This is a genomic window from Acinetobacter sp. AYS6 (genome assembly GCF_025630795.1).
Classification (GTDB): domain Bacteria; phylum Pseudomonadota; class Gammaproteobacteria; order Pseudomonadales; family Moraxellaceae; genus Acinetobacter.
Genome location: NZ_JAOTNV010000005.1, coordinates 460,852 through 504,952, shown reverse-complemented (window position 1 = coordinate 504,952; position 44,101 = coordinate 460,852). Strand labels below are relative to the sequence as shown.

The window sequence follows — 44,101 nt, the reverse complement described above, 5'->3', positions numbered from 1 at the left end:
GTTGTCTGGCAAGGATGACATTGAGATCATGCCAGTGAGACCAGTCATACAGTAGTTTTATAACCGTTGCAAAACAGATTCCACCTACAATAAGGATAAATATATTCCACATATTCTCGGTTAGACCTAAATTGAGAAATGGTTCTTTTTTAATGAAGAATAGAATAGGCCAGATACTCATTGAGAAGAAAAGGAATATATTTAGGACTATAATTTTAATCCTCTTGCCTAATGTGGAATGAATATTAATAATCTTGCCTGATGCATCACGGGACACAACAAAGCCGGCCCGATTCCATGCAAATGTCCAGTATTTCACCTCAAAATCATCAGCATCAGATGTTTCTAGAAAATATTCGAGTTCCTCGCATTTTGCATTTTTTACACCACTCAAAGCGGCTGCTGCACTATTTAAGAGGATTTGTTTTACTTTGTTATCTTCATCTTGAAGTCCATCGATTCTTTTACGTTCATCAAAGAACTTATTTAGACGTTCATAGCGTTTGGCATTCAGTGTCTGGTTGTAGGTTGGAGTAATATATTCTCTTAGTTTTTCGAAGAAATTGAAGTCAATTCCCATATTTCGTCCTTTGCATTTATTCTCAAGTAATAAAAGTTATATTCATCATTTAGCCAAAGTAGGGAGCGTGGCTTATATCCGTCATGATCAATAGAAAGTTGTGAAGTTTTTAAATCGTACAGTTGACCTATTTTTTGTATTCAAGCTTATTCTGTCGAGTAGGAATTTTGCCCTAAGGCAAAACTCCAGAGCCTAAAACTTATTGAGCTTCTTTAACGTGAAATTGCTTGTCTTTCACAAGAGAAATAATTCCTTCATCTCCTTTGGTGTGAATAAATACCCCGTTCTCGCCCTCAAGAAGTATACCGCTAGCTGCATGACCATTTTTAAGTGCATAGCTGTTGCCTTGGCTATCTTCTAATGTTGCAGTTTCAAAATTATCAGTGGTTTTTAGCGTAAAGATTTGCTTGTCTTCAGTGAGGTATTTGAATGTTTTCTCATTCGCTTCATTACTGTTAGCTTGTGCTGGTGCACTAGCTGCTGCCTCAGTCGCAGGAGCTTTCTCTTTAGCATTACATCCAGCTAAAACGGCTGCCGTCAAAATCGTTGAAATTAAAAATAAGTTTTTCATATTTAGTCCTAGGTAAATAATTTGTATTGCTACAAATTGGGAGAATGGTAAAAGTTATCATATTTTAATAAAAATGTGGCATGGGTTTTATTTTTGTACTATTTTTAACAGTAAGGCCTGTTTGTTTAAGTATATTTAATGGTGTCGGCTGGGTTTAGATCGTTTAAAAGCAAAAATGAAATGGGTCAGCCGACGCCTTAATGACTTTCTTTTATGGGTAACTCTTTACCCATCTTTATGGTTTCTCCTCTTATGTGATCATTTTTACAAACGTTGTCCGCAAGGGGAGAGACCGACCTCAATCCAGATTTTTCTTCTTGTCTCTAAATCATTCGGTAAATGCTGAATGAATAGAGCAGTAGAACGATGTGTAAAACTTAAGATATTCCAAATGAAATCGAATCCCGTAGCAAAGCTGCGGGATTTTTTTTATGGCTTAAAAATGATTAAATCGTAAAAGAGAGGTACTTCTCCATGATCAAAGGTCTAGCAATTACACCCCCAATACTCGGTCGTATTAGTATCGGTAAAATTGTAGAAAAGAATGGTAAACGGATCCCTGAAAAGGATGACCAGTTCACTATTACCAGCCAAATCCAAGGCAAAGATGGCTGGGTGAAACATCCAATGGATGAAACATCCAATGGATGAAACCCTACGAGCAAAAGCAGGGAATAACAAGCTCCGCAGCATTCCCGTCAGAATGATCTTTAATGACCCTGAACTCAATCTTCGAGCTGAGTACATTTTATTTGATCGACAGACTGGACGTCCTATCTGTATCGGGAACGGCGAAACATGCCAGCGATCAGGAAAAAAGGGGATTGAACAGCATTCATGTCCTTCACCAAGTTTATGCTCATTGGCACAAGGGGGCTTATGTAAACCTTATGGTAGGCTTTACGTCAATTTGGATGATGCAGATGAGTTCGGGACATTTATTTTTAGAACCACTGGCTTTAATAGCATTCGCACATTAGCAGCACGATTGGCCTATTACCAAGCAGCATCCGGCAAGTTACTTTCATGTCTACCATTGCAATTGACCTTAAGGGGGAAAAGTACCACGCAAAGTTATCGGACTCCGATCTATTACGTGGATTTAACTTTAAGGGATGGAACAAGCTTACAAGATGCGATTACTACAGCGAAAGAAATTGATGTGCAAAGTAAACAGGTAGGGTTTTATCAGGAAGATTTAGATCAGGTGGCACGACAAGGTTATGCCAATGCCAAGTTTGAAATGGACAGTGAGGAGGGAGTGGATGTGGTCGATGCGTTTTATAGCAATGATGAACAATTGTCTCAGTCTCAAAATGATGCCTTACCCTCAAATGTAACAACACTGCAAAAGGGTTTGGCACAGAGTGTCAGAGCAGTGAATTAAGAAGAGAGCCTTCGGGCTCTTTACCCTCAGTCTGCTTTTTATTTTAATACTTTAGTGGGATGTACCACAGGCATATTTTGTAATAAGTTTAGCCTAAGTTGATTAATTTCATTGGATCTGAAATATCAATTCAAGTTTACCGTTTCGCCACATTTCTCCGAATGTGGTTTTTTTATGTAATAAAAAAACAGAGAGAAATTATGGTTCACTCAAATGCTTGAATAGATTTAATTGAGTAAATGTCGGTATGATTTCGTAATTTTATATTGAATCTTGACTATATAAACAATCAGGGAAAAAGAGATGGTAGAAAGTTTGAATATGGTGGTTGCAGGTTACTCTAGTATTCCAGCAGGGCATATTGCATCAGTTGTAACATGTTTAGAAATGCTCGAAAATCCAATTAACAATCAAGTCCAACTACCAGAAGGTTTTTCTTTATGTCTTTATAATTCAAATGACTTAGATGAATACCGTAACTTATTTCGTTTGGTTGGGTCTGACTGGCTATGGTTTTCACGCTTATTAATGAGCGATGAACAGTTAACCGAAGTTTTAAATGAACCTACGCGTGAGATATATGTCATACGCTATGCAGATCAAGATGTGGGGCTACTAGAATTAGATTTTGGTGTAGTAGGAGAGGCCGAGTTAGTATTTCTTGGCTTGACATCTACGGTTAGGGGAAAAGGTATTGGGCGTGCAGTGATGGATACAGCGACTTCATTGGCTTGGAAGAAACCTATTCAACGGTTTTGGGTCCATACCTGTACTTTTGATCATCCATCTGCTTTAGGATTTTATATTCGCTCTGGATTTAAACCTTATGCATTAAAGTTAGAGGTTCAAGCTGATCCACGCCTTAGCGGACATTTACCTCTTTCTGCTGCTGCACATGTTCCAGTAATTACCTAGTTGATAAGATTCAAGATGGAATAGCTCAGGGAATCGGGGGGGGAAATTAGGGAGACTAAGTTTGGCATTTTTATGCTACTAGTCTTTTTATTTTAATACTTTAGTAGTGTACAGTATTTTTATATTTTTCAATAAGTTTAGTCTAAGTTAACAATCTGGCTCTTTTGAACTGGAACAATCATTACAAGTTTATCTGTTCGCTTTTTTTCTTCAAATATGACTTTTTTATGCCTCTAAAATCTAGTGGTAAAGATTCAAGTCTCAAAATAGAACCCGAATAAAAGATATACATTGAAGGAGTAGCTCAATTGTTTATATATTAAAAATATTAAATAAAAACACTTATTGCAAAGAAATTCTAATTAATTATAAATAAGTCAATGATTCAAAAGTATAAATGTGCTTATCAAAGATTTAAAACAAGGCAGTATAAATAGAACAATCATAGTTATTATGTTTTATTGAGGATTTTGATTTAAATATATAATAATTAAGTAAATTATCTATTTTATTTGATGTTTGTTACGCTTTTATGAATTTATTTAAACCCTCTAAAAAGATTAAAAATGTGTATTTCCGCTTTGGTGAACATCGTTTTGTACTATTAGCAGTTTTCATGTTTGCTGCGTCTAAACAGGAATGGTCCAAAAGCGATATTAAGAAAGTTGTAGATGAGGCTTGTAGAAAGGACTACAAGCATTTAGTGAGTACACTTAAAGAGCATTCAATAGCCTGATCAGGCTGCCAAATGAAGATGATTTTACACAAACATCAAAATATTTATCATGAGGTGATTTAGGTTAGTTATTGAAAAGTAATTTTAATGGTTATTATTTAAAAAAACTTTTCAATTGATTTTTTTAATTAAATTAATCTAAAAACATTATGTTTGTATATATTGTACTTTCTTTGATTAATCATTATATTAGGCCTTGCTAGGCAGTAATGTTTAGTATTTCAGGATTAAGTGGTTTTCACTATACCCATTCCAAGTTTTTGGAATGGGTTTTTTATTGGGTAAAGGAAACTCTCTTTTGTTTGTTTTGTGACCTACATCTCAAAAAACGCCTTAAATTAAATAAAGTAATTTTTTTATCTTGACTTAATTAGTTGGATTAAAATACATTCGTAAAGTATTTTATAAAACTATATAAATTAAAAATTGCTTAAATCCTGAAATACAGTAAAAGGCCTGCTTTTAGAGCAGGCCTTTTGCTATGAAGTGATTTAATAAACACCCTCTTATCTTTTTGAAAAGCTAAATTTATTTTTCACTACGAGATTTATCATTAGCTCCTGTTTTTTTCTTTTATTGAATTATTTTTAATCAAGTTTTTGTGGTTGAGCAGAAAAGCTAAACCTGTTCCGCACATGATCCCATATATAAATGTGACAACTGCAAAGAAAGAATATGCAGGGACTCCAAGATTATCAGGTGTTTTGGGATTATTTATAACAAAGAAAATAATTGCAATTAAGATACCAATAAAGGATGCAGACAATGTGTAAAAGAATTTAGGAAGTTGATTTATGACACTATCGATAATTTTACTAGTGAATGATTCATTGGGAGCCGCTTTCTGAATGAGCTTTAATAAGCCAATAGCGGTGAGTGATGCCATTACGAGGATGATAGTCTCATTAACATCAATATTTTTAAGTTTGACATCAATATATTTAAATAAGAGAGTTTCATTTCTTAAAAAATTACTCGAATAAAGTGCGCATGTAAAAAAAATAAAAATTTGTGAGAGAAAGGTTAAGATTTCAATCATTAAGAATTCAGTAGTGGTCTTTTTTCTCTCTACAATAACTTGGTCTCTTAAGCTTTTAGGTAAGTAGGTTGATAATTTTCTAGATGGATGTTCTGGATCGTGCATTCTTGGTCCTGATGACTTGATGGAGGTTACAATTAAAGAGAGCAATTAAAAGTTTTAATCATTATTGATAAGCATAAAAATTCATAAATTAAGGGCTATGTCTTTGTTCTAAAGTAAGGGGGATTGGCTGTGTTAGAAGTTTTTTCGAGTTCAATCAATGTCTGGATAAAGACCCATGTTTTCTGTGGTCTAATCGGGGCTTTTTCACAAACAGAACTATTGATGATGCCATCCAGAAGTGAGTTAAATAGATGAGCTAGAGCGATAGGGTCATCCAGTTCTAATTCTTTCAAAATAGAAGTTGTAGTATCAAATAACCAATTTCGATATTCATCCAGTACAACCAGAATAGATGGGTATAAGTCTCCTACATCCATGCGTGCTTTATGAAATGGACACCCTTTGGCATCATTTTGGTTCACCCAGTCGATATACCAAAGGTAGAGTTGTTCTAATTTTTCTAAAGGGTCTGATCGTGCCGCGATATGCTCTTCTACATCAATCTGAATATCGAGTTTTAATTCCTTTAAGCAGGCAAATATCAGTTCTTCTTTAGATGGGAAGTACTTATAAAAGGTCGCTTTTGCAATATCGGATTCCGTAATGATACGGTCGATCCCCACAATGATGTAACTCTCCTGAATAAAGAGCTGAGTTGCAGTGCTTAGAATAATTTCTCGTTTTGATAATTTTTTTTTAAATTTTATTTGTGCATTCATAATGGGTTAGCGCAATATGCTGAAGTAATAAGTCTTCCATTTTAGTGTATAGATGGGTTGTCCGACTAGCCACCAGAAATGGGATTGATATAAGAATAGAATGATCTGTATTTTTGCAAATTGAACTATACAGACCGTTCTGTTAACATTATTGCAATTAATAATTAATTTTTCATCATAATGTTGAATAATATTTTTAGTATTTTAGAAAAAATAGGTTTTGGTGTTCAAAATCGTGCAATTAATGTTCATTTTTCAAGTGCAGAATTAAATTCACAGATTATGTTGCAACGTATTGATGGTTATCATGGCATTAACGATGGACTATCAGCAGAGCTTATTTGCTTATCTACAAACCCATATATTGAATTAAAACAATTTATTGGATGTCAGGTTGCAGTTGATCAAGTGACAGATTCAGGTCACCTTTTTAGAACTACTGGTATAGTCACTGGCGCTAGCCAAGGACAAAGTGACGGCGCTTTCAGTCTGTACCGCTTGACTATGCAGGATGCAACGAGCTTATGGCATAAACGACGCAATAGCCGTGTGTTTATGAATAAAAGCGTAGTGGACATTATCGAAGTCATCTTTAAGGAATGGCAAAGTAAGAGTCCTTTATTTGCATCAAGTTTACAGTTAGATACGAGTGGTTTAACCAAAACATATGATGTACGCCCGTTTTCCATGCAGTCAAATGAAAGTGACTATGCATATTTAACTCGAATAATGCGTGAAGAATCGATTAACTGGCTTGTGGATGAGGCGAGTAATCTTGTAGCAAGTAATAGTCAAAGTATTGAGGCACAAAAACTACGTTTAATTGATGATAATGCTCAGTTTCAATCGCTCGAACGCAAAACCATTCGTTATCACCGTTCAAATGCGACTGAACAATATGACAGCATCACTAGTTTTATTGCTCAGCGACAGTTACAACCAACAGCTATTCATGTACAACGTTGGCAAGCGGATAATCTAAGTCAAGAAGATGCCAGTGGATCAGTGGTCAGCTCACATCAACACAGTGCTCAGCGAGACAATGAAAGCTTAAGCTTAGAACAGGCGTGGAATATATCTCCTGCTTGGATAAGCGATCTTAAAGGAGAGGATCAAGCCACAGCTTCAAGTAATTCTCAGTTAGAAAAACTGAATATGCATTTAAACCAATATCAAGTCCTACAAGCCAAGTATTTTACAGCGCATAGTAGTGTACGAGATACTCAAGTCGGTTATTGGTTCCAATTGATTGACTATCCAGAATTAGAAAAAAATCATAGTCAGCAAGATAGGGAGTTTTTAATCCTTAATAAGCATTTTTATAATCAAAATAATCTACCCAAAGATATTCAAGACCAAATAGAAAAACTATTGACCTTAAGTCACTGGCAAAACAGTAAAGACAGTGAACAAGAGCGTCAGGCCAATGAATTTGTAGTTGTTCGTAGAAATATTAATGTTGTGCCTGAATATGATCCTCTAAAGCATCGTCCAGTTGCTCATGTACAACGTGCCAAAGTGGTCAGTGATGGTGAAGAAATCCATGTGGATGAATGGGGGCGAATTAAAGTTAGGTTCCTGTTTACACGTATCGAAGACCATGCCCATGATGGTGGTGCGGGGACTAATAATACTGATACAGATTCGGCGTGGGTAGATGTCCTCACTCCTTGGGCTGGTGAAGGTTACGGAGCACGTTTTTTACCTCGTAAAGATGAAATCGTAGTGGTGGATTTCTTTGATGGCAACATTGATCGCCCATTTGTAACGGGACGCATCCATGAGGCTCAGCGTTCGCCAACGAAGTTTGATATTAAAGGGCAACTTCCTGACACCAAGAAACTGAGTGGTATTCGTTCCAAAGAGGTTAATGGCAGCGGATATAACCAGCTTCGTTTTGACGATACTACAGGACAAATAAGTACCCAGCTACAAAGTAGTCATGGTGCAAGCCAGTTAAATCTGGGGAAACTGAGTCATCCTAAAGATAAAGCTGAAAGTGAAAACCGCGGAGAAGGTTTTGAACTGCGTACAGATCAATGGGGTGCAGTTCGAGCAGGTAAAGGTTTATTAATTAGCGCTGCAAGCCAAAACAGTGCTTCAGATATTCAGTTGAATATTCAAGAACTGTTAATGCAATTGACGGAGTCTTTGGATCAACTTAAAACCATAGAAAACAATGCTCGAACCAGTAAAGTCTTTCAAGATGAAAATTATCAAATTAGTCAAGATCTTCTAACTCAAGTTGAGAGTACCTTAGAGAAATTCGAAGAATCCAATATTTTAGTCAGTGCTCCCAAGGACTTTATTTCAGTAAGTCAGCAAAATCAAACTCATGTTGCTAAAGAAAATATAAAAATGATGGCTGGGAAACAATTTGATTTGAGCTCATCTGGTGAATTGACTGCTCATGCAGCAAAAGGCTTAAGTTTTTATACACAAGAAAAGGGAATTAATGCTTTTGCCACACAAGGGAATATCAAGATTCATGCACAAAATGATGAGCTAGATTTAGCATCTTTAAAAGATTGCAAGATTATGAGCACTGAAAATGCCATCACAATTGCAGCCAAAAAAGAAATTATGCTGACTTGTGGTGGTGGGTACATCAAAATAAAAACTAATGGTTCAATTGAAATTAATAGTCCTGGATTAGTCGAAGTTAAATCTTCTCAAACTAAGTTCCTTAAAGGGAGCAATCATAATTTTGAATTGCCGAATATTTCTAGCAAAATCTGTATTCCATGCTTGTTAGATGCAGCTAGGAAATCATTGCCGTTTGTACATCGGGAAATTTGATATGAATACTATTCAACTCTTTGATCATATTTCTCAACAGCAAGAATCGAATCCAAATTTAAACTTTTATTTGCTTTTAGATACTGCGAAAAATCATATTTACATCAGACGGTGGTTAAAAACATTGTCGGAAAAACAACTCAATCAAATAGGGAACTTATTTCACGGCACTATCGATGAAACTTCACCTTTAGAAGTATCTCCTTTGTTGCTGCATATCAATCAAGAAAATAATGAAGTACTGCAACGGACACTTTTAGTCAGCGAGAATATAGGGATGTTTTCACTGATAGAAACATGTTTGTCTAAACAACCACTAATAAAGCATTTACAGCCATTTTTACAGGCTGAGATGCCGAATGGTGAACTGGCTTTGTTCCGGTTTTACGATCCATTTATTACTAAAATCTTAGATAAGATGCTGGATAAGCAGGAATATCAAAAATTATTTAAGCCCTTGAATAATTGGTGGGTTCAACAAGCCAATGACACCTTTAATAATTTAGTGAGCGATTAATATGGCAATTAAGTTTACGCAAGAACAAATCGATTCATTCATTACAGATCGTGAAGAAGAATTAGCTTTGTGGAATTGGAATAGGTTAAAAGAAAAATTTCCATCGCTTTCCAAAAAATATTTTGACGATGATGAGAAGAAAGGTGTTGATTTTTTACTTCTTGCCCAAACTCGCGTGAAAAAATATTTACATGGTTTGGAAGATGACATCGACTACAACAAATGGCGCGCTGTTTATGGGGAGATTTGCTTCATTGTGAATAAATATAATATTGATGAAGACAAATGGAATAGGGGAATTTTAGAAGAAAGGTTATGGCCCCCATATTTAAGAATAGACGTTTTAGCAGGGATTGTAGAAAGTTGCTTGAATAATTCTGAATCCCAAAAATTCTATGCTGCCTTGGAGAAAGAAACATGGCAGTAGCAGCAGATATAGGTAGTTTTGGTGGATGGGGAACAGTCTCTGAAACGGCAGGTACTGTTGTTAAAACAGGTACTAGAGCAAATCCTATCGGCGCAATATTGATTGGAGTTTTAACCCCATCCACATTAGGTGATGGGACAATTTCAGGAATGCATAATATTAATATTAATGTAGCAGAAGAGGATATAGAGGATAGCCGATCATCTATTTCACAGGAACAAAAAGATAGAGCATTAGCATCAAGTAAAGCAAAGACTAAAGAATTAGAAAAATCTTGTAGTAGTAATAATAAAGAATGTAATAAAGGGCAACACAGTGGTCGAATCCAAGCACAGAATGGAGAACGCATGATTGTAACTGCCACTGAAGCTGGCAGTGCTTGGACAAATCACCCCGTCCCACCACCATTACTTCTATGTAAGCAATATGCACTTTCAATGCGTATAGCTATGTTGAAAATAGAGGGCCATAGTAAACCCGATCAAAAGACCAATACTAGGCCTGTTGATTATCATAAAGGTGCAACGAAAGCATATAAAGCTCTAATAAAATGGATGGAACAGAAAGTGCCTTATGGGGTTAGTTCTAGAGGAGCGAATAAACATTCCTTTAGCTTTGATGGGTCATATCAGCTTGGTAGATTAAAAGAAGGGCAAGATGGTAGACGTATTGACTTAGATGTGATGAAAGGCGAGATATTAAAGAGTTAATTATGAGTAAAATTGAGCAAGTCGTAAATTTCTTTCGTAATCATCCTCGGTTTCCATTTTTAAATTGGAATACTAATTATGATGATTACTGTGCTATGTTTTTATGTTTGACGAATATTTTAAAGTGCTATATTCCAAAAGAAACATATATGGATTCATCATATGGATACGGCTATATGGAGTTCAGAGGAAATCAGGATGGAATAGTTGCTTTTCCATTAACATGTAAATTGTCGGAATTGGAATTAGTTATTTTTTTAGGAACAAGAGAAATAATACAACATGATAATGGCGAAGCTTATTTTTCAGTTCAAATAAGTAGAGATGATCGTTGGGATGATCGTTGGGAAAGAAATGCTCCTGAAAATGAATGGTATAATGAGATTGCTATTCTTTTCGACTTTAATAATCCTGTGGCATTACAGAAAATAGATACTATTTTCAAAACAGTTTTTGAAAAAAAAATGACTTTTATAGATTTAAAATCGTTTGAAGAAAGTAATTTGAATTTTGACGATGCATAAATTGTCTAAATATTTAAGCTCACCTTTATTGGGATGGTGAATAGCCTAAATGACTTTATTTAGAGATAAAGCTTTAGGTTGGCATATGTATATAAATTTTAAGATGTGTTATGAACCAGAATTTTTTACCCACTTTTATGATCAGTGACTTACATAACTTTTTAAATGATACATTAAAAGCTTATATTGATCAGCGGAAACATGGACAACAACTTTTTTGTGTGCGTGGCATATTAAAAAATGTTGAGCAAGCAGTTGAAAACTCAAAATGGCCATCAGTCTATGATCTGATCATTCAAGATACAACAGGAACGATTGAAGTTGAGATTCCAAAACATCTACTATCTAGTTTCAAAAACGGTAGTTATGTTGAAATACATGGAGTGCCAACATTTAATTTTTTTAGAGAGCAATGCACTAAAAGATTAAAGGGGTACACTATACAGGCGATTGAAGATGATAGTGCAATACACGCCCTCCAGTCGAAGCTGTCAACATTAGATGATTTAAAAAAACATAGACCAAAGAGCCATACTTTCCCCAATTATTTTGATCTTTCAGTCGCTGTGATTTACTCCTCAGCAAGTAAAGTTGATATACAAAAAGACTTTTACAACTATCTTAATGAATATCGTGATGAGTTCAATTTTGATGAGAAGCCCATCAGCTTGAGTAACGTTGAAGCATTATCACAAGTAATAAGTTCCTGTGTTGACCACGATGTTGTTGTGGTCATTCGAGGTGGGGGAGGTAGTGATGCTTTTGATATCTTTAATGACGAAAAAGTATTAAATGCCTTTTCTAATTTGAATGGATATCGAATTGTAGGCTTGGGCCATAATTCCGATGTAACGCTTTTAGACTACTTGGCGGATCATTCTGCAATCACTCCATCAGATGCAGGAATACATTTAAAAGGGCAGTTTGATGAATTGTTTTCTAGAAATGACATCTTAGAGCAACAGAAAATTAAAATATTTAAGCTAGAGAATGACCTTAAAACAAAAAGTGATGATGTGATTGCTTTATCTGCCAATTTAAAGCAACTGGCTGATCGAACAGATATACAGACATTAATGAATGAAAATAAGAGTTTGGTGAAGCTTAATCATGAGCTAAAACAAAAAGCGATTGATAAGCAACAAATTGTAAGAGAGAAAAACTATATTTTAATATGTTTAACTGCTGTTGTAGCTATTATTGTTGGAATCCTTCTAGGGAGATATTTCTTAAACTAGTTTTGAATATTTGGTACCGAATAAAATTATTTATTAAATTCTAAAGAAAGTAAGGAGATCTAGAATAAGATGATTTCAGAAGACACTTTGGCTAGATGGACTGCCCCTTCTAGTGATACCGAACAAGAAAAGCAAGAAAGAGCTGAACGAATGATTCGCCAAGCAATTGATGAGCATGAACCTTTTAGAGAGTGTTCATTAAAGGTCTATGCAAAAGGCTCTTATGCTAACAATACAAATGTGCGGTCAGATAGTGATGTTGATATAGCAGTAGAATGTACTGAGGCGATGTATTGGGACGAATCTAAAAAAGGCAATTATGAAACACCAGGAGCTCTTTATAAGGGGATTTGGACACCCGAAAAATTAAGAGCAGAGCTAATTCTTGCAATGAAAAAGAAGTTCCCTGGTCAGGTGGATATATCAGGTGTAACAGCTATACAAATAAATGCTAATAGTGCACGTGTAAATGCTGATGTGGTTCCATGCTTTAGTTATCGCTATTACATGGAAAATGGACATAGAGATGGTACGAAAATCTTCAAGGTTGATGGTAAAAGTATAGAGAACTATCCATTGCAACAAATTAGAATGGGTAAAGATAAAAATATTAGGACAAATTATAATTATAAAAAATGTGTAAGAATTTTAAAACGTATTGAAAATACCATGGTAATAGAGGGTAAATATAAAGAACTTCCTTCATATTTCATGGAGTGTTTAGCTTACAATTGTCCTGATTATGTATTTAGCAGGTCGACATGGATAGAATGTCTTAAGGATATTCTTATTCATATTTATACTTCATTAAGTGGCTCTGAACCTACTGAAAATCGTTGGCTTGAGGTAAATGAATGTTTTTATTTATTTCATTCTAAACAAAAGTGGAACCGTCAGGATGGACGTGAATTTGCTCAAGCTGCTTGGAGTTATTGTGGATTTTAATAATATTAGTTTAAATAATGCTTCATGATTTTTAACTTATTAGAACTATTTGGATTATATCGACAGTTTTTTGGGAAGTTTAAAATTACTTATTGTTAAGAAGTCCATTATTTTAAGACACTATAAATGAATTGATTTTAATGAAAAAGGCTGGTTTGAATGTCTCGTGGTATTTATCTTTTTATGTGGGCATATCAAGAAAGTTTTAGAATATCATCTCAATTACTTATTCGAGATGTATTAAAAGAATTAGGAGCAGAAGGAAATGCTGAAGTTTTTTTGGTCGGTGCTCGAGCCCCTGAAAGTACAAATAAAAATGGGATATGTATTGAACCAGAAGATGGTAAATGGTCTCTTTCAATTTTTGAAGGATTATTAGATTCAATAGAGTCTATTTATGACACTCATCACTTAAAGAACATGTTTTATGGTGATGCACCAAGTATGCGTGATAAGCCAAAATGGATGCGTCAGGATTCAACTCGTAGAGCTGTTGAGAATGCGCTTAAAAGTTTTGATGATACGAATGCAGTCATTTCTTTTTGTGGTAGTACTCAACGTTTAGATGAATATTACATTACACCAGTAATCCAAATCCCTAATAGTACTTTCAAAAAATTTCCTACATTAAAACATAAGACTGGAGGAGAGCGTCAACAAGGCTATGGTTATCGTAGTTTAATACATGCTGCTATATCTACTGTTCTTAATGAGATATCTGAAAAACTTCAAACTCCAGAACCAGGTCGTTTTTCTTATAAAGCAATGAGAAGTTCTGAAGAAATTATACGTATTGCAGCGAGGGCTTTTTTACGGACACCAGGATTATCGATTGAACAAAAATATTATCAGGACGGTCTTTTTGATGAATTAAACCTCATTTCATCTCTCATGTATGAGGGAGCGCGAGGAATTGGTAGTTTAGTTCTTATTAACCCTGATAATGAAGCTATTGAATACTTAATTCGGTTTATTCAACCTGTACCATTTCGTGAACCACGGTGGGTTCGTAAGATTCTACAGATGGCAGTATCTGGGTCAGCTATTATTGCAGATAGTCACCATATTTACGGACTAGGTCAGCTCAAACACACACATGATTCACAAGAACAAGATGCTTTTACTATTAATTTTCTTGATCACTACTATTGGGAATTATGTTGCGGAGAATTAGTATTGCTTCGCAGTCAATATGGTGTACCCAAGCTGTCACAAGAACATTTTGATAAGCCATCTTTTATAGCAAACTATATTCGCTTATTTCCCCAATCTTCAGTTGAAGATAGTTTAAACCTCTGGAACTTATTACAAGTTCAGATAAAACAAGCATATGGCAGCATGATTGTAGTTATTGAAGATGCTGCAATTGAAGCTGAAAGGCTTAGTAAGCAAGGCACAACTATTATACCAACACGGTTATCTGAATCATTGCTTCGGAGTATTAGTCGTATAGATGGTACAATTTTGCTTGATCCTTACGGTATTTGCCATGCATTTGGTATTATTTTGGACGGAGAAGCAAATGATAAATGTACTCCATCTAGAGGGGCTCGATATAATTCTGGTGTTCGTTATGTATGCTCTGAGGGACGGCGTGGACTAGCTATAGTAGTTTCAGATGATAAAACAGTTGATATCATCCCTGAAATTCGCCCTTTAGTAAGTCGATCTTTACTTGAACGAAATATCACGGTTTTTAATACGTCTACAATTGATAATTATCATGATTCTAGGAATTGGCTTGACAAGCACCGGTTCTACATTAATGCTGAACAATGTGAGCAACTTAATTCAACAATTGTCCGTTTAGATAATTGCCCAAGAGAAGTGGGCCTTATTTATATTGGAACAAATAAATTTGAGGTACATCCTGATTTCGATGAAAGTTATCTTAGTAATTAATCTTGTTTAAATAAATTTTATGTTCTTAATAAACTAATTCTAAGTTATTTTATTGAAAATAAAATTTTATATATTTTTATTGATAACATCCATTAGTAATTTTTTTTGTTATCAATCGTATCAACATCGCCATTTTTGAAGATATGGGGAGTAATTTATGCATGATTATGCGGTCTTTGGTCATGATAGAGCATCAATTGGTAGATGGCTTGGTTTTGTTGCGATTGCAGTAGCTGGTGGAATTGCTCAAATTTTAGCTATGGCTAGTAATTTAACTGGAATTGATGCTTTTACAAAAGCTACTATTACTACGGGATTAGTGTATTTAGGTCTTCATTGGTTGTTTAATAAATGGATTTGGAAAGTTCCTTTCTTTGAAATCCCCAATATCAGCGGGTCGTGGAAAGTAACAGGTCAAACTTTGAATAATGAAGGTGATATTATATATAATTGGAATGGGGTAATTGGAATTGAGCAAACATGGAAATGTATTCTAATACATTTAAAGACTCAGACGAGCCAAAGCGAAAGCTATACGGCAACACTTTCCCGTAGATATGGACCGACAGGGGGATGGTTACTTAGTTATAGTTACAAGAGTGAGCCTGAATTAGAACAGTCACATGTGTTGAATTCTCACAAAGGGTATTGTGAAATTGAATTTGATAAAGAATTAAAGTATGGAAAGGCTTCTTATTTTAATAGTGCAGGTAGAAGAACTTTTGGTGTTATAAAATTAGAAAAGATAAGTGACTGAATAATTCTAAAAGATTTTAATTACTTAAATTGTTCTCAAAATGATTTGTTTTAGCCCTAACTTAAACTTATTAATACTCTTAGGGGCTTTATTAAAAATAATAATACGTATGTTGCAACGAGCACGATTTTATACGAGACTGATTTCTACCTGTCTCAAAAGCTCATATTCTTGAATAGACCTTTTCAACTGATCAATTGGAAGATAGAACTCATCTTTGAAACCCAATTTTTTCATAAAAGCTTGGCAATCTGGGTTTGGGCATTCTATTTCTAAATATTCATAACCAAATTTCTCCCCAAAAATGCAGAGCTCTTTTAGCAATGCAGTTCCATACCCTTGCTTCTGTTTCTTAAATCCGATACGAGCGACCACAATATATTTTTTATCATTATGATTATTACGGGTATATGTTCCGAATCTTAGATAAAGATCAATTAAACTTTTATTTAATGCAATATTTACCCTCGGTTGAGGGGTCCTTCTAATTAACTCAGGAGAGGAAACTCTTAGTCGTGAGTACCCAAATTTTTCTATGGCAAATCTTCGGACTAAACAAGAGATTTCTTTTTGTTCCTCTAATTCAATAAGCCCATTTTTTTCTGATTGTTGGCATGAGTCTATATTCATTTTTTACTCCAAAAATATAACTCTAATAATTATTGATAATATTGTTAATATTTCTGAGGAAAACAATAGTTGTAAGTATTCGAGATAAAGTCTGCTTTTAAATAGACCCTTTACTATAAGTTATAACTATATATGTAGTAAATAATAAAACTTCAAATTTAAATGATCTGATAATTTTTATATCTCCATTTCAAAATTTATGCTTGCCCATGCGGAGGCACAAAAATATTGTTTTAGTGATATTAAATCCGTTCGATAGCGTCCATTCAACCAATGCCGAGCATATTCATGTACTGGACCAATTAATAGCGAAATTACAAATTCTGGTGGATATTTTAATAATATCTCCTTTCCTTCTAATGCTGAAATAAACTCTTTCCAGTGCGTTTGCATTCCGAGTACAGATTCTTGAAAAGAGTTCTCCTGTTCTGAACTTGTTAAGATATGGCGCTGTTCAAAGATAAATTTGGCCCAAATACGATTCTGATAAATCCAGTCAATATTAGCATTTACAATTACTGTGACTACTTGGTGGATCGTTTTACACTTTTGCAATGCTTCTGAAAGATATAGAGAAAAATCTTTTAATCCCACCGTGTAAACAGCTAGAGCCAGTCCTTCTTTGCTCCCAAAATGGTGATAAAAACTTCCTACGCTGATCTTTGCCTCATCGCATACCATTTCAACGGTTGTCGCTTCTATTCCATGTAAATTGTATAGAGCGAGAGCATGTTCAATAACCAAGCGTTTTTTTAAAGATGTTTTTAGGCGCATGTTGATGATCAAAAAGCATAAATTAAAGTAAATGAATCGTTAGAAGTACGAAAGCTAAGAATGGTAACAATAGCATAGAACTTATAAGGGATATATGTATAAAACTATTGTGCCTTATCTTTAGAAAGTGAACCTGAGATTTGAGTCTGCTTAGCAACAGACTTTTGTTTTTATAAGACAAAAGATATCATTTGGGGACAAATTAGAATCTTATTCTAAAAAGAAATTGACAGAAATAGGTAACAGAATATAGCTTAATAATCAGTCTAGTTCTAAAGTGGAACTGGACTGTGGTTTTGAATTTAACAAAACATTGGATGTTAATTAATAATTTAAAACATTGCTGTAGGCCTTGTTTTATATGAATTGAGGTTAGTGGTATGTCAATAATTCCAACTCAAGTTTCAACTGCAGATTGGCCATTATTTCCACGTAAAGTTAAGTTTGAATGGTCTACATCACCATTACACTGGATACCGCAAAGTCCATTTGCGAGTCATATCGTGAACCAGTTTGGTTTTTCTCTAGTACGTGGTGAATATTTTTTTTGTAGAACTTTTAACAAAGCACTTCCTTATATACGTGATGAAAAACTCCGTAAAGATGTGGAAACTTTCATACGTCAAGAAGCAATTCATGCACAGGCGCATAAAGAATCAATAGAACAATATTTACAGCAATATGGTGTTGATATTCAGGATCAATATGCTAAAGCACAATATTTATTTGATCACATTTTAGGAGATAAACCTTTTGGTGTTGCACTGCCTAAGTTTTTGGAAAAACAATGGTTATTTGCACGAGTAGGTATCGTTGCTGCTGCTGAACATTATACCTGTGCTATAGGACAATATGTCTTAGACCATACACATTGGCAAGAAAGAGGTGCCGATCCAGTGGTTAGTGATTTGTTTACTTGGCATTGTGCGGAAGAGGTTGAACACCGAACAGTTGCTTATGATCTTTATCAACATTTAAGTGGTAACTACTTAATGCGTGCTGGAATTATGGTGGGTGTTCTCCCAATTCTCACTTATATTGTCGCTGCTGGAACGGCTAAACTGGCAAGTACTGATACAACTATACCAAAGTCAAAAACTAAACTGACGAATTGGAAGTTCTGGAAAGAATGGCAAAAAGCACATCAACAACATCTTGCCCCTGGTCCAATATGGTTCCTGACGACAGGCATACGCTTTTTTAAACCTAGTTATCATCCCTATCATGAAGGCTCAACTGAACAGGCAGTTGCATATATTAACCAGTCACCTGCTGTTTTAGCATATCAGCAGATAAATGACGTAAATAAGCCGGTAATGATGTCATGAATAGCCAATTATTAACTCGACAATATGTGGCTTCAACTGATGTTAAGTTGGCGGTATATCAATGGGGCACAGAGAATAGTTCTGCTGGAACGATCGTACTGGTCCATGGTTATCCAGATTCCGCAGAAGTCTGGAAAAAGATAGCTACATTACTTGCAAAAGATTTTCATGTGGTTGCTTATGATGTACGGGGTACGGGTGCTTCTTCAAAGCCAAAATCCAAACAGCAGTATCAATTTTCTGAACTAGTCCAGGATCTAAGTGCCGTAATTGATTTTGTTAGCCCTGATAAACCTGTCCATCTAGTTGGTCATGATTGGGGGGCTTTACAATGTTGGGAAGGGGTATTGGATGATAAGTTAAAACACCAAGTATCATCTTATGTTGCTCTTGCTCCGAGCCTTGATCATGTCGGTTGGTGGTTCCAGCGCAAACTACAGCAGAAAAATTTAAATGGCTATTTGCAGTTTGCTCAACGTGCTATAGGTTCATCCTATATGGGGTTGATGTTGTTGCCAATATTGCCTGAGTTAACTTGGCAGATGGGCTTAACTCATTTATGGCCTAAATTAGTAAGTAAACTTGAGCGTACCACTGTAGTACCGGATTCATCACAACATGCGAATGCAGTAAATGGTATTCAATTGTATCGTTTAAATCTAGTCGAGCTTTTAAAAAGACCCACAACTCGTAAAACCAGTATACCCGTCAATATGCTAATCATGACGAAAGACCCTTTTGTACCAGAAATGCTTTGTCAAGGTCTGGAAGAATGGGTAGAAAATATTGAATATAATCAGGTGGAAGCAGGGCATTGGGGTATTCTCAGTAAACCTGATGAAGTCGCAGGGCATATTGCTCAATTTGTGAATCAGCATATCTGATTCACTTAAATAATTCATATGGATATTTATAATTAAAAAGAGGGGAGAGGCATGAGCGTACAAACATTTAATGTAATCCAAAAAATATCACCGGTTGCCAAGTTCACGTTTCTTTTAATTTTATTCGTGATTACCTGTATTGCAGGAATTATTTCTTTGCTAGAAGCTATTCACTTTTTCCAGTTCTTACTTAGTGATGATGCACCTCAAGTAGTTTCTCAAGCAATACAACAGCTACGAGCTAATCCCACATTAGAAAATACCAAAATTTTAGGCGCAGAGTTGTGGGGATTATCATCTTTATCTAATGTAAGTCACTATGTCGATTCTAGATTACTAGAGCAGGGACTTTACTATGCGAGTATGCCAAAAACTAATCAGGCGTTACTGTTTGTACATGTAGTGCTTGGTGGCTTTTGTATGCTATTGGGGGCTTTACAATTCTGGCCATCATTTCGTAAAAGATATATGACAATTCACCGCAAAATAGGGACAGTTTATATTGCTACTGCGCCGTTTTCTGTAGTGATGGCTATGATTTACCTTGTTAAAACAGCCCCTCATCACTTATATGATCATTTAATTGCATGGATTGCACTGTGGATTTTCGGTGCATTCGCGCTACTTTCCATTTTCATGGCAATTCGTGCTATACGAAATAAAAAAATTTATGAACATCAAGCATGGATGGCTTTATCTTTTTCTTCACTGCTAGTTGCACCATTGTTGCGTTGGGATTGGGCATTACTGGTTTCTCTCTTTCCACATATTGATCAGGAAACATTAAACCTAGTCACTATGGGCATGATGTTGCCTCAGACTTTATTAATTGGTTATATCTTGGTTGTGATCAATAGACAGTTTAATCGGCCAATGAGTCAACGCAAACCTGAAAGCTTTGCATTAAGAATCAGTAATATATTCCTGGTACTTTCACCTCTATGGTATGCAGTAGCGATAGGTTCAACAGTTATTGTAGGACTATATTTCTCCATAGGTGGATTGTCAGGCTTAAAGTTTGCTCATACTTTAATTCCTCATGAATTAATTATAAGAGAAGAACAGGTTATTAGTGATTTGGGGTTCAGGAAGTGGTTATTAGTTCTTACCAATGGGGCTGCTCTAATTTTAGGTATATATACATTACAAGCATTGCTTAAAGCGACAGCTAAAACGTTATCTAAACCAGTACATCTGTTTGGTAAAACAGCAGCCATTTTTGCTCTTATTGCAGGTGGATTGGCTATTTCTGTTGGCTCTCAGATCGGTTTACAACCCGATAGAGTACTTCTGGCTGGCGGCACAATGTACATTATTAATGGTGCATTTTTAGTGCTATTTTCAATGATATTTTTAGTGGCCCAGTACAGACAGCAGTTTGCGATCATGAAAGAAAGTATGGTCTTTCTGATCTGTATGTTGCCTTATTTGTCATCCTATGTTCTTACCTTATGGGTATTGCAGTTTATACACCTACCTACAGATTACGTCATTGCTGGACAGGGCTTTGCAGTGCCGATAGGGTTTAGTACAGGACTATTATTCGTAGCCTTTCTTTATGTAGTTTATGGTCAGGCAACACGTGAACACAATTGATAATGTGGAGAAAAATAATGAAAAAACCAGATTTATATATCGATTCTGCTTCAGTCAAGATTGCTGTTTACACTTGGGGACGTAAACCGACAATTGATCAGCCCAAGGAAGTATTGATCTTTGCTCATGGTTTTCCTGATAGAGCATTGTTCTGGGAAAAGGTCGCTAAGCAGCTTGAACATGATTTTTATGTGGTCGCATTTGATCAACGGGGATGTGGAGAGTCATCACATATCCGAGGTATGAAGCACTATAAATTCGAACTGCTTGTTGATGATTTATTTGCAGTAATTAACGCAGTTAGTCCTAACCAAAAAGTGCATTTAATCGGTCATGACTGGGGGGGGATTTATGGCTGGGATGCGATAAAAGAAGATCTAGGACAGAAAAAAATAGCATCTTTTATCACTATGTCTCCTAGTCTTGACCAAATTGGATTTTATTTACGTAAACGTTTGCTAAAGCCTACTCCGAAAAATTTATATCAGGTTATTGCACAATTGTTTCGTAATAGTCTTATGACATTTTTTACTTTACCGATATTACCGGAGTTAGTGTGGTATAGCGGTTTAGGCTTGTTGATGATGCGTATTATGGTCAAGCATTTTGAGAATATTCCTTTACAAGTATTTGCAGGAGTTGAGGGAGATGCTATTCGTTATTTAGGTATCTATCGGGCCAATATGCTACAGCGTGTATTCTCTCCTCAACAATATACAGTGGATGTTCCAGTACATTTGTTATTGGCTAGTGGTGATCCATTTTTACCTCCCCATCTTTTTGAGCAAACAAATCAATGGGCGAATCAATTAACTGAATCGACTGTTGATGCTGCACACTGGGCACCCGCAAGTCGTCCGGTTGAAATGGCGGAGGATATTCGTCAATTTATTAGATCATTAGTTCCTACGCAAATAGGTCTAAAAACACGAGCAAATGAATTATTAGGAAAGGCTAACATCAATTAAATTAAACGATTAAATACAATAATGAGAAAAAGGTAGATAATTAAATGGCTCAGAAAGTAGTTCTACATCAGTGGGAAATTTCCCCATTTTGTCAGAAAGCAGCAAGAACCTTAAGGTTTAAGGGAATTGATTTTGAAACTGTTAATTATAATGGAGTGCTAGGTGCAAAGGTTCCGTTACTTAGTAAGGTGGGTAAAGTTCCTGTGCTCGATATTCATGGCCAGCGTATTCAGGATAGTACACGTATTGCCCGTTATCTAGATGAAAACTACCCCGATGCACCAAGGTTATATCCAAAAGATCCTACTCAACGGGCTTTGGCAGAGTTATGGGAAGACTGGGCTGATGAATCATTATATTTTTATGAAGTTTACTTGCGGGTCAATGATCCAGAAGCCTTAAAAGAGTGTATCCGCATCAGTAATATGGGGCGTCCAGCTTATGAAAAAATGATGGTAAAGGCTTTTATTCTGGCAGAACTGAAAACTCAGTTGTTCTTTCAGGGGCTAGGCCGTATGAAAGCTGAGGATATTCATACAGAGTTTCGAAGTCATCTTGATCGCATTGAGCAAGTATTATTGCAGACGGGATGGCTAGTGGGAAATACACAGACGATTGCAGATATAGCTGTCGTTGCACAACTTGGTGAAGTAATAAGGACTAGTAATAAGTTTGGTGCAGAGATATTGGCACGTCCAGCAATTGCCTCATGGTATAAGAAACAATGCGAGTTAAGCCATGCCATTATCTCAAAAGAATAAAATAATACGTTGTGCGGTAGTGGTTGGAGTTGGTGCTTCTCAAGGCATTGGTGCCGCTATTTGTCGCCGATTTGCTAAAGAAGGGTTGCTCGTTTATGTTGTTGGAAGAACAGAAAGCAAACTACAAATTATTGTTGATGAAATTTGCCAGCAGTGTGGTAATGCAGTAGTTCACAAATTAAATGATACAAATGATTTAGAAGTAACCTTGTTGTTCAAAAGTATTAAACAAAAGGGACAGATACTTGATGTTGTAGTTCATATAGTTGGTGGAAGTGCATCATCTTATTTTTTAAGAACTCATCTTAGTTGTTTAAAATTTATGTGGCAGTCTGCTTTTGTCTCAGGATTCTTGATTGGGCGGGAGGCTACAGCAATTATGAGTGAACAGGGGCATGGGAGTATCATCTTTACTGATACTAGTATTCCCTTACGGGATAAGTCTTCTTCTTCAGTATTTACAATGGGTAAATCTGCTTTACGTTCTTATGTTTTGAATCTTGCCAAAAATTGTGAGTCAAATAATTTAAATATTGTACTTGATGGGATGGAGGATGGTGATCGTATTATTAAATCATTATACAGTCGAAGCCGTTTCGTAAAAAACAGACATGGTATAAGCGAGTTAAATGATGACGTGATTGCAGAAAATTATTGGAAGCTATATCTGCAAAAACTGAGTTATGTATCAAAAAAAGACAAAAATTAATATCAAGAGGAATTTTTAATTAGTTAAAAGATCAAGTAGTTAAATTATTTAAAATTTTAATGTAGTATATTTTGTTATTAAATAAATATTCTTATTATGGCGTGTGAGATAAATTTTTAATTAAAATATTAAGTGTGTATTTTATAAAATAATTAACTTTTAGATACTAATTTATTAAAATTTTCTATTGCTAAATTCACGCGGAGTTTTCCCTGTCCAAGTTTTAAAAGCTCGGCCAAAACTAGTTGTATCGCGAAATCCTAAATATTTAGCTATTTGTTTCTGGTTAAGTTTATTTTGTAGAAGTAATTTAATAGCTTTCTCCTTTTTATAATTTATTATTATCTCACGAAAGGTTTCACCTTCTTTCTTTAGTTTTCTTCTCAATGTTCTTTCATGAAGATTAAGCTTGCTAGAAATAATATTTTCGTTTGGAATTTCTTCTTCATAACAATCTAAAATAAAAATAATCTTATCCTTGAGAGAAGTCTCTTTTTGTATAATTGATTGAGAGGAATTTAAAATAGAGTAAATCTTTTCGCCGAGTACAGAATAACTAAGGGGAGAGCGGAAACAAAAATAATCGGCTTCTCTAATTTGATAAATTATAGAGTTTTGCTTGGCATTGAATTCAATATTATTACAATTTAATAAATTATTATATAAGGATGAGTAGTGTGGAGGTGGATATACCAAAGTGATTTTTTGTGGTTTACCTAAATTTGGAAGATGAGTAGAAACTAAATGTATAATTTCACCTAAATGGTATTCAGTTGAAAAAATATATTTTAAAGAGTTTCCTTTTTTTATATTAGATGGGGTTACGGAAAAAATTAATGATGAGTTTTTATAGTCTACTTTAATAGTAGATAGGGGTGTAGTATTTTGGTGATTTTTTAAATAATATTGAATAGCATTAGAGTATGAGTTTTGTATTTTGAGTCCAATTTCTAATAATGGATAAGACGATAGGATAATACTATTTGCTGCAAAAAAAGGTAAGCTATAGTCCTTTAAGGAAAGATAAATGTCGATAATTTCTTCAATTACATCACTTGTTGAGTTTTTATATATTAGATCTAAGAATTTTGTATCTGCAATAAGTACTTTGTACTTATATAGGTCTATTAATTTTTTAGAAAAGAGATATTGAAGTAAAATTTGAGGATGCTTTAGCTGACTAAACATAATTTAAGAAAAAAACCTAATATATTACTAAAATTCATCACAATTAAATTAATAGTACAAAAATAATAATTTCTATTCATTTGATTTTTTAGATATTTAAGGACTTTTTTTAAACATTTTTGGTCTTAAATGTGGGAAATTAGAAATAGTTCTTTAATCAATTAAATATTGATTAATAAGTTTAATTTTTATAAAAAAATTGTATGTTTTTCACTCTGAATTTTAAAAAGAATAGAAAAAATATTTTTTATCGGACATTTTATAAATATAACAGGACTGTCTGTAAGTAATTCATTGAAATAAAATGTTTTTTTTAGTTATATATTCTCATGTATTTTTTAGATTTATATGATCTCTAAGTAAGTAGTGGAAATTGAGTGTAAATTATGAATTTATTTCAACCAGCTAAAAAAGTTTCTAAGGTATATTTTCGTTTTGGTGAGCATACATTTGTACTTTTAGCCATATTTATATTTTCTGCTGCGAAACAAAATTGGACTAATGAGGAAATAAAAAAAGTAGTACAAGAGGCAAAAAAAGCAGATTATAAATATCTTGTGAAAGTACTAAGAAGTCACTCTACTGCTTATGATTATATTGATTGTTATCATTGATTTCATTTTATCTAATATGTTCTAAATTTAATATTGTGGATATTATTGCTCTAGTCAAAGTTTATTAACAATATTACAGATGAATTGTTTATTTTTATTAATTCTAATTCTTGTGTGCTTTGTATGAATTTAAAAGATTTTTTGATAAAAAGATCAGCATTGTTATATTTATTTTTCTCTCTAATAATATTGTCTTTGGCTAGGTTTATATTTTTTATTTTATCTGATGTGTTTATTTTACAAGTATGTTTTGAAAACTCTTTATAAGTATTAATGCACTCAGAGTCTATGATTAAACCTGAAAAAATAATTTTTCCTGTTTCTTTGAATTCATTAGCTTGTATTTGATTTGTAAATAAAATGGTTGCGGTAAGAGTTAAAATTTTTTGCTTAAAGAAATGTTTATTCATATTTTGATCGTTAAGTAAAACTAAGAATACGTATGGATATTTAAGAATTTCTAATTGTATTTTTAGTTTTTTGTTTTTATCGGACAATTTTTAGATATAAAAGGAAATTTTAAATTTTTAAAAAAATAAATGTTATTTTATAAGTAATAAAAAATTAATATCTTTTTAGAAAATACTTGAAATAAAAGAGTGAGTTCTTTGATGATTAATAAACTATTTATAATTTCTCCTTTTTTATTATTAGGATGTTCTCTACAACCAATTGAGACTTTTGAATTGGAGATAAATTATTTAAATGATGAAAATAGTAATCTTATTGCTTTAGAAAAAAAGTTAGAGCCCCAATGTGAACAGGCAATTGCAAATTTAAAGTTTGGTATTGTTAATAAGTCTCTGAATATTAAAGAGTTAATAGAGAATCAAGATAGTGTTTGTGGAAATCTCTATTATGTCGTTAATAAAGTACTTGAAAATAATCAAAGGTTAGTTGATCTTGAACTCTTAATTCAAGAGAAAAGTAACTGATGTTAAATTATTGTCCTAATAATATCCTAAATAGGTTGAAATTTAGATAAATTAGGACATTTTATTAAACTGAATTTTAAAAATATATTATATATATTAAAGTTATTCGAGTTTTAAATCTAAGTTTGAATTATGAATTATTTTTCCTTTTTGGTTGGTTTAGTAGCAATCTTTAATTTTAATTTTGTCTATGCGGATTATGAAAATTCAATATATTTTGTTCAGTCTAATATAAAAACATCAAAAAAAGATAGTTGTATTCTAAGAAGTGTGAGTGAGTTAGATTTTAAAAAATATTCTGAGAAATTGTTAATTGGAAGTAATGGTGTTTTTTATGATTGTAATAATGAAAATACACCAACTGTAATTATTTTTTTTGTTGGTAATAAGAAATTAAATATATTTAATGATTTGGGTGATTTTTTGAGTAATGATGTAAGTGATAAGATTGTGCTTATTGATGCTAACAAGTTAAGTAAAATAAAGAGTAAAGACTTTATAGTTCCTAACAATGATGTTTTGATTGAAAAATCGTTTTTATATAGAAATTTTGTAATTGAAACAATTATTTTTTAATTTTAATTTTATTTAAAATATCAATCTATCGTATATTAAAATCAATTATATTTATAGTTTAAAGTGAATTGTATTATCATAGACCTGTTAATGCGAAGGTGTCAGAAAAATGGATGATCTGAGTATTTTAAACATAAAACTCTGAAACCTATCACGCTGTAAAGAAGGTATCTCAGCGTGATTATTTCTTACAAAAGAATATATGGGCTAATATTATTTTTATAAATAATGAACACGCAGATCATGTGATGATTATTTCTTATCCTTTGGTGGAGCATTCACAATCTCCTGAATATGCACAAGTGCATTTCTTACCGCGGCACCGCCCGCGTAAAACAACATTTGCAATATGGTTTCGATGATCTGTGTTCTGCTAGCTCCAGCATTAAGTGCAGCTTCGGTATGGGCTTTCAGTTGTGGTACGGGATGTCCGAGGGTGACACATTAAGCAATTACCACTAACTCACGGGTTATTGGGTCAAGACCCTCACGGCTCATAATGCCACCCATTGCCCATTCAATAGTGATATCCGTAAAGTCAGGACAGATATCGGCCATATCCTGACGTAAGGCTTCACCCGCTCCATTTCCGTACAATTGATTAAACAGAACTAGCCCGCGTTGGCGTAATTCAGGTTGTGTGATCATGTCGCTTCTCTAGTGGGGAAGAAGCATTAATTAAATAACAATGTATGACTTAGAAAAACATGCTAAAACTTGCATTACTATCAAGTCATACTTGTTAATCATGCATGCGCTTGATCATGGCAGTCAAGGACATATCAGAAAGCATCTCATCACTACGTGGTGTAGGGAAAATAAATTTATCAGGTTGAGGGTGATTTTCTTCAAATATAATTTTAAGAGTCAGGTGACAAAGGCATTCAAAAATGTTGTAGCGAACTTCTTGGAGTTTAAGAAGTTCTACTAAATCATTTCTAAGCTAATGTGTTATTTATAAATCTTAAGAAAAGTTTCTATTGCCCGTTTATTGGCTGCCTTAATCCATTCTTCTGTTAAAGGAAGATCTAAACCAAAATATAAAATATCCATAAACTCAGCTTCTACCAAAGCTCTAAAGTGACATTCTGCTATTTCTGCATTTGCTTGTTTTAAATATCCCTCATCCATCGCTTTTTGCAAAATAGAGGTCATAAAAGCCTTAGCGCCTTGTGGCCCTCGTTCATAGAATTTTTTTCCTAAATGGTTATGTCTTCCCTCTGCGATTAGTAACCTTCTAATTGCCAAGCCGTTTTTAGAATAGGCTGAACGAATCATATGCGAAGCCAATATCATGAGATGATTTTCTAAATTATCCGGATTTTGCTCAAGTTTTAGCATTTCATCAATAAAACCGACTTCTGCTTCACGTAGAAGTGTTTCGATAAATAATTCTGCTTTTGAAGCAAAGTGACTATACAGCGTTGCTTTAGAAACTTGAGCTACATCTCGTATGGCATCCATGCTGGAGTTTTCATACCCATTTAATTGGAAAACTTGACTAGCGGCATCAAGGATGATGTTACGGGTTACTTCACTCTTTACTTTTGCCATTAAGTTTTTCCTCTAAAGCCAAGGGGGCTATTGTAAGTTTGACAATCAAATTTCGTCAAACTAAACTAAACCGTCTAGTTTAGTTTTTATTTCGCATGAAACCTCAAATTTATTCATTGCTGTTGTATTCAACCATTCCATTCATATTTGCTGGCTGTATGCATACTTCTTATCAGCCTCCCAAATCCCAAGTTACAAATGTTTGGTCACAAAATACTCCTAATTCAAATCATAAAGTTGATGACCTGACACAGTGGTGGTCACAGTTTAATGATCCAGTTTTAGGGAAATTGATTGAAGTAGCACAGGACAATAGCCCTAACTTACTTAAAGCATGGGCCAGAATTGAACAGGCAAGGGCGACTTTAACCACATCAAAAGCCAGTATGTTGCCTTCTTTGACTGGGAGCGCCTCAGCGAAAAGAGCGAAAGATAGCCAAGTTTCTAATCAGGGGACGGGCAGTTTAGATGCTTCAGGGGAAATTGATTTATTTGGCAAGATTCGAAAAAAGAATCAAGCAGCCCAGTCTCGTATCGAAGCTCGGCAAGATGATTGGCATGATGCCCGCATTTCGCTTGCGGCAGAAGTGGCAGATGACTACGTGCAATATCGGTCCTGTGAATTATTGGTTACGGTTTATCAAAATGAACTGCAATCGATGCAAAAAACTGAACAAGCAAATTCTCAAATGGTCAAAGCCGGATTTACTGCACCGATGGATGGCGCTTTATCGCGTGCCAATCTTGCGAGTACCCAGATGAATCTTCTTAACCAACAAAAACAATGTGATTTATTGGTAAAAACCCTTGTACAGGTCACGGGGATGCAAGAAACCACATTACGTCCACTACTCAATAGTGGAAAGTCAAAAAGCTTACCAAAACCAGCTTTGTTTAATGTTTCAGATGTTCCCGCACAGATGTTGCAACACCGCCCTGATATTGCCGCATTAGAACGTGAAGTTTATGCCACTTATGCCGAAATTGGCTCTGCACAAGCCGATCGTTATCCGAGCCTTTCACTAACAGGCGTTATTAGCACGGTTTTAACTGGTGGAACATCGGCAGCTTCATGGTCATTTGGACCAGCTCTCTCTTTACCCATTTTCGATGCAGGTCAGAAAAAAGCTGCGGTAAGAAGTGCCAAAGCAGCATATGTATCTGCAATTGCAGATTATCAATCGGGGGTAAGATCGGCAGTGAGTGAAGTTGAACAAGCCTTAGTACAGTTAAATTCGATTGCTGCCCAAGAGCAGGCATCGGAAAACTCTGTTCGGGAGTATGAAAATTACTTTAATGCCCTGCAATTAAGTTGGAAGGCGGGCAATACCAATTTACTAGATTTGGAATCGGCAAGACGTTCCGCACTTTCAGCACAAATGAATCAAATTGAATTACAAACCAGTCGTGTACAGCAATGGATTGCTTTGTACAAGGCAATGGGTGGTGGCTGGCAAAAAAATGCCACCGTTACTGAACCCAAGACAAGTTTGAAAGAAATTAATTTTTAAGGATTGGCACCATGAACAAAGCGATACGACTGAAAAAATGGATGATAATCGTCCTGGTGATTGTGCTGATTGCAGTCGCAATATTTTTGCTATTCATTAAAAAAACAACACAAAATAAAAGTAATGATTCTGTCCAAAGTGAGCAAAGTGTCTTATCTGTACAGGTAGTTTCTCCAAAAACTCAAATTTGGGAAAACACCATTAGTGCGACTGGCCCTATTGGGGCTTGGCAGGAAATAATTGTTAGCCCCGAGATTAGTGGATATAAAATTGCACAGCTCTATGTTGATGTAGGTGATCATGTAAAGAAAGGTCAGCTTTTGCTTAAACTGGCAGATGACAGTTTGAAAGCCGATTTACGTAAGCAACAAGCCAATCTTCGTCAAAATCAGGTCAGCCTGCAACAAGCAGTATCAAATTTAAAGCGCGCTAATATTATTGGGGAGGGAGGCGCACTATCTGATCAACAATTAGAAGAATATCGTATTAAGGTAGAGTCTGCTCAAGCGAGCGTAGCTTCTGCTCAAGCAGACGTAGATAGTACTAAATTAAAACTATCGCAAACCCAGATTTACGCCATAGATAATGGGGTGGTTTCTTCTAAATCCGCCGTATTGGGAAATGTCGTCAGCTCGGGAACGGAGCTGTACCGTATGATTCGTCAGGGACGTATGGAATGGCATCCTGAAGTGGACGCTAAGCAGATTGATGCAATTCAAATTGGTCAGAAAGTGAATCTTTCTTTATCCAATGGTCAGCAATTAAATGGCACGGTTAGAAGTATAAGTCCGGCTTTATCCAATAGTACTGGGCGTTCTAGTCTCTATGTCAGTTTAAACTCTGGAGATGCCCATGTTGGTATGTTTGCCAATGGCAAAATTAGTGTAGGAAAAAGTGCGGCAAATACTATTCCTCAATCTGCGCTCGTAATGCGTGATGGACGTTCATATATTTATCTGGTTGGTCAGGACCAACGCGTTAAAAGTGTAGTCGTAGAAACAGGACGACGTGAAGGGCAGGATGTTGAAATTTTATCAGCGTTGGCAAGCAATGCTCACATTGTAGAGAAGGGGGGTGCATTTTTATCAGAAGGAGTCAAAGTTAAGATTTTGCCTTCTGAAAAGACTGTTGAACATATGACACAACCACAAGTAGGAGCACCATAATGAATGTTTCTGCTTGGTCAATTAAAAATCCAGTCCCCGCTATTTTACTCTTTTTCTTTTTAACGGTATTGGGTTTATTCGGCTTCTATCATTTGGGTATACAAGATACACCAGATATGGATTTACCCACTATTCAGATTTCAGCCAGTTTAGAGGGTGCAGCGCCAGAACAACTGGAAACTGAAGTGGCTAGAAAAATTGAAGATAAGTTAACATCTTTAAGCAAACTAGATCATATTACGACCATGATTTCGGATGGTCAGGCAACGATTTCTGTTAGTTTTGAGCTAGAAAAAGATGGAGAAGAAGCACTTTCAGAAGTACGCAATGCTGTAGATAGTGTGCGAGCAGAATTGCCTAGTAGTATGAATGATCCCACAATCTCCAAAGTAAATATCTCAAATACAGCCTTACTTACCTATACCATTGAATCTGACAGTTATGATGCCAAAGATTTATCTTGGTTTGTTGATAATGATGTGACCAAAGCGCTCATGGCTGTTAAAGGGGTAAATACCATTAGCCGTATTGGGGGACTTGACCGTGAAGTGCAGATTGAGCTTGACCCTAGCTTGATGGCAGGAATGGGAGTGATGCCTTCTGATGTATCGACTCAACTTAAAGCAATGCAACAAGATGCATCTGGCGGTCAGGGACGTATAGGTGGAGAACGTCAGTCAATCAGAACTTTGGCAACGGTTAACCATGTTGCAGATGTAGGGGCGATTAGCATCCCATTGTCTAATGGAAGTTATGTCAGGCTCGATGAAATTGCGACGATTAAAGATAGTTATTCAGATCTGACCTCAAGAGCCTATCAAAATGGTAAAGCCACGGTTGGCTTCCAGATTAAACGATCTAAAGGTTATTCTGATGTGAGTGTTGTTGATGGGGCAAGAGTTGCCATTAGCAAATTTCAAAAAGAACACCCAGAAGTAAAGATCAAAGAAGTGAGTAATACAGTTGACCCGATTAAAGATAATTATCAGGGTTCAATGGATATGCTTTATGAAGGTGCATTTCTTGCAATTGTGGTGGTTTGGCTATTTTTAAGAAACTGGCGGACAACATTAATTTCTGCTGTTGCTTTACCTTTATCAATTATTCCTGCCTTTGGAGTCATGTATTTACTAGATTATTCATTAAACATGATTACCTTATTAGCGTTATCTCTTGTAGTCGGCATTTTAGTAGATGATGCGATTGTTGAGGTTGAAAATATTGAAAGGCATTTGCGGCAAGGTAAAACTCCCTATGAAGCAGCAATGGAAGCCTCAGATGAAATTGGGTTAGCGGTTATGGCTACAACTCTGACCTTAGTCGCAATTTTCTTGCCTACAGCATTTATGGGAGGAATATCAGGTTTATTTTTTAGACAATTTGGTATTACTGCATCTGTTGCCATTTTAGCTTCGCTATTAGTTGCCCGTTTACTTACCCCAATGATGGCCGCTTATCTTTTAAAACCTCCTCGTGAACAAACTCAGGCTGAAGAAAAAGTTGGACGGATAATGTCCACCTATAAATCACTTGTTCATTGGACATTAGGACATCGTAAAACAACGATGCTATTGGCGACAGGCTTCTTTCTATTGACTGTAGTTGTAGGTTTACAAAATTCTGTTTCTTTTTTGCCTGCTCAAGACAAATCGCAATCTAGCGTCAAATTGGAATTACAGCCTGGTTCAACCTTGAATGAAACCAATGCTATCGCACAACAGGCGGATGTGATTATTCGAAAGATGCCGGAAGTAAAAGATGTATTTATGTCAGTTGGTGGTGATGATGTCACCAGTGCAACTTTAACAGTAGATTTGGTCGCACGTGATAAGCGAGAGCTTAAGCAGGTAGCTGTAGAGCAGAAAATTCGGGAAAAGTTAAAAGCACTTTCAGGCGTCCGAGTAACTGTAGGAGGTGGCAATAGTGGTGAAAAGCTCGAATTAACATTAGCCAGTGATAACCCTGATCTATTAACACAGACTGCTCACAATGCTGAAAATCAGTTAAGAACATTGAAGGGGATCGGCAATGTAAGTTCGGATGCTGCAATTGAGCAACCTGAAATTCAGATTCACCCTGATAAAGCGTTAGCCGCTTCATTGGGTGTAACCTCAGAAGCCTTAGCAGACACCATACGCTATGCAACCTATGGTGGATATTCATCCAATTTACCTAAACTGAACTTGTCTCAGCGTCAGGTTGCCATGCGAGTACGTATGAATCCAGAACTACGCCATGATCTTGATAGCATTGCGAACTTACGAGTCAAAGGAACAAATGGAACTGTGGCATTAGGTAGCGTTGCAAAAATTGATATTGCCAGTGGTCCTTCACAAATTAACCGTATTGATCGTTTGCGTAATATTACTTTATCTGTAGAACTCAATGGTCTAGCGACTGGTGAGGTGCAAAATGAGGCAATGAAACTGTCCTCGCTCAAGACTTTACCACAAGGGGTAAAATTGGTTAAACAAGGTGAAACACAACGTATGAGTGAAATGCTGCAAAGTTTTGGTCTAGCTTTCTTTATTGGAATTGTTTGTGTTTATGCTGTTTTGGTATTGTTATTTCATGACTTCATGCAACCCGTGACAATTCTTTCAGCATTGCCGTTAGCATTAGGAGGGGCATTTGTTTCCCTCTACATTTTTGGTTTGCCTTATTCTATGCCTGTTGTCATTGGTATTTTAATGTTAATGGGTATTGTGACCAAAAACTCAATTTTATTAGTGGATTATGCCATCATTGCCCGACGAGAAAAGAATTTTTCTCGATTTGAAGCGGTCATGGATGCCTGTTCTAAACGTGCTCGACCAATCATCATGACAACTTTAGCAATGGGAATGGGAATGATGCCTAATGCTTTAGGGTTAGGTGCTGAACCAAGTTTTAGACAACCGACGGCTATTGTAGTGATTGGTGGTTTGTTAACATCCACTGTATTAAGTCTATTGGTTGTGCCTGTAGTCTTTACTTACATTGATGATCTATTGATGTGGTTTAGAAGAAAAATGGCAGGTTCAAAACATTAATTATTGATACTTAATCTCTACTAAATCTTTTTCAAAATTTTTTAAAGGTTTAGTAGAGAATCCATTATTTATTAGCTATAAATCATAAACAAAACTTACTTTAATAAAGGGATGCGAAATTTAAAGAAAAACAAGTGTCAAAATTATGACTGGCACTGTACCAATTACACATCAGCATAGTGCCAACTATGATAATCAAAGTTTAAGTCTTGAATAGCTGCATTAGCGTCGAGCAGCTAGCGCACGGCGCTCAACATTGCGTAGAACTAAACGAAAAGAAATACCGAAAACAACTCCAAAAGCAGAGTCAATCAGCTTGCTTGGACCGGGCAGTTGAACTCCAAATCTCGTAGTCCATGTGACTTTAGTGCCTTCAGGGATTTCTATAAAATCGACTTGCCCGTACTCGTGTTTTGCCTGAGGTCGAGAAGAGAGGATGCGATATTCCATACGGTTCGGACGATTAAATACTGTAATTTCCTCACGTAGCCAGATTTGTCCACAGTCCAACTCTCGGATTGCACCAAGTCCATTTTTTTCTGTATTGCCATGACGTGTAAGTACGCAGGAACGAACACCAAAAACCTGAGAAAGTTTTTCATGATCGGTAAATGCCTCAAATACATCCTCAATCGGCGCTTTGATTATTTTTGTGACGGTTAGGGTATGCATGGTATTCCTTTTATTAGATTGTAGGTCGAAAGCCATTAATCAAGTGAAGAACGGGTGAACGTATTTATGCAGTTGTCCGGTATGCTAACCTTAGCCTAAGGAAAGACTCATTTCGGTCTTAACATAATACTTTTCATCACGGTTCTTCTCGAAATTCTCAATCCATTCTAAGTAGGACTTCGGTTACTTTACAAGTTCTTTTTTTGAACTTAATATGTTTTTTATTCCTCACGTAATAAACGGATCGAGGACCTAGAAAATAATCATAATGATAATACTGATGAAGGACTATGCCATGAATACAGACCAGCCGCCGAGCACTGCTTGGCTCATTTACGGTGCCAATGGTTACACAGGCCGCCTAATCGCACGTGAAGCAGTCAAGCGTGGTCTGCGTCCTATATTGGCTGGCAGATCGAATGAAAATTTGGAGTCGTTGGCTCGGGAGCTTGATCTGCCTGTACGAGTCTTCAAATTAGATGATCAACAGATGATCGTTTCCGCGCTTCAGGATGTCAGTTTGGTATTGAATTGTGCGGGCCCGTTTTCTGCGACAGCTCAGGCAATGATTCAGGGATGTTTACAAGCGAAAGTGCACTATCTGGATGTGACTGGTGAGATAGACGTCTTCGAAAAAGCTCAGATGCAGCATGCCGCGGCTCAGGTCGCTGGTATCGTTATTTGTTGTGGCGTTGGTTTTGATGTTACACCAACGGATTGTGTTGCTGCTATGTTGAAGCAGGCTATGCCGGACGCTAGTCATCTGGCTTTAGGCTTCAAGACTTCTTCTCCACCATCACCTGGGACAAGCAAAACGGTAATCGAAAGCTTGGCACTCGGGGGAATGGTTCGTAAGAAAGGTATCATTCATCAGGTTTCTCAAGCATGGGATGTTCGCAAGATAGATTTTGGTACTGGTCCTGAGTCGGCTATGACCATTGCTTGGGGGGATGTATCTACTGCTTATTGGACAACTTCAATACCAAATATTGCCGTTTATGTTCCTGTGCCTGCGGGTGCTGGAACGATGATTCGTTTAATAGGTTCTCGTCTTGGCTGGTTGTGGCGGCGTCAGTCAGTCATTACTTTGCTAAATACACTGGTCGATAAGTACGTATCTGGGCCCGATGAGACTACACGTACACAACATCCTATGCAGGTCTGGGGTGAGGTGACTAACACACGGGGTGAGTGCAAAACGGCTTGGCTGCAAACTGCTAATGGCTATGATGTCACGATTAACAGCGCACTTGGCATAGTCCAGTATCTGCTAGATAAGCCATTTTCCCATAAGGGTTATTTCACGCCATCGCAACTGATGGGAACAGACTTCATTTCGACTCTGCCGGGTTCGAGTTCAATTTGTATCCAGACATGAGTATTAATAGCCGATTTTTATAGTTACAAGTGCAATTTGCCTATTTTCTTCTGGTTATTGTAGTCTTTATGATGATTTTTATAACGAATTTAAAAGCTTCAGAACATCTAATTGTTGATCTAAGTGTTATACGAGACAGGCTTTTGCCTGTTTCAGAAGCTCATATTCTTGAATGGACTTTTTCAGTTGATCAATTGGAAGATAGAACTCATCTTTGAAACCTAATTTTTTCATAAAAGCTTGGCAATCTGGGTTTGGACGTTCTACTTCTAAATATTCATATCCAAATTTTTCCCCAAAAATGCAGAGCTCTTTTAGCAATGCAGTTCCATAACCCTGCTTCTGTTTCTTAAATCCGATACGAGCAACAACAATATATTTTTTATCTTGGTGTTCAGCAAAGGCATATTCCCCGAACCTTAGATAAAGATCAATTAAACTTTTATTCAATGCAACAGTCACGTTTGTTTGCGGCTTTTTTTGTCTTAATTGCATAGATGAAATTCTCATTCTTGAATATCCGAATTGTTCTGTGGCAAATCTTCGGATTAAACATGAGATTTCATTTTGTTCTTCAAGCCCAATGAGCCCATCTTCTTCTGATTGCTGAAGTGATTCTGTATTCATTTTACTCCAAAAACGGTAATTTTAATAATTAGGTAAGGTATATAAGGCTTTACTATTTAGTTTATACGGGGATTTCAAAGAGTTGAATGTAGTGGAGTAAAATTTCAATCATAGACAATAGTAAATTTTTCATTAGTTCTTGGATGAATAAAAGTTTTTTCACCGTATGAAAAATCTATAACCTCATTTTCATCATTGATACTTAATATGTCTAAAGCCCAAATAGCTTTCCTTTTTAATTCCACTTCATCAGGTCTGTATTCTGAAAAAATAGTAATGTTCACAACTTTTCCAGTTGGTGAGTGTGCTTTTAAATTAAGAATATATCTAGGCGAAAACTTTTCTTTCATTAGTAAATAGCATTAAAAAGATCAAAATAATTTTACCTAATTGAATCATAATGCTCTAATAAGTTATTGTAAGAATATTTTTTATTTGAAAATAGATTTATGTCGATCATTAACATAAAAAAGGATGTCCTCGAATTTCTACATGGATTTTATAAAATTGACAAAGACGATTTTTATTCTGAAGTATTGTCTTTATTTCCTAGAGCATGCTGTGAATATTCTTCAAGGTTGTTGGCTCGATTTCTGATAGAGGAGAAAGGTTACGATATTACAGATATTTTAATGATAAAAGGGCAGTCTATCGTAGATGTAGGTCAATTACATTTATGGCTTAACGTGAGTGGTGTTATTGTGGATATAACTTCAGGGCAATTTAAGGTAGCTGAAAATCCAATAATAATTGATGCACCAAGCTCTTGGCATCATAAAACTTTCTACGAATTGGAAACATATAGTCCTTCATTAGACTTCAAAAATTATGTTGATGATTTTGGTGAACTAACCTTAGAAAAGGATTATTTAATGATAGTTCAACACACTTGTCAGAATTCAACGTTTCTTTAAACTCTTAGTGTAATCGCAAGTTGGATAGCGATCACACCCCAAAAAATTACCAAATTTTCCTGTCTTTTTACATAAACGACCTTCTTCACATTTTGGACATAGCCATTCAGGTGGTATATCACTGTTGATTGGTTTATGTTCATCCTGTGGTATATAGATAAATTCTTTAAAATTCTGCTCTTTAATGATTTCCTCAAGGAATACTGAATTACGTTCACCAATAAGAAAGACTTTTTCTTTTGCACGAGTCAGGGCGACATAAAACAGGCGACGTTCCTCAGCAAAAGCATGTGTCTCTGGTTGTGGTAATACTATATTTAATAATGGATCATCTTCTTTTTCTGAAGGGAAGGCACTGTTACCACTGTTTAATCCGACGAGAATGACATAGTCTGCCTGTAAGCCTTTGGAAGAGTGAATTGTTTTAAACTCAATGCGACAATTTTTAAGAAATGGCAAAAGATTATCTAAATTCGGTTTATTGTGGTTATAGCGACCTAAAATATAAATAGATTTTTTACCTTCAGAGTTTGTATTAGCATTATTGATTTCTGTAAGTGTCTTAAATAGGTATTCATGAATCTCTTGTGTCTTTGTTAAAAAGCTTATCTCAACAACTTTATTACTTGTCTTATCAATGGCATTCACTACTTTTTGAAGCTGAGATTTATTTTTTTGGATAAAACCACTGGCTACATTGGCAATACCCTGATTTGAACGGAATGTTTGGGTCAGCTGTGTCTGCTTAGTAGGGCCAAAGACTTTTTCGAATTGAGTAAAAATACTGATATCTGAGCCTGCAAAACGATATATGGCTTGCCAGTCATCTCCAACGCAAAACAATTTTGCTTCAGGCACCTGATTCAATAAGGAAAGAATGAGTCTAGCTCTAGCCTGTGAAGTATCTTGGAACTCATCCACGATAATCAGCTTAAAAGGACTTTTGTATTTGTTTTCATTTATTAGTTGAGCAGATTCAATCAGTAAGTCATCAAAGTCATATTCTTTATTAGTTTTTAATAACTGGTCGTATTGTTGATAAACTTTGGAAAATAGTTCTAAAAAAAGGCTTTCCCGTAGGCTGAGTAGAGGTCTGGCTAATAAATCGGCCATATTGGCTTGATTAGACTTAAAATGGTTTAAAAAACTACCATAAAGCTCATTGGTCCCATATTCAAAGATGGACTGTGCTTTAGAGTTGATCTCTGCAAGACTACGAGGTCTAAATTCTTGTCCTCGTGATTTAAGCTCTTGTTCCAATTTTTCAAAAATTGAACCAGTAATAAACTCATGGAAGGTTGTAGTGATTAAATCAGTTTTATATTGTTTATGGATTCCTGATTTCCATTTCATGTCATCCAGATACTTTTGCCCAAAGTGTGCAGGTGGCTTACCATATTGATCTATAGCGTAGTGTTCAAGATATAGATTTATTTCAGGTAGGTAAAAATCGGGTTTATATTGGCGGTGGTTTTCATCAGCTGTATCATGTTCATAATTTTTTTCATAATGATAGGGAACTCCTTGACTGTATAACCAGTTTGCTATGGCTTTTTCACCATGTGACTTAACGATTTCTCCTTGATAAGTTTCAAAGCCATCCTTGAATCTATCAAATGATCGTTTTTGTGCTTTTTCCCAATCATTTCTGGTTTTAAAAGCGAAGGGGGATAAAGGTGGTCTTAAATAAGCAGTTTTAAATAAAAGATACTTTTCTTGAAATTCTAGATCAGTTTCAGTCAAATTTTGAATAATTCTATTTAATAGTGGCTGAATCCTCACTGCATCTTCAGAAACTGAAGGGCTTTTACCTGTTGCTCTACCAATTACCTTGACACCAAATTTATGAAAATTAAGGGCTTCAACACCAGTATTAAATTGAGTGAGAATATCTTTTAATCTAAGGTTAATACGTTCATTGAGTTCTTCTCCTGCATTTTTATTGAATGCGAGGACTAGAATCTCCTCAGGTTTGTAGAGCCCAGTTAATAAGGCATAGCCCACTTTACCAACAATCGTTGAAGTTTTTCCAGAACCTGCAGCTGCAACCAATAGATTGCGATCCTCAAAGATGATAGAGGAAATGCGCTGTTCATTAGTTAGAGGGGTACTTTCCACCTGATCAAAAAAACTTTTAAATGTTTTTAACTCGCTTTCAACAAAACTTTTATTTTTAGCGTCAATGGCGTAGTTTGCTTTGATTGGCAATTCAATAAATTGTCGAAGTTGTTCAAACAGATTTTGTAGATCAGCCTCAAATGCAAAAGAGCTATCTCGTTCTATGAGATTGCTAAACTTTTCTACAAAAGCTTTTACTCTCTCTGTTAAGTCTGATCTAAATAGACTACATAGGCGATGAGATAAGTAAATATTTTGTTGGATAAAATTTTGATACTCTTTTAAAAAGGGCTTTAGTATTTCCTTAATTGTATCCGCATTTTTCTTATTATTTAGAAACTCAATATCATCTAGTAGATTTGATTTTAGAATTTTAGCCTGTGAATTGAAAACACCTTTAAATACATAATTTTGTTCTATAGTTGATAGAGTAATAGATGACCAAATCCAGCCGCTTCGAATATTTACATCAAGTATTTCATCCAAAGTAAGGTAAGTGATTTGTTTATTGACGTCTAGCTTTAATTTTGGAAATGTGTAGCTTAATTCCCAGTTGGCAGAACCCGTAAAAATATAGCTAAGTAGACTGGGTTTTAAATCCATAATTAACTTTTAGAATTTTGCTCATAAAAAATGAGGTTGTATATTAGTATGTTTCTAATAATAAATCATAATGAATTTTCAATATGTAGCTATCGAGAGTGAGAAATATTTTAGCCTAAAAGAATTTTCTAGTATTATATTAAATATTCACACTCTGAATTTGATATTTAAAATTAGAAACCAAAAACCTTAACTTGCTGATTTAGAATACTCCAGATTCCCAAAAAATAAAGGAAAACAAAAGAAAAGCCGATTAGGGAAATTGCAAGAAATCGGGAAAAGTAGATTAAAGTATCAATCCAAGAATTTTTAGCTAAAGACCAAATAATTTTAGTGGTAGATTTGAGCTCTTTCTCATTTAGATTATGAATAGTTTTTTCTTCTTTTAGACATCCCAGTAAATATTCACGATAATCTTGATAAAGGATAGTAACATTACATATAGCTAAGTACATTGACCAAAATAATATAAAGGTTCCAAAAAAAAAATAAAATAATATATTGATAAGTTTCAATATTTTTTATTGTTTCAGCACGGTAAAGTACTAGTAAAGCCAAACCACCAATTAAAACTATGGCTGCAATATTACGAGCAAAAGCCAGTAAGCGCTCATTCATTTGATTATTAAATAACATAAATAATTTAACCTCTAATCTGTGAATTAATAGACTAATTTGTTTAAAGTTGAATAAGAAGGGGGAAATAAAGTGCAGCGACAATTTATGTCTTAGGTGATGTTTTGAGAGGTGTATATTTTTTATTCTCATGTACAATAAATTTTTAGTTATCAACTAGAAGTTGATCACATTAAAGATTATGAAAAAGAGGGCTTTTATGAAAGGATTAGGTAGTCTATCAAAGAGTTTAGAAGAGTTAGGGCAGTTTACATCTGAGTTGGATGGAGAGTTAGGCACATTAAATTTTAATCCTTTTGATGCTGAAAGTATTGAGCAAGCTATAGTGAGCATGGAAAGTTGGATAGATGAGCGTAGTGGAAATTATCCCAATAACTCAATGATTAAGGACATTTCTGTTGAATTAAAATCTACTTATAGACAAGCCATACTCGACAAAGCTTCAGAAGTAAGACTTAAAGGTAATAATGACGAATAGCATCTTTAGAAAAATTGATAATACCCTTTTAGATCTTCAAGCTTCTCATCTTCAAACATATGAAAATGAACTTAAAAAGTTAGCGAGATTATTAAAAGATGAGTCTTTGGAAGCAAAAAATGCAGAATTGATAAAAGATATTGATTTAGAAAATTTTCTGCAAAACAGCGAAAAAACTCAAGGCAGTATGGTTGGTTCTGCCAGACTAGAGTGGCCTGATAACGATATACAGGTATTAGGATTAAAATATTTATTAATACAAAAATTTGGAAATGAAGAGAATTTTGCTCTTAATTTTAGTTATATGTATTATAGTTCTGGTCGGAGAATTATTGATCATATTCATGCTTTAGTACGTAATTTAATCATTCCTTTTATAAGAGATTATAAGCAATATATTAATTCATTAGTTCAACCTAGCCTTGAAGTAAAAATACCAATGTCAAATAAGAAAGTATTCATTGTGCATGGACATGATGAAAATACCTTAAATAAAGTTGCACGTTTGATTGAGAAACTGGGATTAGAAGCTATTATCTTGCATGAGCAAGCAAATAGAGGAAAGACGATTGTAGAAAAGATTGAAGCGAATTCTGATGTTGGATTTGCCGTTGTGCTACTTACTCCTGATGATATTGGAAAAGCACATTCAGCAGATGAGTTTTTACCCCGAGCACGTCAGAATGTCATACTAGAATTGGGATATTTCATGGGGAAAATTGGACGTGAACGAGTATGTGCACTTAAAACAGATGATCTAGAAATTCCTTCTGATTATATTGGGGTTGTATGGACTAATCTCGATTCAGCAGGCGCATGGAAATTTCTTTTAGCGAAAGAACTTAAAGAAGTTGGATATGATATAGATATATCAAAATTATTGTAGTTATAGCTTATTTATGTATGATTACATTGAAAATTTAATTTTATTAGTTCTATAAGGATTATATAGAATTTTTGGAAGACACATGGTTAAATCATTAAAAGAATTATTGTCATATTCAGAATATGATTTGTCAGCAGAAGAATATTTTAATTCTAGTATTGAACGTGAAGGGGATCTACTTTTATTAAAAAAGGAGTTCCAGAAAGCTGTTGAGCAATATAGTAATATTTCTGATTTTAATATAAATATAGCTGAAAAATATGCATGGTGTTTATACCATCTTGAATGTTGGTCTGACCTCGTAAATACGCTTGAGCATTATCCGATAGATGAGCTTTCAGAATTGGCGAAAACTATTCTAGCTATTGGTTTAATGGAAGGTTGGAATAGAAGTTATAGTATTACTGAAGAAGTACGTCTTAAAGCTCAAAAATTATTAGACCAAGTAATTGCTTCTGATACAGTTCCTCGTTTTGCTGTTTATGCAAGATGCGATCTTTGGTTTACAAGAAATGATGAAATAATAAAAGCTAAATTAGCCTCTAATATGGTGAAGAAAATTCCAGATAGTTTTTATTTTAGAAAGTATGTCGCAAAGCAGCGTAAACATTTATTAATGAGTGATCATGATGCTTTGATTTGTTTGCAAGAGGGATTTACTTATAATGAAGAATATGCGGGAGATAGTTATCTTTGGTTGATAGTAGAATTAGCTATATCTGTTTGTGATTATGATTTAGCCTTGAAGACTTTAAGAACTTTAGAAACAAACATTACATCTACAGATAATAATATTGATGTACTTATAATTATTAAAATTACTACGGCTTGGATACTCTATTTACAGGGAAGTATTGAAGAAGCAGTGCATATTCTAGAGACTATATTACTTCGAAAATCGTATACAGAAAATTATTCTAATCAATTGGTTAGCCAAGCTTTTCTTTATTTAATTGATATTAATCTTCGCTCTAAAGATATTAATGCAATTAAACATACGGTAGAAAAATTCTTTGATGTAATGAATGTGACACCTGAGAATATTCAAGAGATAGCAGAAAGTTCTGAATTGCTTGGACCATTCTGGTTTACTGATGGAGAGCTAATTGCTTTAGAGCCAATCTATTTTGAATATAACGAGGAGTTGTTAAAGCAAGCTCTCTCTGATAAAAAGTTAGGATTAATACTTTGGTTTTTTGTTCTTCGAGAACGGCTTTCTGGTTTTGACTCAGATCAAAAGGTTGACCGTATTTTAAAAGCAGCAAATTTAGTACAGCATCCAGCACTTGATAGCATATTAGTTACAGACTGTTATATGGAAGCGGAGCCGATTCCTTGGCGCCTTATAGGTGAAGCATGGACACGTTCAAGTTTATATTTATTTGATTTACATGGTTCCAGTTTATTATCAAATTCGCCGTTAGAAGATGTAGAAAAGTTTAATAAGAAAAATATTACTGATTTTGCTAAAGGTATGCTTATAGCTTTAGAAAGTGTTAATCAATTTGTGGGAGTACATGAAATATTTTCAATAGGATTGCGACAACAGTTACTTGATCGAGAAATGAATGACTTATTTTTGAAGCTAGCTAGGGCTGTTGCTAGTATTGACTCATGCCAATCAAGTTGGTTTGATCACGCATTAGGTGAGCAAAGAACAGGCGATAAATTAACGGCAATTAGATTGTATTG

Annotated in this window: 43 protein-coding genes and 1 pseudogene (1 of these 44 cut by a window edge); 28 read left to right on the top strand and 16 right to left on the bottom strand. The window is 35.0% G+C overall.

Annotated elements, in window-relative coordinates:
* Both OD757_RS07100 and OD757_RS07095 read right to left on the bottom strand, forming a co-directional pair.
* A partial coding sequence (locus OD757_RS07100) for a hypothetical protein (RefSeq protein ID WP_263031375.1) occupies positions 1 to 580 on the bottom strand: 580 nt, incomplete at its 3' end.
* Between the two features lie 199 nt (positions 581 to 779).
* A complete protein-coding gene (locus tag OD757_RS07095) occupies positions 780 to 1,151 on the bottom strand; it encodes an NADPH-dependent 7-cyano-7-deazaguanine reductase (RefSeq protein ID WP_263031374.1) in 372 nt (123 codons plus the stop codon).
* Between the two features lie 474 nt (positions 1,152 to 1,625).
* Here OD757_RS07095 and OD757_RS07090 point away from each other — a divergent pair.
* A pseudogene (locus OD757_RS07090) lies at positions 1,626 to 2,538 on the top strand (hydrolase or metal-binding protein).
* Positions 2,539 to 2,841: 303 nt separating this feature from the next.
* The gene (locus OD757_RS07085; protein WP_263031373.1) at positions 2,842 to 3,453 is read left to right on the top strand and encodes a GNAT family N-acetyltransferase; all 612 of its coding nucleotides are present in this window, start codon (positions 2,842 to 2,844) and stop codon (positions 3,451 to 3,453) included.
* A gap of 1,289 nt (positions 3,454 to 4,742) precedes the next feature.
* Here OD757_RS07085 and OD757_RS07080 read toward each other — a convergent pair.
* Entirely contained in the window at positions 4,743 to 5,333 is a 591-nt protein-coding gene (locus OD757_RS07080) for a hypothetical protein (protein ID WP_263031372.1), read from the bottom strand.
* A 95-nt stretch (positions 5,334 to 5,428) separates the two neighbouring features.
* Positions 5,429 to 6,052 carry a TetR/AcrR family transcriptional regulator gene (locus tag OD757_RS07075; RefSeq protein ID WP_263031371.1) on the bottom strand — a complete coding sequence of 208 codons (624 nt, stop codon included), beginning with the start codon at positions 6,050 to 6,052 and terminating at the stop codon, positions 5,429 to 5,431.
* Between the two features lie 180 nt (positions 6,053 to 6,232).
* Between OD757_RS07075 and OD757_RS07070 the strand changes: the two genes are divergently transcribed.
* The 9 genes from OD757_RS07070 to OD757_RS07030 all read left to right on the top strand — a co-directional run bounded on the left by OD757_RS07070 (position 6,233) and on the right by OD757_RS07030 (position 15,871).
* Positions 6,233 to 8,851: a type VI secretion system Vgr family protein gene (locus OD757_RS07070; protein ID WP_263031370.1), complete on the top strand. Its 2,619-nt coding sequence runs from the start codon at positions 6,233 to 6,235 to the stop codon at positions 8,849 to 8,851.
* Position 8,852: 1 nt separating this feature from the next.
* Entirely contained in the window at positions 8,853 to 9,368 is a 516-nt protein-coding gene (locus OD757_RS07065; RefSeq protein ID WP_263031369.1) for a DUF4123 domain-containing protein, read from the top strand.
* A gap of 1 nt (position 9,369) precedes the next feature.
* Positions 9,370 to 9,795 carry a hypothetical protein gene (locus OD757_RS07060; RefSeq protein ID WP_033847080.1) on the top strand — a complete coding sequence of 142 codons (426 nt, stop codon included), beginning with the start codon at positions 9,370 to 9,372 and terminating at the stop codon, positions 9,793 to 9,795.
* Positions 9,786 to 10,505, top strand: a complete 720-nt coding sequence (locus tag OD757_RS07055; RefSeq protein WP_263031368.1) for a hypothetical protein — start codon at positions 9,786 to 9,788, stop codon at positions 10,503 to 10,505. Before OD757_RS07060 ends, OD757_RS07055 begins: the two co-directional genes overlap by 10 nt.
* A 2-nt stretch (positions 10,506 to 10,507) precedes the next feature.
* Positions 10,508 to 11,029: a hypothetical protein gene (locus OD757_RS07050; protein WP_263031367.1), complete on the top strand. Its 522-nt coding sequence runs from the start codon at positions 10,508 to 10,510 to the stop codon at positions 11,027 to 11,029.
* A gap of 110 nt (positions 11,030 to 11,139) precedes the next feature.
* Positions 11,140 to 12,267: an exodeoxyribonuclease VII large subunit gene (locus OD757_RS07045; protein WP_263031366.1), complete on the top strand. Its 1,128-nt coding sequence runs from the start codon at positions 11,140 to 11,142 to the stop codon at positions 12,265 to 12,267.
* Between the two features lie 69 nt (positions 12,268 to 12,336).
* On the top strand, positions 12,337 to 13,212 hold the full coding sequence (locus OD757_RS07040) for a nucleotidyltransferase (RefSeq protein WP_263031365.1): 876 nt from the start codon (positions 12,337 to 12,339) through the stop codon (positions 13,210 to 13,212).
* Between the two features lie 159 nt (positions 13,213 to 13,371).
* A complete protein-coding gene (locus OD757_RS07035) occupies positions 13,372 to 15,114 on the top strand; it encodes a hypothetical protein (RefSeq protein ID WP_263031364.1) in 1,743 nt (580 codons plus the stop codon).
* Between the two features lie 157 nt (positions 15,115 to 15,271).
* A complete protein-coding gene (locus OD757_RS07030; RefSeq protein ID WP_263031363.1) occupies positions 15,272 to 15,871 on the top strand; it encodes a pancortin-3 in 600 nt (199 codons plus the stop codon).
* A 129-nt stretch (positions 15,872 to 16,000) separates the two neighbouring features.
* On the opposite strand, the gene OD757_RS07025 is transcribed toward OD757_RS07030, so the two are convergent.
* Both OD757_RS07025 and OD757_RS07020 read right to left on the bottom strand, forming a co-directional pair.
* Positions 16,001 to 16,501: a GNAT family N-acetyltransferase gene (locus OD757_RS07025; protein WP_263031362.1), complete on the bottom strand. Its 501-nt coding sequence runs from the start codon at positions 16,499 to 16,501 to the stop codon at positions 16,001 to 16,003.
* Positions 16,502 to 16,678: 177 nt separating this feature from the next.
* Complete coding sequence (locus OD757_RS07020) at positions 16,679 to 17,275, bottom strand: TetR/AcrR family transcriptional regulator (RefSeq protein WP_263031361.1); 597 nt, start codon at positions 17,273 to 17,275, stop codon at positions 16,679 to 16,681.
* 380 nt (positions 17,276 to 17,655) lie between these two features.
* Here OD757_RS07020 and OD757_RS07015 point away from each other — a divergent pair, with 380 nt between their 5' ends.
* Genes OD757_RS07015 through OD757_RS06990 form a run of 6 tightly spaced genes read left to right on the top strand, consistent with a single transcriptional unit; the run spans position 17,656 to position 23,521 of the window.
* Entirely contained in the window at positions 17,656 to 18,603 is a 948-nt protein-coding gene (locus tag OD757_RS07015; protein WP_263031360.1) for a metal-dependent hydrolase, read from the top strand.
* On the top strand, positions 18,600 to 19,487 hold the full coding sequence (locus OD757_RS07010) for an alpha/beta fold hydrolase (RefSeq protein WP_263031359.1): 888 nt from the start codon (positions 18,600 to 18,602) through the stop codon (positions 19,485 to 19,487). The genes OD757_RS07015 and OD757_RS07010 overlap by 4 nt, the downstream gene beginning before the upstream one ends.
* Positions 19,488 to 19,538: 51 nt before the next feature.
* Positions 19,539 to 21,083, top strand: coding sequence for a DUF2306 domain-containing protein (locus OD757_RS07005; protein ID WP_263031358.1), 1,545 nt, complete (start codon positions 19,539 to 19,541; stop codon positions 21,081 to 21,083).
* Between the two features lie 17 nt (positions 21,084 to 21,100).
* The gene (locus OD757_RS07000; protein ID WP_263031357.1) at positions 21,101 to 22,051 is read left to right on the top strand and encodes an alpha/beta fold hydrolase; all 951 of its coding nucleotides are present in this window, start codon (positions 21,101 to 21,103) and stop codon (positions 22,049 to 22,051) included.
* Between the two features lie 44 nt (positions 22,052 to 22,095).
* Positions 22,096 to 22,812, top strand: a complete 717-nt coding sequence (locus OD757_RS06995) for a glutathione S-transferase family protein (protein WP_263031356.1) — start codon at positions 22,096 to 22,098, stop codon at positions 22,810 to 22,812.
* Complete coding sequence (locus OD757_RS06990; protein WP_263031355.1) at positions 22,790 to 23,521, top strand: SDR family NAD(P)-dependent oxidoreductase; 732 nt, start codon at positions 22,790 to 22,792, stop codon at positions 23,519 to 23,521. Before OD757_RS06995 ends, OD757_RS06990 begins: the two co-directional genes overlap by 23 nt.
* 174 nt (positions 23,522 to 23,695) lie before the next feature.
* On the opposite strand, the gene OD757_RS06985 is transcribed toward OD757_RS06990, so the two are convergent.
* Positions 23,696 to 24,709, bottom strand: a complete 1,014-nt coding sequence (locus OD757_RS06985; RefSeq protein ID WP_263031354.1) for a helix-turn-helix domain-containing protein — start codon at positions 24,707 to 24,709, stop codon at positions 23,696 to 23,698.
* Between the two features lie 386 nt (positions 24,710 to 25,095).
* Here OD757_RS06985 and OD757_RS06980 point away from each other — a divergent pair, with 386 nt between their 5' ends.
* On the top strand, positions 25,096 to 25,323 hold the full coding sequence (locus tag OD757_RS06980) for a hypothetical protein (protein WP_263031353.1): 228 nt from the start codon (positions 25,096 to 25,098) through the stop codon (positions 25,321 to 25,323).
* Positions 25,324 to 25,373: 50 nt separating this feature from the next.
* On the opposite strand, the gene OD757_RS06975 is transcribed toward OD757_RS06980, so the two are convergent.
* Positions 25,374 to 25,733: a hypothetical protein gene (locus OD757_RS06975; RefSeq protein ID WP_263031352.1), complete on the bottom strand. Its 360-nt coding sequence runs from the start codon at positions 25,731 to 25,733 to the stop codon at positions 25,374 to 25,376.
* Between the two features lie 201 nt (positions 25,734 to 25,934).
* On the opposite strand from OD757_RS06975, the gene OD757_RS06970 reads away from it, so the two are divergent.
* Entirely contained in the window at positions 25,935 to 26,258 is a 324-nt protein-coding gene (locus OD757_RS06970) for a hypothetical protein (protein ID WP_263031351.1), read from the top strand.
* Positions 26,259 to 26,390: 132 nt separating this feature from the next.
* Entirely contained in the window at positions 26,391 to 26,834 is a 444-nt protein-coding gene (locus OD757_RS06965) for a hypothetical protein (protein WP_263031350.1), read from the top strand.
* Positions 26,835 to 27,086: 252 nt separating this feature from the next.
* Here OD757_RS06965 and OD757_RS18305 read toward each other — a convergent pair whose 3' ends face one another.
* The 3 genes from OD757_RS18305 to OD757_RS06955 all read right to left on the bottom strand — a co-directional run bounded on the left by OD757_RS18305 (position 27,087) and on the right by OD757_RS06955 (position 28,388).
* Positions 27,087 to 27,248, bottom strand: coding sequence for a carboxymuconolactone decarboxylase family protein (locus OD757_RS18305; protein WP_411267183.1), 162 nt, complete (start codon positions 27,246 to 27,248; stop codon positions 27,087 to 27,089).
* 30 nt (positions 27,249 to 27,278) lie between these two features.
* Positions 27,279 to 27,482 (bottom strand): hypothetical protein, encoded by a 204-nt coding sequence (locus OD757_RS06960; RefSeq protein WP_263031349.1) that lies wholly within the window; start codon positions 27,480 to 27,482, stop codon positions 27,279 to 27,281.
* Between the two features lie 303 nt (positions 27,483 to 27,785).
* Complete coding sequence (locus tag OD757_RS06955) at positions 27,786 to 28,388, bottom strand: TetR/AcrR family transcriptional regulator (protein WP_263031348.1); 603 nt, start codon at positions 28,386 to 28,388, stop codon at positions 27,786 to 27,788.
* 95 nt (positions 28,389 to 28,483) lie between these two features.
* On the opposite strand from OD757_RS06955, the gene OD757_RS06950 reads away from it, so the two are divergent.
* From OD757_RS06950 to OD757_RS06940, 3 genes are read left to right on the top strand one after another with little or no spacing between them, the layout of a single operon-like run.
* Positions 28,484 to 29,899 (top strand): efflux transporter outer membrane subunit, encoded by a 1,416-nt coding sequence (locus tag OD757_RS06950; protein ID WP_263031347.1) that lies wholly within the window; start codon positions 28,484 to 28,486, stop codon positions 29,897 to 29,899.
* A gap of 11 nt (positions 29,900 to 29,910) precedes the next feature.
* Positions 29,911 to 31,065, top strand: coding sequence for an efflux RND transporter periplasmic adaptor subunit (locus tag OD757_RS06945; RefSeq protein WP_263031346.1), 1,155 nt, complete (start codon positions 29,911 to 29,913; stop codon positions 31,063 to 31,065).
* Positions 31,065 to 34,097 (top strand): efflux RND transporter permease subunit, encoded by a 3,033-nt coding sequence (locus OD757_RS06940; protein ID WP_263031345.1) that lies wholly within the window; start codon positions 31,065 to 31,067, stop codon positions 34,095 to 34,097. Before OD757_RS06945 ends, OD757_RS06940 begins: the two co-directional genes overlap by 1 nt.
* Positions 34,098 to 34,319: 222 nt before the next feature.
* Here OD757_RS06940 and OD757_RS06935 read toward each other — a convergent pair whose 3' ends face one another.
* Positions 34,320 to 34,769 (bottom strand): SRPBCC family protein, encoded by a 450-nt coding sequence (locus tag OD757_RS06935; RefSeq protein WP_263031344.1) that lies wholly within the window; start codon positions 34,767 to 34,769, stop codon positions 34,320 to 34,322.
* A 295-nt stretch (positions 34,770 to 35,064) separates the two neighbouring features.
* Here OD757_RS06935 and OD757_RS06930 point away from each other — a divergent pair, with 295 nt between their 5' ends.
* Positions 35,065 to 36,147: a saccharopine dehydrogenase family protein gene (locus OD757_RS06930; protein ID WP_263031343.1), complete on the top strand. Its 1,083-nt coding sequence runs from the start codon at positions 35,065 to 35,067 to the stop codon at positions 36,145 to 36,147.
* Positions 36,148 to 36,273: 126 nt separating this feature from the next.
* Here OD757_RS06930 and OD757_RS06925 read toward each other — a convergent pair whose 3' ends face one another.
* Together OD757_RS06925 and OD757_RS06920 are read right to left on the bottom strand one after the other, a co-directional pair.
* Complete coding sequence (locus OD757_RS06925) at positions 36,274 to 36,774, bottom strand: GNAT family N-acetyltransferase (protein WP_263031342.1); 501 nt, start codon at positions 36,772 to 36,774, stop codon at positions 36,274 to 36,276.
* Positions 36,775 to 36,878: 104 nt separating this feature from the next.
* Positions 36,879 to 37,124 (bottom strand): hypothetical protein, encoded by a 246-nt coding sequence (locus OD757_RS06920; protein ID WP_263031341.1) that lies wholly within the window; start codon positions 37,122 to 37,124, stop codon positions 36,879 to 36,881.
* 99 nt (positions 37,125 to 37,223) lie between these two features.
* Between OD757_RS06920 and OD757_RS06915 the strand changes: the two genes are divergently transcribed.
* Positions 37,224 to 37,688, top strand: a complete 465-nt coding sequence (locus OD757_RS06915) for a hypothetical protein (RefSeq protein ID WP_263031340.1) — start codon at positions 37,224 to 37,226, stop codon at positions 37,686 to 37,688.
* Here the strand turns inward: OD757_RS06915 and OD757_RS06910 are convergent.
* Together OD757_RS06910 and OD757_RS06905 are read right to left on the bottom strand one after the other, a co-directional pair.
* Positions 37,674 to 40,409: a UvrD-helicase domain-containing protein gene (locus OD757_RS06910; protein ID WP_263031339.1), complete on the bottom strand. Its 2,736-nt coding sequence runs from the start codon at positions 40,407 to 40,409 to the stop codon at positions 37,674 to 37,676. The genes OD757_RS06915 and OD757_RS06910 overlap by 15 nt on opposite strands.
* Before the next feature lie 435 nt (positions 40,410 to 40,844).
* Entirely contained in the window at positions 40,845 to 41,045 is a 201-nt protein-coding gene (locus tag OD757_RS06905) for a hypothetical protein (RefSeq protein ID WP_263031338.1), read from the bottom strand.
* Between the two features lie 199 nt (positions 41,046 to 41,244).
* Here OD757_RS06905 and OD757_RS06900 point away from each other — a divergent pair, with 199 nt between their 5' ends.
* The 3 genes from OD757_RS06900 to OD757_RS06890 all read left to right on the top strand — a co-directional run.
* Entirely contained in the window at positions 41,245 to 41,523 is a 279-nt protein-coding gene (locus OD757_RS06900; RefSeq protein ID WP_263031337.1) for a hypothetical protein, read from the top strand.
* Entirely contained in the window at positions 41,513 to 42,409 is an 897-nt protein-coding gene (locus OD757_RS06895) for a nucleotide-binding protein (RefSeq protein ID WP_263031336.1), read from the top strand. Before OD757_RS06900 ends, OD757_RS06895 begins: the two co-directional genes overlap by 11 nt.
* 82 nt (positions 42,410 to 42,491) lie before the next feature.
* Positions 42,492 to 44,101, top strand: partial view of a hypothetical protein gene (locus tag OD757_RS06890; RefSeq protein ID WP_263031335.1) — the 5' portion only. The gene runs 1,039 nt beyond the window's last position; the window shows 1,610 of its 2,649 coding nt (coding positions 1-1,610); the start codon lies at positions 42,492 to 42,494; its stop codon lies off the right edge, out of view.

Excerpts from the sequence above, each read along its gene's own strand:
- OD757_RS06995 (WP_263031356.1), top strand. The coding sequence starts at position 22,096 with ATGGCTCAGAAAGTAGTTCTACATCAGTGGGAAATTTCCCCATTTTGT.
- OD757_RS06910 (WP_263031339.1), bottom strand. The coding sequence starts at position 40,409 with ATGGATTTAAAACCCAGTCTACTTAGCTATATTTTTACGGGTTCTGCC.
- OD757_RS06960 (WP_263031349.1), bottom strand. The coding sequence starts at position 27,482 with ATGATCACACAACCTGAATTACGCCAACGCGGGCTAGTTCTGTTTAAT.
- OD757_RS07060 (WP_033847080.1), top strand. The coding sequence starts at position 9,370 with ATGGCAATTAAGTTTACGCAAGAACAAATCGATTCATTCATTACAGAT.
- OD757_RS07025 (WP_263031362.1), bottom strand. The coding sequence starts at position 16,501 with ATGAATATAGACTCATGCCAACAATCAGAAAAAAATGGGCTTATTGAA.
- OD757_RS06925 (WP_263031342.1), bottom strand. The coding sequence starts at position 36,774 with ATGAATACAGAATCACTTCAGCAATCAGAAGAAGATGGGCTCATTGGG.
- OD757_RS06950 (WP_263031347.1), top strand. The coding sequence starts at position 28,484 with ATGAAACCTCAAATTTATTCATTGCTGTTGTATTCAACCATTCCATTC.
- OD757_RS07030 (WP_263031363.1), top strand. The coding sequence starts at position 15,272 with ATGCATGATTATGCGGTCTTTGGTCATGATAGAGCATCAATTGGTAGA.
- OD757_RS06915 (WP_263031340.1), top strand. The coding sequence starts at position 37,224 with ATGTCGATCATTAACATAAAAAAGGATGTCCTCGAATTTCTACATGGA.
- OD757_RS07015 (WP_263031360.1), top strand. The coding sequence starts at position 17,656 with ATGTCAATAATTCCAACTCAAGTTTCAACTGCAGATTGGCCATTATTT.
- OD757_RS07000 (WP_263031357.1), top strand. The coding sequence starts at position 21,101 with ATGAAAAAACCAGATTTATATATCGATTCTGCTTCAGTCAAGATTGCT.
- OD757_RS06975 (WP_263031352.1), bottom strand. The coding sequence starts at position 25,733 with ATGAATAAACATTTCTTTAAGCAAAAAATTTTAACTCTTACCGCAACC.
- OD757_RS06965 (WP_263031350.1), top strand. The coding sequence starts at position 26,391 with ATGAATTATTTTTCCTTTTTGGTTGGTTTAGTAGCAATCTTTAATTTT.
- OD757_RS06895 (WP_263031336.1), top strand. The coding sequence starts at position 41,513 with ATGACGAATAGCATCTTTAGAAAAATTGATAATACCCTTTTAGATCTT.
- OD757_RS07005 (WP_263031358.1), top strand. The coding sequence starts at position 19,539 with ATGAGCGTACAAACATTTAATGTAATCCAAAAAATATCACCGGTTGCC.
- OD757_RS07055 (WP_263031368.1), top strand. The coding sequence starts at position 9,786 with ATGGCAGTAGCAGCAGATATAGGTAGTTTTGGTGGATGGGGAACAGTC.
- OD757_RS07010 (WP_263031359.1), top strand. The coding sequence starts at position 18,600 with ATGAATAGCCAATTATTAACTCGACAATATGTGGCTTCAACTGATGTT.
- OD757_RS06955 (WP_263031348.1), bottom strand. The coding sequence starts at position 28,388 with ATGGCAAAAGTAAAGAGTGAAGTAACCCGTAACATCATCCTTGATGCC.
- OD757_RS06990 (WP_263031355.1), top strand. The coding sequence starts at position 22,790 with ATGCCATTATCTCAAAAGAATAAAATAATACGTTGTGCGGTAGTGGTT.
- OD757_RS07045 (WP_263031366.1), top strand. The coding sequence starts at position 11,140 with ATGAACCAGAATTTTTTACCCACTTTTATGATCAGTGACTTACATAAC.
- OD757_RS06935 (WP_263031344.1), bottom strand. The coding sequence starts at position 34,769 with ATGCATACCCTAACCGTCACAAAAATAATCAAAGCGCCGATTGAGGAT.
- OD757_RS06970 (WP_263031351.1), top strand. The coding sequence starts at position 25,935 with ATGATTAATAAACTATTTATAATTTCTCCTTTTTTATTATTAGGATGT.
- OD757_RS06905 (WP_263031338.1), bottom strand. The coding sequence starts at position 41,045 with ATGTTATTTAATAATCAAATGAATGAGCGCTTACTGGCTTTTGCTCGT.
- OD757_RS06920 (WP_263031341.1), bottom strand. The coding sequence starts at position 37,124 with ATGAAAGAAAAGTTTTCGCCTAGATATATTCTTAATTTAAAAGCACAC.
- OD757_RS07050 (WP_263031367.1), top strand. The coding sequence starts at position 10,508 with ATGAGTAAAATTGAGCAAGTCGTAAATTTCTTTCGTAATCATCCTCGG.
- OD757_RS06945 (WP_263031346.1), top strand. The coding sequence starts at position 29,911 with ATGAACAAAGCGATACGACTGAAAAAATGGATGATAATCGTCCTGGTG.
- OD757_RS07035 (WP_263031364.1), top strand. The coding sequence starts at position 13,372 with ATGTCTCGTGGTATTTATCTTTTTATGTGGGCATATCAAGAAAGTTTT.
- OD757_RS06930 (WP_263031343.1), top strand. The coding sequence starts at position 35,065 with ATGAATACAGACCAGCCGCCGAGCACTGCTTGGCTCATTTACGGTGCC.
- OD757_RS07070 (WP_263031370.1), top strand. The coding sequence starts at position 6,233 with ATGTTGAATAATATTTTTAGTATTTTAGAAAAAATAGGTTTTGGTGTT.
- OD757_RS07075 (WP_263031371.1), bottom strand. The coding sequence starts at position 6,052 with ATGAATGCACAAATAAAATTTAAAAAAAAATTATCAAAACGAGAAATT.
- OD757_RS07065 (WP_263031369.1), top strand. The coding sequence starts at position 8,853 with ATGAATACTATTCAACTCTTTGATCATATTTCTCAACAGCAAGAATCG.
- OD757_RS06980 (WP_263031353.1), top strand. The coding sequence starts at position 25,096 with ATGAATTTATTTCAACCAGCTAAAAAAGTTTCTAAGGTATATTTTCGT.
- OD757_RS07095 (WP_263031374.1), bottom strand. The coding sequence starts at position 1,151 with ATGAAAAACTTATTTTTAATTTCAACGATTTTGACGGCAGCCGTTTTA.
- OD757_RS06900 (WP_263031337.1), top strand. The coding sequence starts at position 41,245 with ATGAAAGGATTAGGTAGTCTATCAAAGAGTTTAGAAGAGTTAGGGCAG.
- OD757_RS07085 (WP_263031373.1), top strand. The coding sequence starts at position 2,842 with ATGGTAGAAAGTTTGAATATGGTGGTTGCAGGTTACTCTAGTATTCCA.
- OD757_RS07020 (WP_263031361.1), bottom strand. The coding sequence starts at position 17,275 with ATGCGCCTAAAAACATCTTTAAAAAAACGCTTGGTTATTGAACATGCT.
- OD757_RS07080 (WP_263031372.1), bottom strand. The coding sequence starts at position 5,333 with ATGCACGATCCAGAACATCCATCTAGAAAATTATCAACCTACTTACCT.
- OD757_RS07040 (WP_263031365.1), top strand. The coding sequence starts at position 12,337 with ATGATTTCAGAAGACACTTTGGCTAGATGGACTGCCCCTTCTAGTGAT.
- OD757_RS06985 (WP_263031354.1), bottom strand. The coding sequence starts at position 24,709 with ATGTTTAGTCAGCTAAAGCATCCTCAAATTTTACTTCAATATCTCTTT.
- OD757_RS06940 (WP_263031345.1), top strand. The coding sequence starts at position 31,065 with ATGAATGTTTCTGCTTGGTCAATTAAAAATCCAGTCCCCGCTATTTTA.